The sequence below is a fragment of the Devosia sp. genome, from assembly GCF_014860165.1.
Taxonomy (GTDB): Bacteria; Pseudomonadota; Alphaproteobacteria; order Rhizobiales; family Devosiaceae; genus Devosia.
On sequence record NZ_JACZKG010000046.1, the window covers coordinates 1 to 54,012 of the forward strand.

At 60.5% G+C, this 54,012-nt stretch carries 65 protein-coding genes and 1 pseudogene; 40 read left to right on the top strand and 26 right to left on the bottom strand.

Translation table 11 applies throughout. From position 1 onward, the window contains the following. Positions 1-301: 301 nt before the first annotated feature. The 3 genes from IH615_RS10905 to IH615_RS10915 form a co-directional block, all read right to left on the bottom strand. Positions 302-589, bottom strand: a complete 288-nt coding sequence (locus tag IH615_RS10905) for a DUF427 domain-containing protein (RefSeq protein WP_291361898.1) — start codon at positions 587-589, stop codon at positions 302-304. Between the two features lie 145 nt (positions 590-734). Continuing rightward, entirely contained in the window at positions 735-1,058 is a 324-nt protein-coding gene (trxA, locus tag IH615_RS10910; protein WP_291361899.1) for a thioredoxin, read from the bottom strand. 418 nt (positions 1,059-1,476) lie between these two features. Further along, on the bottom strand, positions 1,477-2,142 hold the full coding sequence (locus tag IH615_RS10915; RefSeq protein ID WP_291361900.1) for an SDR family NAD(P)-dependent oxidoreductase: 666 nt from the start codon (positions 2,140-2,142) through the stop codon (positions 1,477-1,479). A gap of 323 nt (positions 2,143-2,465) precedes the next feature. Here IH615_RS10915 and IH615_RS10920 point away from each other — a divergent pair, with 323 nt between their 5' ends. After that, positions 2,466-2,915 (top strand): universal stress protein, encoded by a 450-nt coding sequence (locus tag IH615_RS10920; RefSeq protein ID WP_291361901.1) that lies wholly within the window; start codon positions 2,466-2,468, stop codon positions 2,913-2,915. A 159-nt stretch (positions 2,916-3,074) separates the two neighbouring features. Here the strand turns inward: IH615_RS10920 and IH615_RS10925 are convergent, their stop codons facing one another. Continuing rightward, positions 3,075-3,788 carry an NAD(P)H-dependent oxidoreductase gene (locus tag IH615_RS10925; RefSeq protein ID WP_291361902.1) on the bottom strand — a complete coding sequence of 238 codons (714 nt, stop codon included), beginning with the start codon at positions 3,786-3,788 and terminating at the stop codon, positions 3,075-3,077. A gap of 15 nt (positions 3,789-3,803) precedes the next feature. Between IH615_RS10925 and IH615_RS10930 the strand changes: the two genes are divergently transcribed. After that, entirely contained in the window at positions 3,804-4,703 is a 900-nt protein-coding gene (locus IH615_RS10930; RefSeq protein ID WP_291361903.1) for a LysR family transcriptional regulator, read from the top strand. A gap of 212 nt (positions 4,704-4,915) precedes the next feature. Here IH615_RS10930 and IH615_RS10935 read toward each other — a convergent pair whose 3' ends face one another. Continuing rightward, on the bottom strand, positions 4,916-5,482 hold the full coding sequence (locus IH615_RS10935) for a helix-turn-helix domain-containing protein (RefSeq protein ID WP_291361904.1): 567 nt from the start codon (positions 5,480-5,482) through the stop codon (positions 4,916-4,918). Between the two features lie 146 nt (positions 5,483-5,628). Between IH615_RS10935 and IH615_RS10940 the strand changes: the two genes are divergently transcribed. The 3 genes from IH615_RS10940 (at position 5,629) to IH615_RS10950 (ending at position 7,980) form a co-directional block, all read left to right on the top strand. Further along, positions 5,629-6,264: an NAD(P)-binding domain-containing protein gene (locus IH615_RS10940; RefSeq protein ID WP_291361905.1), complete on the top strand. Its 636-nt coding sequence runs from the start codon at positions 5,629-5,631 to the stop codon at positions 6,262-6,264. A 47-nt stretch (positions 6,265-6,311) separates the two neighbouring features. Beyond that, positions 6,312-7,253: an SDR family oxidoreductase gene (locus IH615_RS10945; protein ID WP_291361906.1), complete on the top strand. Its 942-nt coding sequence runs from the start codon at positions 6,312-6,314 to the stop codon at positions 7,251-7,253. A gap of 109 nt (positions 7,254-7,362) precedes the next feature. Continuing rightward, positions 7,363-7,980, top strand: coding sequence for an NAD(P)-binding domain-containing protein (locus IH615_RS10950; protein WP_291361907.1), 618 nt, complete (start codon positions 7,363-7,365; stop codon positions 7,978-7,980). Positions 7,981-8,508: 528 nt separating this feature from the next. Here IH615_RS10950 and IH615_RS10955 read toward each other — a convergent pair. Further along, entirely contained in the window at positions 8,509-9,159 is a 651-nt protein-coding gene (locus IH615_RS10955; protein WP_291361908.1) for a TetR/AcrR family transcriptional regulator, read from the bottom strand. A gap of 28 nt (positions 9,160-9,187) precedes the next feature. Between IH615_RS10955 and bdcA the strand changes: the two genes are divergently transcribed. The 3 genes from bdcA to IH615_RS10970 all read left to right on the top strand — a co-directional run bounded on the left by bdcA (position 9,188) and on the right by IH615_RS10970 (position 11,376). Continuing rightward, positions 9,188-9,901 carry an SDR family oxidoreductase gene (bdcA, locus tag IH615_RS10960; RefSeq protein ID WP_291361909.1) on the top strand — a complete coding sequence of 238 codons (714 nt, stop codon included), beginning with the start codon at positions 9,188-9,190 and terminating at the stop codon, positions 9,899-9,901. Between the two features lie 130 nt (positions 9,902-10,031). Next, entirely contained in the window at positions 10,032-10,685 is a 654-nt protein-coding gene (locus IH615_RS10965) for an NAD(P)-binding domain-containing protein (protein WP_291361910.1), read from the top strand. A 286-nt stretch (positions 10,686-10,971) separates the two neighbouring features. Then, on the top strand, positions 10,972-11,376 hold the full coding sequence (locus IH615_RS10970; protein ID WP_291361911.1) for a DUF1428 family protein: 405 nt from the start codon (positions 10,972-10,974) through the stop codon (positions 11,374-11,376). 100 nt (positions 11,377-11,476) lie between these two features. On the opposite strand, the gene IH615_RS10975 is transcribed toward IH615_RS10970, so the two are convergent. Together IH615_RS10975 and IH615_RS10980 are read right to left on the bottom strand one after the other, a co-directional pair. Then, on the bottom strand, positions 11,477-11,875 hold the full coding sequence (locus tag IH615_RS10975; RefSeq protein ID WP_291361912.1) for a RidA family protein: 399 nt from the start codon (positions 11,873-11,875) through the stop codon (positions 11,477-11,479). A gap of 200 nt (positions 11,876-12,075) precedes the next feature. Further along, on the bottom strand, positions 12,076-12,708 hold the full coding sequence (locus IH615_RS10980) for a TetR/AcrR family transcriptional regulator (protein WP_291361913.1): 633 nt from the start codon (positions 12,706-12,708) through the stop codon (positions 12,076-12,078). A 58-nt stretch (positions 12,709-12,766) separates the two neighbouring features. Here IH615_RS10980 and IH615_RS10985 point away from each other — a divergent pair, with 58 nt between their 5' ends. Together IH615_RS10985 and IH615_RS10990 are read left to right on the top strand one after the other, a co-directional pair. Beyond that, positions 12,767-13,228: a nuclear transport factor 2 family protein gene (locus IH615_RS10985; protein WP_291361914.1), complete on the top strand. Its 462-nt coding sequence runs from the start codon at positions 12,767-12,769 to the stop codon at positions 13,226-13,228. After that, positions 13,225-14,067, top strand: coding sequence for an NAD(P)H-binding protein (locus tag IH615_RS10990; protein WP_291361915.1), 843 nt, complete (start codon positions 13,225-13,227; stop codon positions 14,065-14,067). The genes IH615_RS10985 and IH615_RS10990 overlap by 4 nt, the downstream gene beginning before the upstream one ends. 174 nt (positions 14,068-14,241) lie before the next feature. On the opposite strand, the gene IH615_RS10995 is transcribed toward IH615_RS10990, so the two are convergent. Beyond that, on the bottom strand, positions 14,242-14,535 hold the full coding sequence (locus tag IH615_RS10995; RefSeq protein ID WP_291361916.1) for a DUF1330 domain-containing protein: 294 nt from the start codon (positions 14,533-14,535) through the stop codon (positions 14,242-14,244). 64 nt (positions 14,536-14,599) lie between these two features. Beyond that, a complete protein-coding gene (locus tag IH615_RS11000; protein ID WP_291361917.1) occupies positions 14,600-15,616 on the bottom strand; it encodes a zinc-binding alcohol dehydrogenase family protein in 1,017 nt (338 codons plus the stop codon). A gap of 248 nt (positions 15,617-15,864) precedes the next feature. Between IH615_RS11000 and IH615_RS11005 the strand changes: the two genes are divergently transcribed. Together IH615_RS11005 and IH615_RS11010 are read left to right on the top strand one after the other, a co-directional pair. Next, positions 15,865-16,272, top strand: coding sequence for a MarR family transcriptional regulator (locus IH615_RS11005; RefSeq protein ID WP_291361918.1), 408 nt, complete (start codon positions 15,865-15,867; stop codon positions 16,270-16,272). A 34-nt stretch (positions 16,273-16,306) separates the two neighbouring features. Beyond that, positions 16,307-17,266 carry a YeeE/YedE thiosulfate transporter family protein gene (locus IH615_RS11010; protein WP_291361919.1) on the top strand — a complete coding sequence of 320 codons (960 nt, stop codon included), beginning with the start codon at positions 16,307-16,309 and terminating at the stop codon, positions 17,264-17,266. Between the two features lie 52 nt (positions 17,267-17,318). On the opposite strand, the gene gap is transcribed toward IH615_RS11010, so the two are convergent. Then, positions 17,319-18,326 (bottom strand): type I glyceraldehyde-3-phosphate dehydrogenase, encoded by a 1,008-nt coding sequence (gene gap / locus IH615_RS11015; protein ID WP_291361920.1) that lies wholly within the window; start codon positions 18,324-18,326, stop codon positions 17,319-17,321. Between the two features lie 515 nt (positions 18,327-18,841). On the opposite strand from gap, the gene IH615_RS11020 reads away from it, so the two are divergent. Further along, positions 18,842-19,333 (top strand): MarR family winged helix-turn-helix transcriptional regulator, encoded by a 492-nt coding sequence (locus IH615_RS11020; protein ID WP_291361921.1) that lies wholly within the window; start codon positions 18,842-18,844, stop codon positions 19,331-19,333. A gap of 100 nt (positions 19,334-19,433) precedes the next feature. On the opposite strand, the gene msrA (IH615_RS11025) is transcribed toward IH615_RS11020, so the two are convergent. Beyond that, positions 19,434-19,970: a peptide-methionine (S)-S-oxide reductase MsrA gene (gene msrA, locus IH615_RS11025; protein ID WP_291361922.1), complete on the bottom strand. Its 537-nt coding sequence runs from the start codon at positions 19,968-19,970 to the stop codon at positions 19,434-19,436. A 44-nt stretch (positions 19,971-20,014) separates the two neighbouring features. Next, positions 20,015-21,244: a bifunctional alpha/beta hydrolase/OsmC family protein gene (locus IH615_RS11030; protein ID WP_291361923.1), complete on the bottom strand. Its 1,230-nt coding sequence runs from the start codon at positions 21,242-21,244 to the stop codon at positions 20,015-20,017. 226 nt (positions 21,245-21,470) lie between these two features. On the opposite strand from IH615_RS11030, the gene IH615_RS11035 reads away from it, so the two are divergent. The 6 genes from IH615_RS11035 (at position 21,471) to IH615_RS11060 (ending at position 25,899) form a co-directional block, all read left to right on the top strand. Then, positions 21,471-22,346: a LysR family transcriptional regulator gene (locus IH615_RS11035; protein ID WP_291361924.1), complete on the top strand. Its 876-nt coding sequence runs from the start codon at positions 21,471-21,473 to the stop codon at positions 22,344-22,346. Between the two features lie 140 nt (positions 22,347-22,486). Then, the gene (gene msrB, locus IH615_RS11040) at positions 22,487-22,930 is read left to right on the top strand and encodes a peptide-methionine (R)-S-oxide reductase MsrB (protein WP_291361925.1); all 444 of its coding nucleotides are present in this window, start codon (positions 22,487-22,489) and stop codon (positions 22,928-22,930) included. Position 22,931: 1 nt separating this feature from the next. Continuing rightward, positions 22,932-23,459: a peptide-methionine (S)-S-oxide reductase MsrA gene (gene msrA, locus IH615_RS11045; RefSeq protein ID WP_291361926.1), complete on the top strand. Its 528-nt coding sequence runs from the start codon at positions 22,932-22,934 to the stop codon at positions 23,457-23,459. 266 nt (positions 23,460-23,725) lie between these two features. Beyond that, entirely contained in the window at positions 23,726-24,694 is a 969-nt protein-coding gene (locus IH615_RS11050) for a magnesium and cobalt transport protein CorA (RefSeq protein WP_291361927.1), read from the top strand. Between the two features lie 94 nt (positions 24,695-24,788). After that, positions 24,789-25,361: a hypothetical protein gene (locus tag IH615_RS11055; protein WP_291361928.1), complete on the top strand. Its 573-nt coding sequence runs from the start codon at positions 24,789-24,791 to the stop codon at positions 25,359-25,361. Between the two features lie 88 nt (positions 25,362-25,449). Then, entirely contained in the window at positions 25,450-25,899 is a 450-nt protein-coding gene (locus IH615_RS11060; RefSeq protein ID WP_291361929.1) for a hypothetical protein, read from the top strand. Between the two features lie 12 nt (positions 25,900-25,911). Here the strand turns inward: IH615_RS11060 and IH615_RS11065 are convergent, their stop codons facing one another. Continuing rightward, positions 25,912-27,186 (bottom strand): MFS transporter, encoded by a 1,275-nt coding sequence (locus IH615_RS11065; RefSeq protein ID WP_291361930.1) that lies wholly within the window; start codon positions 27,184-27,186, stop codon positions 25,912-25,914. 663 nt (positions 27,187-27,849) lie between these two features. Between IH615_RS11065 and IH615_RS11070 the strand changes: the two genes are divergently transcribed. Beyond that, positions 27,850-28,839 carry an MBL fold metallo-hydrolase gene (locus IH615_RS11070; RefSeq protein ID WP_291361931.1) on the top strand — a complete coding sequence of 330 codons (990 nt, stop codon included), beginning with the start codon at positions 27,850-27,852 and terminating at the stop codon, positions 28,837-28,839. A 94-nt stretch (positions 28,840-28,933) separates the two neighbouring features. Here IH615_RS11070 and IH615_RS11075 read toward each other — a convergent pair whose 3' ends face one another. Continuing rightward, positions 28,934-29,455 carry a peptide-methionine (S)-S-oxide reductase gene (locus IH615_RS11075; protein ID WP_291361932.1) on the bottom strand — a complete coding sequence of 174 codons (522 nt, stop codon included), beginning with the start codon at positions 29,453-29,455 and terminating at the stop codon, positions 28,934-28,936. A gap of 512 nt (positions 29,456-29,967) precedes the next feature. Here IH615_RS11075 and IH615_RS11080 point away from each other — a divergent pair. After that, positions 29,968-30,867 (top strand): transglutaminase family protein, encoded by a 900-nt coding sequence (locus tag IH615_RS11080; protein WP_291362022.1) that lies wholly within the window; start codon positions 29,968-29,970, stop codon positions 30,865-30,867. Between the two features lie 99 nt (positions 30,868-30,966). Continuing rightward, positions 30,967-31,725, top strand: a complete 759-nt coding sequence (locus tag IH615_RS11085; protein ID WP_291361933.1) for an alpha/beta hydrolase — start codon at positions 30,967-30,969, stop codon at positions 31,723-31,725. 87 nt (positions 31,726-31,812) lie between these two features. On the opposite strand, the gene IH615_RS11090 is transcribed toward IH615_RS11085, so the two are convergent. Next, on the bottom strand, positions 31,813-33,411 hold the full coding sequence (locus tag IH615_RS11090; protein ID WP_291361934.1) for an aldehyde dehydrogenase (NADP(+)): 1,599 nt from the start codon (positions 33,409-33,411) through the stop codon (positions 31,813-31,815). A gap of 291 nt (positions 33,412-33,702) precedes the next feature. On the opposite strand from IH615_RS11090, the gene nadE reads away from it, so the two are divergent. Together nadE and IH615_RS11100 are read left to right on the top strand one after the other, a co-directional pair. After that, complete coding sequence (gene nadE / locus IH615_RS11095) at positions 33,703-34,539, top strand: ammonia-dependent NAD(+) synthetase (RefSeq protein ID WP_291361935.1); 837 nt, start codon at positions 33,703-33,705, stop codon at positions 34,537-34,539. A 233-nt stretch (positions 34,540-34,772) separates the two neighbouring features. Continuing rightward, complete coding sequence (locus tag IH615_RS11100; protein ID WP_291361936.1) at positions 34,773-35,357, top strand: GNAT family N-acetyltransferase; 585 nt, start codon at positions 34,773-34,775, stop codon at positions 35,355-35,357. 173 nt (positions 35,358-35,530) lie between these two features. On the opposite strand, the gene IH615_RS11105 is transcribed toward IH615_RS11100, so the two are convergent. Beyond that, the gene (locus IH615_RS11105; RefSeq protein WP_291361937.1) at positions 35,531-36,436 is read right to left on the bottom strand and encodes a LysR family transcriptional regulator; all 906 of its coding nucleotides are present in this window, start codon (positions 36,434-36,436) and stop codon (positions 35,531-35,533) included. Between the two features lie 93 nt (positions 36,437-36,529). On the opposite strand from IH615_RS11105, the gene IH615_RS11110 reads away from it, so the two are divergent. Further along, a complete protein-coding gene (locus IH615_RS11110; protein ID WP_291361938.1) occupies positions 36,530-37,552 on the top strand; it encodes a zinc-binding alcohol dehydrogenase family protein in 1,023 nt (340 codons plus the stop codon). Positions 37,553-37,694: 142 nt separating this feature from the next. Here IH615_RS11110 and IH615_RS11115 read toward each other — a convergent pair whose 3' ends face one another. Beyond that, positions 37,695-38,624, bottom strand: coding sequence for a VPGUxxT family thioredoxin-like (seleno)protein, type 2 (locus IH615_RS11115; RefSeq protein WP_291361939.1), 930 nt, complete (start codon positions 38,622-38,624; stop codon positions 37,695-37,697). A 244-nt stretch (positions 38,625-38,868) separates the two neighbouring features. Between IH615_RS11115 and grxC the strand changes: the two are divergent. The 5 genes and pseudogenes from grxC to IH615_RS11140 all read left to right on the top strand — a co-directional run. Then, positions 38,869-39,129, top strand: a pseudogene (gene grxC, locus IH615_RS11120) (glutaredoxin 3); the annotation flags it as partial. A gap of 104 nt (positions 39,130-39,233) precedes the next feature. Next, on the top strand, positions 39,234-39,557 hold the full coding sequence (gene trxA / locus IH615_RS11125) for a thioredoxin (RefSeq protein WP_291361940.1): 324 nt from the start codon (positions 39,234-39,236) through the stop codon (positions 39,555-39,557). 709 nt (positions 39,558-40,266) lie between these two features. Beyond that, entirely contained in the window at positions 40,267-40,719 is a 453-nt protein-coding gene (gene msrB / locus IH615_RS11130; RefSeq protein WP_291361941.1) for a peptide-methionine (R)-S-oxide reductase MsrB, read from the top strand. Continuing rightward, positions 40,712-41,224: a peptide-methionine (S)-S-oxide reductase MsrA gene (gene msrA / locus IH615_RS11135; protein ID WP_291361942.1), complete on the top strand. Its 513-nt coding sequence runs from the start codon at positions 40,712-40,714 to the stop codon at positions 41,222-41,224. Before msrB (IH615_RS11130) ends, msrA (IH615_RS11135) begins: the two co-directional genes overlap by 8 nt. A gap of 202 nt (positions 41,225-41,426) precedes the next feature. Continuing rightward, the gene (locus IH615_RS11140) at positions 41,427-41,906 is read left to right on the top strand and encodes a MarR family winged helix-turn-helix transcriptional regulator (protein WP_291361943.1); all 480 of its coding nucleotides are present in this window, start codon (positions 41,427-41,429) and stop codon (positions 41,904-41,906) included. 220 nt (positions 41,907-42,126) lie between these two features. On the opposite strand, the gene msrB (IH615_RS11145) is transcribed toward IH615_RS11140, so the two are convergent. Continuing rightward, a complete protein-coding gene (msrB, locus tag IH615_RS11145) occupies positions 42,127-42,570 on the bottom strand; it encodes a peptide-methionine (R)-S-oxide reductase MsrB (RefSeq protein ID WP_291361944.1) in 444 nt (147 codons plus the stop codon). A 138-nt stretch (positions 42,571-42,708) separates the two neighbouring features. After that, positions 42,709-43,584 carry a LysR family transcriptional regulator gene (locus IH615_RS11150; RefSeq protein WP_291361945.1) on the bottom strand — a complete coding sequence of 292 codons (876 nt, stop codon included), beginning with the start codon at positions 43,582-43,584 and terminating at the stop codon, positions 42,709-42,711. Between the two features lie 434 nt (positions 43,585-44,018). On the opposite strand from IH615_RS11150, the gene IH615_RS11155 reads away from it, so the two are divergent. The 4 genes from IH615_RS11155 to IH615_RS11170 all read left to right on the top strand — a co-directional run bounded on the left by IH615_RS11155 (position 44,019) and on the right by IH615_RS11170 (position 47,194). Next, positions 44,019-44,786: an amino acid ABC transporter substrate-binding protein gene (locus tag IH615_RS11155; protein ID WP_291361946.1), complete on the top strand. Its 768-nt coding sequence runs from the start codon at positions 44,019-44,021 to the stop codon at positions 44,784-44,786. Between the two features lie 51 nt (positions 44,787-44,837). Next, complete coding sequence (locus tag IH615_RS11160; protein ID WP_291361947.1) at positions 44,838-45,518, top strand: amino acid ABC transporter permease; 681 nt, start codon at positions 44,838-44,840, stop codon at positions 45,516-45,518. Further along, positions 45,515-46,249, top strand: a complete 735-nt coding sequence (locus IH615_RS11165) for an amino acid ABC transporter ATP-binding protein (RefSeq protein WP_291361948.1) — start codon at positions 45,515-45,517, stop codon at positions 46,247-46,249. Before IH615_RS11160 ends, IH615_RS11165 begins: the two co-directional genes overlap by 4 nt. Before the next feature lie 111 nt (positions 46,250-46,360). After that, positions 46,361-47,194: a transglutaminase family protein gene (locus IH615_RS11170; RefSeq protein ID WP_291361949.1), complete on the top strand. Its 834-nt coding sequence runs from the start codon at positions 46,361-46,363 to the stop codon at positions 47,192-47,194. A 62-nt stretch (positions 47,195-47,256) separates the two neighbouring features. Here the strand turns inward: IH615_RS11170 and IH615_RS11175 are convergent, their stop codons facing one another. Next, complete coding sequence (locus IH615_RS11175; protein ID WP_291361950.1) at positions 47,257-47,595, bottom strand: hypothetical protein; 339 nt, start codon at positions 47,593-47,595, stop codon at positions 47,257-47,259. On the opposite strand from IH615_RS11175, the gene IH615_RS11180 reads away from it, so the two are divergent. Then, complete coding sequence (locus tag IH615_RS11180) at positions 47,560-47,982, top strand: hypothetical protein (protein ID WP_291361951.1); 423 nt, start codon at positions 47,560-47,562, stop codon at positions 47,980-47,982. The two genes, IH615_RS11175 and IH615_RS11180, sit on opposite strands and share 36 nt — an antisense overlap. On the opposite strand, the gene IH615_RS11185 is transcribed toward IH615_RS11180, so the two are convergent. From IH615_RS11185 to IH615_RS11205, 5 genes are all read right to left on the bottom strand, one after another. Beyond that, on the bottom strand, positions 47,960-48,553 hold the full coding sequence (locus IH615_RS11185; protein ID WP_291361952.1) for an NAD(P)H-dependent oxidoreductase: 594 nt from the start codon (positions 48,551-48,553) through the stop codon (positions 47,960-47,962). The genes IH615_RS11180 and IH615_RS11185 overlap by 23 nt on opposite strands. Before the next feature lie 105 nt (positions 48,554-48,658). Further along, positions 48,659-48,913 (bottom strand): DUF2171 domain-containing protein, encoded by a 255-nt coding sequence (locus IH615_RS11190; protein WP_291361953.1) that lies wholly within the window; start codon positions 48,911-48,913, stop codon positions 48,659-48,661. Between the two features lie 49 nt (positions 48,914-48,962). After that, positions 48,963-49,715 (bottom strand): FAD-binding oxidoreductase, encoded by a 753-nt coding sequence (locus IH615_RS11195; protein ID WP_291361954.1) that lies wholly within the window; start codon positions 49,713-49,715, stop codon positions 48,963-48,965. Continuing rightward, complete coding sequence (locus tag IH615_RS11200) at positions 49,708-50,319, bottom strand: molybdopterin-dependent oxidoreductase (protein WP_291361955.1); 612 nt, start codon at positions 50,317-50,319, stop codon at positions 49,708-49,710. The genes IH615_RS11195 and IH615_RS11200 overlap by 8 nt, the downstream gene beginning before the upstream one ends. A gap of 266 nt (positions 50,320-50,585) precedes the next feature. Then, positions 50,586-51,083, bottom strand: coding sequence for a redoxin domain-containing protein (locus IH615_RS11205; RefSeq protein WP_291361956.1), 498 nt, complete (start codon positions 51,081-51,083; stop codon positions 50,586-50,588). Positions 51,084-51,587: 504 nt separating this feature from the next. On the opposite strand from IH615_RS11205, the gene IH615_RS11210 reads away from it, so the two are divergent. From IH615_RS11210 to IH615_RS11230, 5 genes are all read left to right on the top strand, one after another. Continuing rightward, positions 51,588-51,725 (top strand): hypothetical protein, encoded by a 138-nt coding sequence (locus tag IH615_RS11210; protein WP_291361957.1) that lies wholly within the window; start codon positions 51,588-51,590, stop codon positions 51,723-51,725. After that, complete coding sequence (locus IH615_RS11215; RefSeq protein WP_291361958.1) at positions 51,707-51,865, top strand: hypothetical protein; 159 nt, start codon at positions 51,707-51,709, stop codon at positions 51,863-51,865. The genes IH615_RS11210 and IH615_RS11215 overlap by 19 nt, the downstream gene beginning before the upstream one ends. Before the next feature lie 101 nt (positions 51,866-51,966). Continuing rightward, a complete protein-coding gene (locus tag IH615_RS11220) occupies positions 51,967-52,890 on the top strand; it encodes a LysR family transcriptional regulator (protein WP_291361959.1) in 924 nt (307 codons plus the stop codon). Between the two features lie 25 nt (positions 52,891-52,915). Continuing rightward, positions 52,916-53,569, top strand: a complete 654-nt coding sequence (locus tag IH615_RS11225; RefSeq protein ID WP_291361960.1) for a peroxiredoxin-like family protein — start codon at positions 52,916-52,918, stop codon at positions 53,567-53,569. A 46-nt stretch (positions 53,570-53,615) separates the two neighbouring features. Continuing rightward, the gene (locus tag IH615_RS11230) at positions 53,616-53,924 is read left to right on the top strand and encodes a hypothetical protein (RefSeq protein ID WP_291361961.1); all 309 of its coding nucleotides are present in this window, start codon (positions 53,616-53,618) and stop codon (positions 53,922-53,924) included. Positions 53,925-54,012 lie beyond the last annotated feature (88 nt).

The window sequence follows — 54,012 nt, forward strand, 5'->3', positions numbered from 1 at the left end:
GGATGGGGAAACCCGGCTGTAGCTCTTGCGGGGGAGAGAGCGCCGGGCGGTCTTTCCCCCGTCAAAGCAAAGAAATGGCCGCGCCATGCACGCAGCCGCCCGTTAACTTGACCGGAACGGTCGCCATCCGCTTCCCACACGGGCAGAGCGCTTGGCTGCTGCAAGCGCTGTTTGGACGATTTCCAATTTGGTGCCACCCTAGTCCACGGCAGGCAGACCCAGTCTTTTGCGGCGTTCCGATAGGGCCGTGGATCGACCATCACAGCCTATTTTGACTGGATCCCGAAATAGAGAACTTCGGTTAGGAGACTTCTACCTGCACACCCTTCCAGAACGCGACGTGGTCCTTAATTGCCGCCGCCGCCTCGGAGGGTTCGGCGTAGGTCCACGCCGCGTCCTTGTTTGTCTCGCCGTCGACGACCAGCGAATAATAGCTGGCGAGACCCTTCCACGGACACCGGCTGGTCGTGTCACTCGGTTCGATGTAGGCGAGGTTGACTGCCTCGGGAGGGAAGTAGTGGTTACCCTCGACGACGACTGTTTTGTCCGACTCCGCTATCACCACGCCATTCCATTTCGCAATCGTCATGTCGATCTCCATTTCTACGTGGCCGCACGTTTCGTATCGCTAAAGCCGAGAGCCAACCCGGCCGCCCCCATCGGGATGAAACCATTTGCCGTGGCAATTTCCCAATAGCGGGCGCGCATTGTTTCCATAGCCGATGTGCAGCCAGTTAGGCGGCGTGGCGTACAAGCCAGTCAGCAATGGCGGTCTTGGGCGTGCCCGCACCGACCTTGACGTCCACAGCTTGCCCGCCCTTGAACAGCATCATCGTCGGAAGGGACCGGACGCCGTAGCTTGCGGGGGTCGTTGGGTTCTCGTCGACATTGATTTTAACGATCTTGACCTTGCCCGCCAGCTCAATGCTGAGCTCTTCGAGGAGAGGAGCGATCGCGCGGCATGGTCCGCACCACTCGGCCCAGAAGTCCACCAGGACGGGTTCCTTGTTGTCGAGGACTTCCGCCGCGAAAGAGGCATCGGAGATTTTGACGGTCATCGTTGGTTCGCCTTCTCAGTTGGGTCGTGTCGATCTGGTGTGCTCGTCGAGCACTTCCTATGGGCTCCACCTCCCCGACTGGGCGGCAGGCCCAAGAGCCCGCCGCCGCCGGATCGGAGGGAGACGTCCGGTCGCCGGATGCTGTCGCACCGAGCGATGCCCCAAGATGATAGTCCCGGCGAAGCTTTCCCAATTCCTTGAAGGCATCGTATCCATAAGACCGACGACGCATGGCCGGCCCCTAAGAAGCGCTGATGGACCGCAAAGGTTGGCGACAATGGCCAATGCGAGCATCGAGTACCAGGTGATCAGTAGGGTGGAAGTCGCCGGCCGCTCCTACGGAGGGCAGGCCGGACTGAACGCTCTTCCGGAGTTGCGGACCTCCACCGTGCCGAGGCACAGCGGGGACCTATTCGCATTATACGCGGTAGCGCGACGCCGGGGTGCCCGTCTGTGTCGAGGCGAAGAGCGCGTCGCGGGCGGATTCGTAGCGCGCCCAAAGCTCCGCATCGTCCACCGATGGCAGGGTCGTGGTTTCGCCGCTGTCCAGCCCTGCCAATGCCGCGTCAACCAGATCATCGACACTCATGACGACCTCTTTCGGGATCGAATCGAGCGGCATGATGCTGCCGTCGTAGATCTCGGTGGCGACGCCGGCGGGCAGCACGGCCTGCACCCGCACATTCGTGTCCTTGAGCTCGGCCTGGAGACCCTTGCTGAACAGCAGGACATAGGCCTTGCTGCCGCTGTAGGCCGACGTGATCGGGAAGGCATTGAAGGCCATGACGGACCCGATGTTGATGATCGTGCCGCGGTTGCGGGCGATGAAGCCCGGCAGCGCTGCGCGAGACAGATGAGTCAGCGCAGTGATGTTCACCGCGATCATCCTGTCGATCACCTCCTGCGGTAGGTCCGTGGAACTGCCAAGGGGCGATGTACCGGCGTTGTTGACCAGGATGTCGACCGAGGCATCTGCCTTGAGGATGTCGGCGACCTGCGCCACGCCGGCGTCCGTCGATAGATCCGCAACGACGGCGCGAACCGAGACGCCATTCTGCCGCACCAGATCTTTGAAACAGGGCAATGCATCGATTTCCATGCGCCCGGTTGGATAGTTAGTTGCCTCCGGCAGACGCAGAACAAGATCGCCCAATGTCTCGGAGCTCCAATGCTACCCGGCTCCATCCTTCCAAAATTATGTGCCGATTACGCGATCATGAGCGTTTAACCCACGGGCACTCGCACCGATCAGGACAGGCAAATCCCCGGACCCGAGGCGAGTACCCACGGCGATACATCAACCTTGCCTTTTCCCAAGATTCAGAGGTTATTCGAATGATGTCTGACGGGACCCTGAGAACCATATTCCCTACTCAGCTGGTCGAGCCCACTCGATAGGAGAACGGAATGTTTCAACACCTGCTGATTGCACTGGACGGCTCGGAGCTCGCCAACAAGGCCCTAAAGGTTGGCCTTGAACTTGCAAAAGTTCAGAATTCTAAGATCACGATTGTCACCTCTACCGACCCTATCGGTACAGGCTTGGGCACCGGTGGGTTCGGCACCGTCGATAAGGCGGTCATCATCCAGCAGCTGGAGCAAGTCTATGCCGCGGACGCCAAGCAGATCCTGGATGCCGCATTGGTTGCCTCCACCGAAATGGGCGTAGAGGCTACCGCCGTCTATGTACCGAGACAGAGAGCTGCCGAGAGCATACTGGAGACATCCGAAAAGGCCGGATGCGACATTGTGGTGATGGGGTCACAAGGCCGACAAGGGTTGCAAAAACTTCTTCTCGGAAGCCAGGCTGCAGCGGTCTTGGCTGCTTCAAAGATTCCCGTGCTCATCGTCAAGTGATGGTGCCTCGCGCGGTCGGTTGCCGACCGGCTGGCAGGGAGCTTTTGCAACGGAAATAGCCAAATCGGAGCAGCGGAGCGCATGCACAAGTGACCGATTTTGAAAAACCTGATATCGGTGGGAGCCGCGGGACTGTCAGGACCCGCGGCTTCCGATCAATCAGGCAGCGGCGCGATTTGGTGGAATGAAGGCGTCGACGAACGCCTCCATCGAGGCTTCTCCCAGATCCACGGCCTTGGCACCTCCGCCATGGACGACTCTGACGTCCGTGATGCCGAACACGTTGAGGATGGCCTCAAGGTAGCGCGGGGCAAAATTTAGGTGATCGATAGGCGAGGCCTCGCCGTAAACCCCGCCGGACGCCAAGATTACGGTAGCCTTCTTTCCAATCAACAGGCCCTTGCCGTCGAAGCCAAGCGTCAAGCCCTTTCGCACAATGTGGTCGACCCACGCCTTGAGGCTGGCCGGAACATTGTAATTGTAAACCGGCGTGGCGATGACCAACTCGTCGGCTGCCAGCAGTTCGGCGACCAGCGTGTCCGAAAGACTCAGTTGGTCCACCATGTCCGATGTATGGGACTGCGGCGGTGTGAAATACGCGGATAGCCAGGGCATGGTCACGTGCGGCAAAGCGTCCTTGGCCAGGTCGCGTCGTACCACCACACCACTTGGGTTCTCACCCTGCCAGTTGGCAACGAAACGTTTGGTCAAGTGGCGGGAAACCGAAGCTTCCCCGCGCGTGCTGGTTTCGACAACGAGAAGATTGGGCATAGCGTCCTCAATTTCTTGGCTGCAACAGCCGGAACAGATGATCACCATATAGGGCTTCCAACCCCCCACCAGGAGTGATAATAAATCGATCATCTCCATCATATAATGAGATGGTACATGATTGGCAGCATTAGCCTCGACCAATTGCGCATCTTGGTGACGATCGCCGACGCTGGCAGCTTCTCCGCGGCCGGGCGGCAATTGCGCCGTGCGCAATCGGCGATCAGCCAGGCGGTTGCGGCACTGGAAGCCACCCAAGGCGTGCTTCTGTTCGACCGAAGCGGCCATCGACCGCGACTGACGGAAACAGGTCGGGTTCTCGTCGACCAGGCAAGGCTGGTGCTCTCGAGCGCCGCACGGTTTGAAGCCGTAGCGACAGGCGCGCGTGGCGGGGTCGAACCCGAACTGGCAGTGGCCATCGATCCGCTCGTGCCGACCGCCCCGCTCATCGAAAGCCTCCGCGGACTGCACCAGACCTATCCGCATCTGCCCATCAGCTTCTCGACCGAGGGACTTGGTGGCGCCCTGCGCCTTCTGCGCAGCGGCGACGTGGCCCTGGCCATCTGCGTGCTGATACCTGCGGTGCCCCCCGATGTCGTGGCTTCGCCACTGCTGCGCGTCGCGCTGAAGCCTGTAGTCGCCGCTGGACACCCATTGGCCGCGCTCGCTCGGCCGGCAACCAGCCACGACCTCGAAAGCCATGTTCAACTTGTCCTGTCCGATCCGGTCGATCGGGACGGGAATAATTACGGCCTGGCCAGCGCAACGCGGTGGCGATTTGTCGACCTGGGGCGAAGACTGGACTTCTTGCTGGCGGGATTCGGTTGGTGCCGGATGCCAGGTCATCTGATCGTCGAGCACCTCAGAGCGGGGAATCTGGTGCAGCTCGATCTTGCCGAAGACGCCCGCGACCCGGCGGACGACTTGACGATCTATGCCGCACGCAGGGTCGACAACGAACCCGGCCCGGCCGGCCGTTGGCTTCTCAACGATTTGCAAGCCCGACTGTCGCTCTGATCGTTAGGGCGACCGCAGTGGCCTGAATGCGATCGATCGTGCCCTGCTGCTAAGGGGTGGAATGCGGACTGGCGGCTTTTGGGCATGCGGTCTGCGAAAATCGGACATCCAAGCGTTAGTTGACGCAATAACGTGAGCGCCAGCGCATTCTCGGAAGGCTAAAGCTCTCGTTCAGGAGCGTCCGGTTGATGTCTTGCCGGTCACAGTCCCTGCTATCGCATCTCAGCCCCGGCGCCGGGAGTCAGGATAGCGCTCGCGATGATCTGCGACAGATGCTCGGCGCGCGGCGCAAACGACGGCAGGTCGACGAGCCAGCCAAGGGCCGACATCAGACCGAAAAGGTCATCCCCAGTCATATCATGTCGCGCCACCCCAGCCGCCTGAGCTTGGGCGAGCAGATGGGCGCTCGCCAGATGCACCGCCGCGCAGGACGCGTAAAGGGCGGATCCGGGATTTGTGTGCGCCTCCGCCATCAAGGTGACGGCGCCTTTGTGAGCTTGGGCAAAGGCCAGCCATTCCGTAAACCAGGACAGCAGGGCTTCGGCCGGTGCCGCCGTCGCTTCAAGCTCACCAGCCATCTGCGTGAGGGCATCCAGATCCGTTCGCATCAAGGCCTCGAACAAGGCCTCGCGCGTCGGAAAATGCCGCAGCAATGTGGCTAGTCCAACGTCAGCCCGGCGAGCGATATCGCGCATGGAAACCTCGGTGCCACGGTCGGTGACAATCCCGCGGGCGACCGCCAGGAGGTGACTATAATTTTTTTGTGCGTCAGCGCGCATCGACTACCTTGATAAATGGATCGGTGGTCCGTATATGTGGTTCGGTGATCCATTTAATAAACGGATCGCCGATCCATTACTTAAAGCGCCGGGGCCCAAAAGGCAACTCAGGCACTGCCAACATAGCCCGGGCAAGGAACACCACCATGAGCACCATTAGCATTATCGGGTCGGGCGGCATGGCAGCAGCTATCGGCAAACTGGCCACTGGGGCCGGACACAGGGTCGAGGTCAGCAGCCGCGAAGCCACCAGCGCGCAGACGCTGGCCGAACAGATCGGCACGGGCACCACGGTTGGGAAGTTCGGCGTCACACCGCTCGGCGACATCGTCGTCCTGGCGGTGCCCTATGCCGCCGTTCTGGAAGTGGTACGCCAATATGGCAACGCGTTGGCTGGCAAGATCCTCGTGGATATCACCAATCCGGTCGCCGCTGACATGATGAGTTTCGTGACGCCGAAGGACAGTTTTGGCGCGCAGGAAATCGCCAGGGTCGCGCCGGGCGACGCGACAGTCCTTAAGGCGTTCAACACCCAGTTCTCCCACGTCCTGGCTGGCGGTTCATTGGCAGGCCAACCGTTGGACGTTTTCCTTGCCGGAAACGATGCCGGGGCCAAGACGATCATTGCAGGCTTCGTCGAGAGTCTCGGGCTGCGCGCGATGGACATTGGCGACCTGTCCATGGCGCGGACGCTGGAGCACATGTGCCTGCTTTCGCTCGGGCTCATGGCCCATTCCATCAAACACACCAATTTCGCAATCGGCGTCAGCCTCCCGGTCTGAGTGCATTCGCGCAGGCTCCCGCAAACATCACCATCAGGATCAATACCATGCACGTTTTTGTCACTGGCGGCACCGGCCATGCCGGTCCGTATATCATCGCCGATCTGATAGCTGCCGGCCACGAGGTGACGGCCCTGGCTCGCTCTGATGCGGCGGCGGCGGCCGTATCAGCACTCGGCGCGAAGGCGAGTCACGGCAACCTTGAGGATCTCGATGGTCTCAAGGCGGCGGCTTCTGCCGCGGACGGTGTGATCCACGTTGCCCACCGGCAAGACCTGATCCCAACAGGCGGGATCAACGCTATGGCCGCCGCGGAACTGCAGGTCATGCTGGCCTATGGCGAGGCACTGGCGGGTAGTGGCAAGCCGCTGGTCGTCTCGGGAAGCGTTGGTTCGCCCGGCTGGGAAGGCCTGGGCCGGCCGGCCACCGAGCTTGATCCGCCGCTTCCTGGCGGCGATGCATACAAGGGCACCCTGCGGGTTCGCAACATCGTCGAAACCACGGTGATCGGCCTCGCCGAGCAGGGCGTCCGGTCTTCTATCGTGCGGATTCCCGAAATCATGCACAGCTCGACCGATCACGCCGGCTTCCTGCCGCTGCTGATCGGGCTGGCCAAGGAAAAGGGTGTCGTCGGTTACCCCGGCGATGGTGCGAACCGTTGGGGGGCGGTGCACGCGCGCGATCTTGCCACCGTGTTTCGCCTGGCGCTGGAAAAGGGCTCTGCCGGACGGAACTGGCACGCGATTGCTGACGTCGCCGTACCCTACCGCCAGATTGCCGAGGCCATTGCCGAGCGATTGAAGCTGCCGGCCGTGCCTATTCCCGCCGATGTCATGATGCTGCCGGGATATTTCGGGTTTCTCGCCAATCTCGTCACGCTGGACACCCCGACGTCGAACGCCATCACGCGCCAGACTCTTGGCTGGGACCCCATGCAGCCAGGCCTCTTCGCCAACTTGGACAACGGCCATTACTTTTCTGCCGACTGATGCGGAGACAGGCGGGCAAGTCAGGCTGCGCCTGCAGGACAGCACGCCGTGACGGCGTGATCCGTACGGAAAAACGATCAACACCTATAGATTGAAAAGGAAATTGCACATGAGCACGATCAGCATTATTGGCGCGGGCGGTATGGCCGCTGCCGTCGCCGGCCGTATCGCCAAGGGCGGACACATTGTCGAGGTGATCAGCCGCGACAAGGCAAAGGCCCAGGCGTTGGCCAACCAACTGGTGGATGCCATCACGGGGGTATACGGCGCCGCGCCCGCAGGCGACATCGTCATCCTTGCGGTGCCCTATGCCGGCGCATCCGCGGTGATGGCTGACTATGGAAATGCGCTGGCCGGCAAGGTGATCATCGACATTACCAACCCGATAGCCCGTGATCTATCCGGCCTGGTTGTTCCCAGCGGCAGCTCCGGCGCGCAAGAAATCGCCAAGGCCTCCCCCGCCGACGCTCATGTCGTGAAGGCATTAAACACCCTGTTCGGCGGCAAACTGGCCCAGGGCGGACGGCTCGATGCGTTCCTGGCCGGTGACAATGAGGAGGCCAAGGCGCAGGTTTCGCGCCTCCTCGAGAGCCTCGATCTGCGCCCGCTCGATGTCGGCGGCCTGCCAATGGCACAGACCCTCGAATGGCTCGGCCTAATGATGATCGGTCTAGCGCGAAACGGCGCTGGCACCTTCGACATTGCCATGAAAGTCGATATCGGCTGAATTAGGGAACCACGGTCTTGTCTAAATATCACTGAGTGAGGGCCGCCCTGGGGTGCCTCTCACTCATCCGCCTGCCAAGTCGGTCCATTTAAGATAGCAGCGGTTCGAAGCTGCTCGAGGGGTGCCTTTCGGCATCTTTTGGGATACTGCAATACCCATTCGAATGGCCGAAATGGGTAGACAGAAGTCGTTCCGCTTCCGCAACTCGGTCTGTAAAATGCGGGGTCGTCATCTTGACCTTCCGCATGCCGATGCGCAGACGGCATAATGCGTTCGCGTAGTATGCGGTCAGTCTGCTTCTTGATCAGCCGGTGCGCAAAGCGGGAAGTCGACGGCGGGCGACTGGGACCTCCAGACTGGCAGCTATCAAAATAGATTACTTCATCAGACGTTCGACCCGTTGGGTTCGAATGTGGTGGTGCCCCCGGCGCGGCAAATGCCAATAGCAGCGGCGAGGGTGTCACCAACTTTGTCGCGATAGCTGCGGACGCAGGTTGCACGGCTTCAAAGACCAAGCGACAGAACAATTCAGCATAGAGCCTGGGCCGGCAGCGCCTGATCGATCGCCAGTCCGGCTAAGCGGGCGGTGGCGAGGAGACGGTCCAGGTCTTGCCCGTTGCGTGCCTTGTCCGACATCCCGGACATGGTGGCGCTGACGAAATCGGTCAGTCGCCCGGCCTCTTCCGGGTGCCGCTCGGCAATGTAACGACGGATCACGTCTTCGGCAGCTGCGTGGGTGGCGCAGCACACGCTACGCGCGCCGGCATCAGTGCTATGTGTGCCTTCCAGGACCAAGCAACCGACCGCCCCATTATTGGCGGCGTAGCGGCGCGCCGCCTCTTCAAGAACGGCAATGAGGCACTGGGCTACCGGCCGGTCAGCTCGCAAGATACCAGCCAAGTCAATGGCGCCGGTCTTGGCATAGCGATCGAGAACGCGGAGGTAGAGACCGGCCTTGTTCCCGAAGGCTGCGTAAAAGCTCGGCGGGTTAATGCCGAGTGCGCCCGTGACATCGGCAACACTCACCGCATCGTAGCCGTATGTGTGGAACAGTTGCTGCGCCGTTTCGACCGCCTGGTCGGGATCGAAACGGCGTGGCCGGCCGCGCGATGGCGATATATTTGTAGGAGACATTACAAAATCCCTTGACCTAACTTCAAGATCGCTTATGTAGGGCATACTACATAAATCTCCAAGAGGCGTTTCGATGACCGATTTTAAAGACAAGTCTGTACTGGTGCTGGGGGGAAGCCGGGGGATTGGCGCCGCTATCGTGCGGCGCTTCGTGGCGGATGGCGCTCAGGTGACCTTCACGTACTCTGGGTCGCCCGAGGCGGCGCAAATTTTGGCAGATGAGACCGGCAGCACTGCCGTTCAGACTGACAGTGCGGACCGCGATGCGGTCATTGCCCGGGTGCGTGACAGCGGAAAGCTGGACGTGCTGGTGGTCAATGCCGGGATTGGCCTCTTCGGAGATTCCCTTGCCCTTGACCCCGACGCGGTGGATCGGCTGTTGCGCATCAATGTGCACGCACCCTACCACGCCTCGGTAGAGGCCGCTCGACAGATGCCGGACGGTGGGCGGATCATCATCATCGGCTCGGTCAATGGCGACAGGATGCCCGTCGCGGGAATGGCGTCCTACGCACTGAGCAAATCCGCCCTCCAGGGCATGGCGCGCGGCCTTGCTCGCGACTTCGGCCCGCGCGGCATCACTATCAATGTCGTGCAACCAGGCCCGATCGACACCGATGCCAACCCCGAAGATGGCCCGATGAAGGATATGCTACACAGCTTCATGGCCATCAAGCGTCACGGGCGGCCAGAGGAGGTCGCCGGGATGGTGGCCTGGCTTTCGGGCCCGGAGGCGGGCTTCATTACGGGCGCGATGCACACCATCGATGGTGCGTTCGGCGCCTGACCGCTCAAGGAACGGGCCGCTCCAATTCTGGGTCGGCTCGTTTCTTGCGATCTCATCCGTACAATTCGCCCAGCGAGCATAGCAAAGGAATGTTGATCATGTTGAAACTGCGCACCGTCGAGGATCTGCTATGACCACTATCGGGATTATCGGTGCCGGGGAGGTCGGCAGCCAGATCGCACGTGCGGTCATCGCGGCCGGCTATCAGGTCGTCATTGCCAATTCGCGCGGACCAGAAACCCTTGGTGACCTCATCGCCGAGCTTGGACCGTCGGCACGGGCGGCGACTGCCGCTGGCGCGGCCGAGGCGGGCGACTTCGTCGTCATCGCGGTGCCGCTCAGACTGGAGAACAATATGCCAGCCGAGCAATTGGCGGGCAAGATCGTGATCGACACCAACAATTATATGGCCTGGCGCGACGGACGATATGCCATTGTCGAGTCGGGCGAAAAGACGGAACACGAACTGCGCCAGGCGCAACTTCCAAAATCGAAGGTCATCAAGGCTTTCACTGCCATACAGGCGCCACGCCTGCTCAAGCTGGGGACGCCACCGGGCACGCCCGGTCGTCATGCATTGTCGGTATCGAGCAACTTCCCCGAAGCAGTGGCCCTTGTTACGCGGCTTAACGACCAGCTCGGCTACGACACGGTGGATCACAGCCCGCTCAGCCAGTCATGGCGCAGCGGCCCGGGTCAACCGGCTTGGCATGCCCACGCGCAACAGACCAGACAAGAGCTGATTGCCAACCTCGCGAACGCGCGACCGCACAACCCCATTTGATGGCGCGGACGACAGGTCAATCGGCCGTTTAGCCGGGCGGAAGGGTGCCAGTGTCCGTTTTGCGCTACGAGATCGTTATGGGGTCGCTAAGCCGGTATTGCCGTATGACGATGGCAATTTCGGCATTTCATAACTTAACTGCTAACGACCGAAATGGGGTCGAATGCAGTCCGCCGGCTTGGGATAGGTTCCACTTGAACATAGAGGCAACTGGCAGGTTTAAAAGGCCGGCATTGTCACGCTGACTGAGGTATCTCATGCTCTCCGCACATTTTGAGGAGGAGCCATGATGTTCAATGATATCACGATTGTACCGGTGCGGACGGACCGCAAGGCAGCCTATCTCGCGTTCTCTGCTCGCATTGCCGAGATCTATCGAGAGCATGGTGCTGTTCGTGTGGTCGATTGCTGGCAATCGATGGACGCTGATGATGCCGATTTTCATGCTTCCGACGCCATGGAAGGTTACGCGGCCGGCGAGCTGCCCGACTTGAGAAAGCTGACTGGCGCTGATGACGGTGAGACCGTCGTGATATCGATAACAGAGTGGCCGAGCAAAGAAGTCCGTGACCGTGCGGTAAAGGCTGTAGTGGTCGATCCGCGCATTCAGGCGACGATGGATGAAGTGCCGGTATTCGAAGGCCGAAGACTGATCGCTGCAGGATTTGACGTCGAGTTCGACCTACGCTGACGAACTAGGCTGGCAGCTTCTAGGCAACAGGACAAGCAACTGAACGACCACAGTGGGTCAGTAGCCGCCGGAACGATCCGACGGCCCGTTGTTCTTGTACTCACTGAGCCGCAGGGATGCGGGCGATGACCTTTATCTCGAAGTCGAAGCCGGCCAGCCAGTTGACGCCGACGGCCGTCCAGTTGGGATAGGGCTTGGTGTCGAAATATCGGTTCTTGATAGGCAGGAGGATGTCGAACTGCTTTTCCGGGTCGGTGTGAAACGTAGTGACATCGACAATGTCGTCCAGGGTGGCTCCGGCCGCCGCGAGAACCGCTTTCAGGTTCTCGAAAGCGCGCTCCACCTGCTGCGAATAGTCGGGCTCGGGAGAACCGTCGTGGCGGCTGCCAACCTGGCCGGACACGAAAAGCAGGTCGCCGGAGCGGATTGCGGCGGAATAGCCATGAACGTCGTAAAGGGCATGACGATCGGCAGGCAAGATGGCTTCACGTTTGGTCATCGGATGCTCCATTCCATTTCTGTATCAGGTTTACGCGAGTCCCAATGTATGCCGCTCTATGGATTGATGTATATGCATGACGCATATATATTCCCTTTATGGAAACCGAGGTTGCCAAATTGTGCTCCGTGCGCCTTCGTTGGCGGACGCAGGCAACACCGCGCACGTTCGCGTCTCAACACAAATTGACTCCGATAGATCTACTTCGTCGCCGGAAGAAGCCCGGCGATGATGAATTGGACCAGTCCATCGATATAAACGCGGTCCGCCCGTTCGCGCGTGATGATAAGACGCCAATAGAGCAGGCCCCCAGCGGCATCGTTGAACAGTTTGGTGTCGACCGTCGAAGGCAGGTCGCCCCGGGCGATCGCACGTTCCAGCACGATCGCGGCCCGCCGACGGCGTTCGATCTGCAGGCGCCCGCGCACCTCGTGGGCCAAGGCCGAGTTACGCTGCATTTCGGCGTGCAAGTCCGGCAGTATTCGACGCACCAATCGATGCCTGAGGACACGCCTGATCTGGAGAAGAAGGACCGTGATGTCGCCGGCCAGCGATCCGGTATCGACCACTGGAGCAAGATCGATCCCGACAACTTCCAGGCGATCGACGACCATGGCGAGCTTGGATGGCCAGCGTCGGTAGAGCGCGGCCTTGCCGACCCCTGCCCGCTGCGCCACCCGCTCCAGACTGATGCCGACGTACCCGAATTCGGCCCATTCCTCGAACAGCGCCCTCGTCAGAGCATCAGTCACCGCAGGCTGCATTATGGCAGCGCCGCTCGGCAGGCGACGCGGTTTTCCATCGTCAATCTGGTCGGAACGCTTGCGTATCATCCAAGACCGCCTATATACGGACGGAACACTATCGTTCCATCCAAAGGGAGTGTATTCTATGAATTCCACCGCAAGTCCAGACCAGATGGCAAGTTTCGCAGTGATGCTCCGGACGGCACTGGGCGATAACCTAGCCGCCGCTGCCGACAGCTTCGTCGAGATGATGGCTGAAGACGGGGTGATGGAGTTCCCCTATATCACGGCCGGCGAACCGGTCCGTCTCAACGGCCGCGAAGCGATCCGGCAGCATCTTGCAAGCCTTTCAGGTCTGATCGATATCGACGCATTCCATGACCTCGTGGTTCATCCCAGTCAGACCCCTGGCGTGTTCATCCTGCAGATGCGGTGCACCGGCAAGGCCGTGACAACAGGCCTGCCGTACAACCAGCGCTACATCTCGGTCATCACCGTCGCCGACGGATACATCGTCAACTATCTGGACTACTGGAACCCGCTTGTGCTGGCTGAGGCCCTCGGCCAGGCAGTTCCAGTGCTGGATGCGCCGAGCGTTCAGTCATGAGCCGCATTCTTGTTACCGGAGCGAGCGGCAAGACTGGGCGCCGAGTCGTCGAACATCTGGTCGGCATGGGCATTCAACCCCGGTTGGCTCTGCGAACCGCAAAGGGACCGGACAGCGTTCGTTTCGATTGGACGGCGCCCGAGACCCATCCCAAAGCCCTCGATGGTGTTGGTGCGGTCTACCTCGTGGCGCCTCCGGGTGCTGTCGATCCCCTTTCCGTCATGTTGCCCTTTCTCCAGCGGGCGCTGCAAAGCGGAGTCACACGGTTCGTTCTGCTCAGCGCATCCTCCCTCGAGGAAGGTGGACCGATGATGGGTCAGGTGCATGCCTGGCTCCGGAGCAATTCCCCCTCATGGATCGTCTTGCGACCGACTTGGTTCATGCAGAATTTTTCCGAGCAGCAGCACTTGCCCACTATCGTCGGCGAGGACGCCATCTACTCGGCAACAGGTGACGGACAGGTTGGCTTCATCGACGCAGAAGACATCGCTGCCGTGGCCGCAGTCGCATTGACGGCACCTGATTTCCAGAGTGGGGAGTTGATTTTGACCGGGCCGGAGACCCTGTCCTATGATCAGGTCGCCACACTCGTCGGGCAGGCAGCCGGTCGTAAAATACAGCATCGCCGATTGAGCGAAGCGCAGATGGCGGAGCGGTTCGTCACCTTCGGAGTGCCGGAGGGCTTCGCAATCGGGCTTGCCGCCATGGACAGTGCCATTGCTGCGGGAGCGGAAGATCGTACGACGGACAATGTGACCAGGGTAACCGGGCGCCCCGCCAGCACTTTTCAGGACTTCGTCACAAGAAGCGCCGGAGCGTGGGCGAAACCTGTCTCCTAGTCGACCATGCGGGAGGCTACGACCCTTCTGCAACTTATGCTGTCCTGATGGACGGTCGCTGGCTTGTTCAGACGCGTGAGTGAACACGCCAGCGGCAACATTCGTCGTGTCTGCGGATCTCAGAATTCCGTCCCATGACAAGTGGGCTGTCATGGGCCACTGGAGGACGACCGCCTAGACCGATCGACCCTCGACGATGAAGGCACGATAGGCAGCACCTTTGAAACGATGCTTGGCGGCTTCTTGATAGGCAGGGCTTTTGTACCAGGCGCGGGCAGCATCCATGTCAGGGAATTCGAGGATCACGGAGCCCTCAATCGGCGGCCCTTCCAGAACCTCGAAAGCGCCATAGGTGGCGAGGAATCGCACATCATGGCCGGGAAAGCTGGCTCCGACCTCTGCCGAGTAACGGTCGAGTTCGGCCTGATCGGTGGTCTGCTCTTTGGTGAATACGATGAAGGCGGTCATTGCTGTCTCCTGGAATTCGTCGAGGGAGGCGCTGGCGGTCAAAACTGCAGCCAGCCCTCGTCGATCATTCGAACCCTTCAAGAACGACTTTGCCCATGGTCGTGCCGCTTTCGAGTTGTGCGTGTGCAAGCTTGAGGTTGGCTGCGTTGATGACGCCTAGATTCTTGGTCGCGGTGCTGCGTACCTTGCCAAAATCCACCGCCCGCGAAACGTCATCGAGTATGTCGCCCTGTTTTTCCATATCGGGTGTACCGAAAATGGATCTGGTGAACATAAGCTCGTGATGGATCGACACCGACTTGCGCTTGAACTTCATGACGTCGAAATTCTTGGGGTCGTCGATCAGGACGAAACGTCCTTGCGGCGCGATCAGGTCGGCAATGGCGTCGATATGCTTGTCGGTCTGCGTGGTCGAAAAGACGAACCCTGGAGCACCAAGACCCAGCTTGGCGATCTCTTCATTGAGAGGTTTGGAATGATCGATCACGTGATGCGCGCCAAGCGATCGCACAAAGTCCTGTGTCTCCGGTCGGGATGCCGTGGCGATTACGGTCAGGGGGGTGAGCCGGGCCAACTGGACGGCAATGGAACCTACCCCGCCGGCTCCGCCAACGATCAGGATAGCTGGCGCGGCGCCGGGGACAGCTTTGTTGACATCTAGACGATCAAACAACGCCTCCCATGCGGTCAGAGACGTCAACGGCAAAGCCGCGGCATCACCCCAACCAATGCTACTGGGCTTACGGCCGACGATCCGTTCATCGACGAGGTGGAACTGCGCATTGGTGCCGGACCGGATGATCGACCCTGCGTACCAGACCTCGTCACCAACCTTGTATTTAGTAGCGTCGGGACCAACGGCAGAGACAATGCCCGCTGCGTCCCAACCAATCACTCTCCACTCGGCCCCGTCTGCAGGCGGGGAACTCCCCCGGACCTTGTAGTCCACCGGATTGACCGAGATAGCCTTAACCTCGACCAATATGTCGCGTCCTTCTGGCGTGGGCTTGGGCAGATCGATGTCCACGAAGGAGTCCGGTTCGCTGAGCGGCAACGGCTTTTTGTATCCCACGGCTTTCATGCGGATCTCCTGATGCTGTTGGTTCGTGTACGCGGATAACTGAGAGGGGCGTCCTGGCAGCCTCCAGGCCTTGCACCATAACACATCTTACATCCCAATCGCTTGCTGTCTATGCGCCGCGCATATATATTCGAGCAATGGAGATCGAGGCCGCCAAATCTTGTTTCGGAGCACTTGCGTTGGCGGTTGCGGGTAGCATCGCAGACGCTTCCGCAGCACATTCGCGAAACGGGCCCGGGACGGAGGCTATGCTGTGCCTCCGCTACGAGCCCGGGCTTTCTATCGTTGATCTGGCAAGCCGGATTGGGCGTTCGCACGCAGGCACCGTTCGACTGATAGACAGACTCGAGAAACGGCACCTCGTGGAACGTCGAAGGGAAAAAAGCGACAAGCGGACGCGCTTCATCCACCTGACCGACACTGGAGAACAATGGGTCGATACGCTCGTGGAGGCGCGGGAGAGGCTGATTTCCGAATGCCTTTCGCCCCTTTCGCCCGACGATCTGATCGTTCTCGGCGCCCTTTCCGAGCGGATTCTGCGAGCGAACGGATTGGACAAGGCGCGATCGGCCCTACTTCTCGCGCAGCTGCGCCATCACAGAGCCTGCTCGGAGAAGGATTCTGCAGCGGATCCGACGAGCGAGCCGTCGTCGTAGACCAAGACCAGATACCAAGCAGGCAGGCTTCAAATTGAGTTCAATCGCTTTCGAAGTAATCCTGTGCGCGCTCGCCTTCTGGTTCGGTTATTCCGCGAACCAGGGCGGCACGTGTCTGGTTGTGGCTGCCGACGAGTTGCGGCGACGACGGCCTCCTCGAATGTTCGTCGGATTCCTGGCTGCTTCAGCAGCAGCCGGACTGGTTGCGCTCCCGCTGGTCTGGTCCGGAGCGCTGGGCGGCGCGCTGGCCGCTTCCACGGACATTCACGCTGTTCTGCTCGTCGGGGCCGCCGCGTTCGGCTTCGGTGCGCTCGTCAACGACACGTGCCTGCTGGGATCGCTTGCGCGGCTCGGGGACGGGGAGATCCGCCTCTTGGCTTTGCCTCCCGGACTGGCGCTCGGCATCATCGCCGTCGACCACGTGATGCCCGATCACGGCGCGACCTGGCCGAGCATCCTTTCCACTCCCAGCCTCCCGAGCCTTGTGGCCGTTGGATGCTTCGCGATCGCCATGGCATTGTCGGTCGGGTTCGTTTCGATGAAACGCTTTGTGCTGAAGGAGCCGCGTTGGTCGTTCGCCGTTTCCATGATCGGACTTGGTGCTGCCGGTGGAGCGCTATACGCACTTTCACCTTCCTGGACGATTTCCTCTTTGATCCAGCACGGCCTTCCGCTCACGATGTCACCGATGGGTGAGGTGGCATTGCTGGCTGCACTCTCGTCGATCACGGGTGCGCTCGTCGCCTCGTACCGCAAGGGCAACCTGCGGCTTCGGTTGCCCTCGGCGCATGGCATCCTCCGATCACTGTTAGGTGGAACGCTGATGGGCGTCGGAATTGCACTTGTACCTGGCGGGAACGACGCGCTGATTTTCTCGGCGATGCCGGGTCTTTCGCCAGGCGGAATCGCCGCGTATCTGGTGATGACGGCGACGATCGTCCTCGGGTTGGTGGTCAGCGCCAAATTGTTTGGGAGCAACGGGACAAAGGCTTGAGAGAGCAAGGTCCCCAGCCACTTCGAATAGGTAGCCGCAGTCAGAACTTGCTCTAGATCAGCTTCGCCATGGCCACCGCAGTGTCCGCCATGCGCGTCGCGAAGCTCCATTCGTTGTCGTACCAAGCGAGGACTCGAACCATCCTGCCATCCACGACATCGGTCTGGGGCAGAGCGACGATCGAAGATTCGGTACGGTGAGACAGATCGATGGACACCAGAGGTTCGGAGGTCACGGCGAGCACGCCCTTCATCGGGCCATCGGCGGCCTGGCGAATTGCGTCATTCACCTCGTCCATGGAGACGTCTCGGGAAGAGGTAACCGCCAGATCGATAACTGACACGTTCGGGGTCGGGACCCGGATCGACGACCCGTGTATCTTCCCTCGAAGTTCAGGCAGAACCAGCCCGATGGCGTTCGCGGCTCCGGTGGACGTCGGAATCATCGAGAGCGCGGCTGCCCGCGCGCGGTACAGGTCCTTGTGGACGGTATCCAGGGTTGGCTGGTCGCCCGTATAGGCGTGCACCGTCGTCATGTAGCCGCGCTCGATGCCGAACAGGTCGTTTAGCACCTTCGCCACGGGCGCGAGTACGTTTGTCGTGCACGAGCCGTTCGAGACCACCAGGTCGCTTGCTGTCAGGGTTTCGTGGTTGACCTTGTAGACGATCGTCTTGTCGGCTCCTTCACTGGGCGCCGAAACGAGCACGCGCTTAGCACCCGCGCTGAGGTGTGATCTCGCCTTCTCACTCGAGGTGAAGAGTCCGGTGCATTCAAGCGCGATATCGACGTCTAGATCCCTATGCGGCAGGTTCGCAGGATCGCGCTCCGAAGACACCCTGATCTTTCCCAAACCGACGTCGATCCAGTCTTGGCCGACCTCAATGGCCCCGGAGTACGGTCCATGGACCGAGTCGTATTTCAGGAGATGCGCCAGGGTCTTGACCGGACCGAGGTCGTTGATCGCGACCACTTCGATGTCCGATCGACGAAGCTCGATGATCGAACGCAACGTAAGCCGTCCGATACGCCCGAAGCCGTTGATTGCGACCTTGACCGTCATGCGCGTCTCCTCCTTCACAGCGCCGGGCCGTCTACCGGCAATCGGCCTTGTAGGCGCCAGTCGCGCATCGGGCGAGCCCGGCCGCTCGCACCGTCATAACAAATTGACATATCAGTCATTATATATGCGTCGCGCATATAGATATCGACAAGCTTCTCCAGCGTCAACACGGCCGCGGCACCAGCGAGCTTGAAGCAGGAAGGAGCACCACCCTGCTTCAAGGGTCGGATGCAGGGTCAGCGGCACGTCGGGTGATTCGAGAACGCTAGCATCAAAAGACGAGCGGCCGTCGGCCTCCATAGCCGACGGGTATGGCAACGGGGTTGAAGGCGAAGCCATTTTTTGGAGCCGAATGGCAGACGAGTTTTGGTGCAAGTATTTGAACATATTAAACTTATCAGCTGATTTGCCAAATACAGAGGAACAAGGCACGGCTTGCTGTCCATGCTTCGCGCACATATACGTTCGACATGGATGAAACTCGAGACCGCAATATCTTTGGGGCGTTCGCACTGATGATCGGCGACGACATCGTTCGCGCCACCACATCGCACGCGCCGGAGGCTGGACCCGCAGCGTCAGCGTTGGCTTTGCTCGCACACAAGCCTGGCCTGTCGATACGCATGCTTGCTGTCGGCGTAGGGCTATCGCATCCAGGAACTGTCCGCCTCGTGGACCGCCTAGCTTCCGAGGGTTTGATCGAGCGCAGGGGGCATACGACGGACGGACGCACACGCGCCCTCTATCTCACCTCAGCGGGCGAAACCGCCAGCGCCGATGTCCTGGCGTCGCGCGACCAAGTGATCGCCGAAGGCTTATCAGTACTCAATCCAGCTGAGATGAAAGTCTTGTGCGACATGGCTGAACGTGTGCTGCGGGCACGTCTCGAGAACCTCGAGCAATCCTACCGGATCTGCCGCCTTTGCTGCTACGAGGACTGTTCGAATTGTCCCATAGACGACGAGTTGCACAAGCGTGGCGTGGATCGCGAGACGGCCCACGAGTAGGTATGCCCGCAGTGACGGCCAGTTAATGCCGAGCGACGGTAGTCGGCAACAAGTGCCCGGATGCGCGGTCAGCCCGTTGTACGGCGCGCATGCAGTGCCCTCATCGGACCGATCGATCCAATCGCCAGTCTGGGCGCACGAAGTGGCAGCTATACCCCTTCGGATGGCGTACTAGGTATTTCTGGTGCTCCGGCTCTGCCTCCCAAAAGGTTTCTTCAGGGTTGATCTCGGAGACGACCGGCCCAGGCCAACGACCCGACGCCTCGATCTCCTCGATGGTCCTCAAGGCGACGTCCTTCTGCTCCTCGTTGGTATAGAAGATCGCCGACCGATAGCTCGGGCCGAAATCGCTGCCCTGCTGCTCGTAGGTAGTGGGGTCGTGGATCTGGAAGAATAGCTCCAGAAGGGCGCGGTAGCTGAGAACGGCAGGGTCGAAGGTCACCTCCACGGCCTCTGCATGGCCATGGTGATTTCGGTAGGTCGGATCCGGCATTTCGCCGCCGACGTATCCGGTCCGCGTCGACAGGACCCCTTTCGCGCGGCCAAGCAGATCTTCGACTCCCCAGAAGCAGCCACCGGCGAGAATCGCCCGCTCCGTCGTGGGCGTCAGCCTTTCGACCGAGGGATCTTTCGTCATCTGCAGCCCACTCCAGCGAACCAACTTTACCTAGGACGATGCGCTCAGGCCGTTTCTGGACCACCAGAGGCGGCACTGGAGGCGCCCACGAGTTCCGTTTTTACGTCCGAGCCCCGAAGAAGCGTCAGATCCACCGGGCAGCGATCCGCGATAGCGAGGATCCGGGCGCGCTGGTCTTCGCTCAGGGGACCGTCGAGCACGATGGTGCGGGTGAACCTATCCGGCGGCGTCATGTCCGCGACTTTCCCATGCTCGACTGTCGCACTTGCTCGTTCCAATGGGAATCCCTTGCGGTCCGCATACAGGCGCATCGTCATCACCGTGCACGCCGCCAGGCCGGCGGACACCAACTCGTACGGCGACAGCCCGCTTCCAAGACCGCCGACCGACGCCGGCTCATCGGCGAGAAATGAATGCTCGCCGCTGCTGACCGCAAGCTGGAATTTGCCACCGAGGGTCTCGGTGGCAAAGACTCCCTTGGCGACCTCGACTTGTGGAACGTCGTCCATCAGTGGTGGCAGGAAGCGACTGGCCCACGCTGCCACCATGGCAGCCGCATAGTTCGCGTCGGCAATGTCGGTAAGAAGGTGATCTGCAGTGTCGAGCGAGATGAAACTCTTGGGATGACGGGACGCCGCGAAAATGCGCGACGCATGGTCGATGCCAACGACCTCGTCGAGCGGCGAATGCAAGATCAATAGAGGCCGGCGCAGCGAGGTGATGGACGTCTCGACATCGGATTGCGCAATTGTCTCCACGAAACTGCGTCGAATGAGAAAGTGTCGTCCGGAAATGGCGACCGTGGCTTCGCCTTCGCGGCCTATCCGGTCGAGGTCATCAGGAGTGAAAAGGCGCAGAAGATGCTGAAGGTCGGCAGGCGCGCCGATCGTCGCGACGGCTGCGATATTCGGCATATCCGCCGCGGCGACGATTGCCGCAGCACCACCTAGGCTGTGCCCCACGAGCAAGGAGGGCAACATACCGGCTTGGGTCATCGCCTCCGCGGCCGTGCGGAGGTCGTCGACGTCAGAGGCGAAGTTCACCGCGTCCCCTTCCCCGATGACTATTCCTGTTCCGGCAAAATCGAAGCGCAGGACACCAATGCCTGCACGCGACAGTGCACGGGAGATGTGAACGGCAGCGCGGCTGTCCTTCCCGCAGGTGAGGCAGTGCGCGAAGATTGCCCAACCGCGTGGCGTCCCCTCCGGCGTTTCGAGGTTCCCCGTGAGTTGGGAGCCCGCCGAACGAGTGAAAGTGAAAATCGTGCTTGCCATGTTTTCGGACCTCCGTCGGGGCGTGCAGATCGCGCTTTCGACGTCCCTCGCAAGGCGACCAAAAGTGCACTGCAGCCAGTAACGCACGCCAATCGGCTCTTGTATATGCTTCGCGCATATAGACAATCTCGGAAAGCGTTGATTATATGCGTGACGCATGCTCCGTGGACCCGCCGCGGTCGCGGTCTCACAGGCGGATTCTGTCAGGGGCATGGACCGAAGGGCTATGGAACTCAACCAGATCAGCTACTTCATCAACCTGGCCGACACGCTGAACTTCACGGCTGCCGCTCGCCTGAGTGGCGTTTCACAGCCAAGTTTGACTCGTGCGATCCGCCGTCTCGAGGAGGAGCTTGGCGGGCCGCTGATCTACCGCGATGGAAAGAACAGCCGTTTGACCGCGCTCGGCCAGGACGTCGAGGTGGACTTCCGCCGCATGCTCGTAGCCATGACGAGCGTGAGGCACCATGCCGAGAACTGGGCGATGGGGAGGCATCGCGTGCTCGATGTCGCAGTCGCGCCTTCGGTCGGTCCCAAGGGGTTTACCGAGTTCTTTGAGAGCGCCCTGCAAGAGGTGCCATCGATAGAGATCCGGCTCCACTCGCTCCAGCAGAGCGAGGACACTTCGGAGGTGCTGTCGGGCAAGTATCACGCCTGCATCCTCCCGCGCGAGACCAAGCCAGATCGCAAACTGGACGTGCGTTCGCTCTTCCGGGAACGCTTCCTGCTCGGCTGTGCAGCAAGCCACCCCTTGGCCCGGAGCGAGATCGTGCGCGGCAAGGACCTGCTCGATTATCCCTTCGTCGATCGCCTCAAATGCGAGTTCCGTGAAGAGATCTATGATCACTTCGCGCGACAGGAGGTGCTCATGCGACCCAGCTTGCGCTCCGACCGAGAAGACTGGATCCAACGCCTGGTCGCGAGAGGACGCGCCATATGCATCCTCCCGGAAAGATCCGGCGCGGCCCATGGCCTGGTCACTCGACCGATCCAGGGGTTTATGCTGGAACGCGAGGTGGTGATGGCGACGGTTTCCGGTTCCACGGCACCAGCCGAAATTCGCAAGATCGCCCAACTCGCAGCGCGGTTCGAGTGGGATTGAGCGCGGTTCCAAAGCCACTTCGGCTATGGAAACTATAACCGCTGCGCATTGGATAATTCGGGGGGCCACTGCGATAGTGACATCGATCACGTCGGTCTGAACGTGATGCACATGGTCTGAACGAACACCGGAGACCACAAATGAAGTTCGAAAAATCACAGGCGGCGATCGACCGCCTCACTCCCGAACAGCACCGGATCACTCAATCGGCGGGCACGGAAAGGCCATTCACCGGCGAGTACAACGACAACGAAGCGCCGGGCATATACGTCGACATCGTCTCGGGAGAGCCGCTGTTCGCTTCCACCGACAAGTTCGACTCGGGTTCCGGCTGGCCCAGCTTCACCAAGCCGATCGTAGCAGCCTACGTCAACGAACTGCGGGACAGCACGCATGGCATGGCCAGGACAGAGGTCAGGTCGGTGCATGGCGACAGCCATCTCGGCCACGTTTTCCCGGATGGTCCAAGGGACCGCGGAGGTCTGCGCTACTGCATCAATTCGGCGTCCCTGCGCTTCGTCCCGCGCGACGAGATGGCTGCAGCAGGATACGGTGATTATCTCAACCAGGTAGAGGAGGCCTAATATGCATCAGCGCGCAGTTCTGGCAGGCGGTTGCTTTTGGGGCATGCAGGATTTGATCCGCAAGCAGCCCGGCATCGTCTCGACCCGTGTGGGCTATACCGGCGGCGATATCCCCAACGCCACCTATCGCAATCACGGCACGCATGCCGAGGGACTCGAAATCACCTTCGATCCGGGGCAGACGAGCTATCGGAACATCCTGGAATACTTCTTCCAGATCCACGATCCCACTACGCTGAATCGTCAGGGCAACGATCGTGGCCTCTCCTACCGGTCTGGCATCTACTACGTCGATGAGGAGCAGAAGCGGGTCGCCCTCGACACGATCGCCGACGTCGATGCGTCTGGTCTCTGGGGCGGCAAGGTCGTCACCGAGGTCGAACCGGTCGGCGACTTCTGGGAGGCCGAACCCGAGCATCAGGATTACCTCATAAAACGCCCGGACGGCTACACCTGCCATTTCCCGCGCGCCGGCTGGGTACTCCCCAAGCGCCAAAAAGCCGGCGATACGCAGTCTGCGGCGGAGTAGGCAGGGCGTCCCTTCGTGCTAAGGTGCTCGCATCGCCCTTGACCGCGTCGTCAAACGACGCGGTCCCCGAACCGGCCACGCAGCACTCGATGCGACGGCCGGCGTCCGATACGCGCCCTCCATAATTCCGTGGACACCCCCGCGAGAGGCTTGATCATTCTGAAGGAGATTGGCTTGGCGTACGGATCGATCATCGAGGCACGGCTCGAATGCTGCCTGACTATACTGGCGGCACAACATTGTTCGTCCACCTCCGCGAGCCCGGCATGAGCGTCATAGCCGCCTACTATTACCACGAAGGCAAACGTATTCGGGAGATCGCGCTAGACGAGCCCGTCAAACTCGAAATGAGCCGCTCGGACTTCTGCTGGATCGCGCTTCTCGATCCTACGGCGGACGAACTTCAAACGCTGCAAGCCACGTACAAGCTCCACCCGCTCGCGATCGACAACGCGATGCACCCGCTTTGCCCTCCCAAGCTCGAAGTCTACAACGAAGAACTGTACATCGTCGCCCAGACCGCCGAGTTGGTCGGCGACAAGATCCGCTATGGCAAGATGGCGTTGTTCACCGGTCACAACCATCTCATCAGCGTACGACACGGTGATGGAGGAGCGCTCGGCAACCTCCGGGAGCGACTCGAGGCATCGCCCGAACTCATCGGAAAAGGCGTCGACTACGTGCTGCACGCGATCCTGCATCGGGTCGTCGATCAGTATCTACCCATCTTCGAAATGATCGAGGATGACGTCTTGGCGATGGAGAGACGTTCCTTGGATGACTTTCTCGGCCGCGCCGAGGTCTCCCGAATATTCGAACTGAGGGGCGAACTCACCCGCTTCCAACGGACGCTTGGCGCAATGGCTGAACTGGTTCGAAAGTTGGAAAGAGGACACTTTCCCTGCATCAGCATGGAGGTTCGCCCGTACTTCAACGATGTTGCGGACCATGTCGACCGCGTTCAGTCCATGGTCAAAGGCCTCCTGCAGGTGCTGTCGTCGGTCTTCGAGTTCAGCAGCCTTTTAGAAGCGCAACGAACAGGCGTCATCACACGCCAACTTGCAGCTTGGGCAGGCATACTGGCCGTACCCACAGCGATCGCCGGGATCTACGGCATGAATTTCAAGCACATGCCGGAACTCGACACAGCATACGGATACCCCGTCGTGCTCGGGGTGGTCGCGGTATTCTGCATCTACCTGTTCGTGCGCTTCAAGAGGGCCAAGTGGCTATGAATGCCGCACCTCGCGTTCCTCACCGTCATCTGACGGTCGACGGCGCGCTTCGTGCGGGAAGCTGCTCAATCTAACTCGAGCCTAAGGTGCAGTCATGACTTCCCAACTGACCGACGTTCTAGAAGCCGTGCAGTCCTTTGTCGCCCAGGGCTACGACCGCGAGTACCGCGTCAAGGACGGCAATCTCCTCGATCTCGAATCCGGGTCGATCCTTGATCCGTTGGTAATTCGTGTGGATGCGGCACTGCGTCTCGAAAGCGGTAAGGATGCGGAAGACGCCTCCAATATCTACGCGATCACCGATGTCGCGATAGGGCAGAAGGGGATACTGATCGACGCCTTCGACGTTTTTGACGAGATCTGCCATTTTGATCTTTCCAAGCGGCTTCTGGCGGAACGTCAAACGGCGCGAGCACTCGACCAAGACGTGCCGAGCAAGCATGGGCTTCGCAAGGTGTTCAAGGCCGACTTCGAGGGCGATCCCGAGCGCTACATTCTGCGTGAGGGCTTTCCGGATTTCCCGCCATGCCCTTGGGGCGGCTCCTTCAGCATCCTCGGCTTCGATACTGCCGAGCAGTCATATGTATGGCTGGTCACGAGCATTCTCCGGGATTCTCGGCTGATCAGGATCCCCTATCAGGGACAAGACGTCATCACCGACGAATAGCAGCGCCTACGAGCGCGAGATCGCCCACTGCGTCGGTCACGCACCAGCCGCAGGAAAACTGAAATATCGAACGAGAACGGGACGGATCATGAATTGGAACAAAGAGCACATCCAGGAAACAATGCTTTCGCTGGAGACCGAAGCCTTCAATAGCGCTCGCGAGAACTATCTGGATTACGTCGCTACGGCCCGGGTCGATCGGACCGAACCGATCGAGAACGACGAGCTTGCTCAGGCCGAAGTCGCGAGCGACTTCGCAGAGGCGCTCGATGACACGCTCGATGACTACAACGAAAAACTCGAGAAGCTGAGAACCATCGATTTCGGCGCCAAGTCGGCAGTCCACGAAGGCGCGGTCGTCAAGATGTCGGGCCGTTATTTCGTTATCGCGGTATCGACGGGCAAATTCACCTGCAGGGGCCGGGAATTCATGGGCATTTCCACGATGGCGCCGATCTTCGAGGCGATCGAAGGTGCGAGAGCGGGAGATACGGTGCAGTTCAACGGCCGCGACATCCTGGTCGAAGAGGTCGAATAGGCCGGCATGGGCCTAGCGCCTGGCGTCATCGCCTTGATTCTGTATCATCGCATCGAGCGCTCCCGTGATCATGGGGGTGCTCGGACACATTATCGTCTTCGTCTCGCTCGGGCGGCCAGATCGCTTGCCCACGATGGCAAGAAATGCCAGCACGATCATCAACGCGGCGGAATAGAAGAAGAGGCCACCAGGACCCACAAGGTTCATCGTGGCTCCGCCGATGAGTGGCCCGGCGGCCGACCCGATGCCGTTCAGCAGAAGTAGACCGCGAACAGTGCCAAGCTGTCGTCGGGCCGGGAGGTCGTCGATCGCGACGGCGACGCACAAGGAATAGATTGGAATTCCGAACCCGCCGAACAGGGCGCCGGCGGCGAGCAGCAGGGGGAGAGGCGCTTCCGCAGCGAATGCCACGCCAACAGCGGCGATGGCCGACGCCAGAGCTGCGCCGGCGATGATCAGGCTCCGTGAAACCCGGTCCGAGAACCAGCCGAGCGGCCACTGCAGCAAGAGGGTTCCCCCGAGCACCGCCGCCATGAAAGCTGAGATTCCACCCGTATCGAGACCAATCCTCTGCGCGAAAATCGGACCCATTCCCCAAAATCCGCCCATCGCCAAACCGCCCAGGAACACGCCGACGGTGGCGAGCGGCGATACTGACAGCAGATCGCGGAATGCGACGGGCTCCTGTCGCACCTCGGCCGGTGGATGACTTGGCAGAAGTGTTATCGGCACCACCGCCGCCGAGATCAGTAGCGACACGATCAGGAACAAGGTCACGTCGGCGGGCGGAGCGATGTTGAGCAGCGCCTGTCCCAAGGCCCAGGAACCCATGGACACGATCCCGAACATCGACAGGAGTTGGCCGCGCGTCGAAGGAAGTGCGTGCGCGTTGAGCCAGCTCTCCGTGGCGAGGATCATGCCTGCGTAGGCAAAGCCCGTGACCATACGGAGCGGCACCCAGCCGAGCGGTTCCACGAAGACAACATGGAGAAGGGCAGTCATCGACGCGATGGCCGCGAAACCGGCGAACGTTCTGACGTGCCCGACGGAGACGATGACGCGGGGCAGCGCCAGTGCGCCGATAGTGAAACCCGCGAAATAGAACGACATCATCGCGCCGATGGCGCCGCTGGGGAATTCTTCCTGACCTGCCCTGACAATCAACAGCGTGCCGAGGAGTCCGTTGCCCAGCAGCAGGATCGCCACGCTCAAAAGCAATGCTGCCACGGGAGCAAGGGTCAAGCCGCGTGCGCAAGCCGACCTGATGCTTTCCATCATCGGAATCATTTTGAACCCTGACGTGGGGGTTGATGCTCAGACGTGCTGATCGATCGGCCGAACGCTTCGCGCCGAACGAGGACCAAGTGGCACCCGTGAACATCCATCTCTGGCTCTGACATCTTCAGCAACACGGTATTTTCTTCGGTCGCGACCATCCACCTGTGAACCTGCAGCTCGGACGCATGTCGTTCTGCGACGTTCATTCGATCCTCCAATTCCAGTGCAAAGGCTACTAGGTGGCGCGCGGGACGTCGCCTCGCCCGAGGCCATTCGACCGACCGTTCTCGCAGTGAGGACAGAGGTCGATGCGCCCGCGCGCGCCAAACTATGGCGCTCCGCGCGTGGCATTTCTAATAGGCTTGCAGCATAATTTCCATAACTTCGAGCCATCCGATGCTTCGGTTGCGCCCAAGTAGACCGTAGGCATCTGTACGTCCGACCAGCGAGCGAAGGAGGCCGAAGGGTCTCCCCGCCATCCATCGAACCATCCATCTCCAATGCTGTTGATCTGGTATCGAAACTATAGCGGCAGGGTATTGGGAAAGCGTACTGGCCCGGCGCTATATTCCACGCGCAAACTCACTAGAACTACTGGACGATCTGACGAGGATCCTGAACGGCACCGCTTGCGCGTAGTTGCTGACTTTTGGACTTCGTCTGACAATAGAGATGGAATTTCTTTCACCGTCATTAGAGCAGGCTCTTTCAACCCACCCTAAAGGAACACCGATCATGAACATTTCTCGCAGGAAAATGCTGTTGACGGGTGCCGCGCTACCGCTGGCAGTACCTATGCTGAGCCTTTGGAGCCGCCCCACCGTCGCACAGGAGGCGGTAACACCAGCAGGGGTGTCACTCTTTCGTTCCTTCGCGGTCGGCGAGATCGAAGTCATAGCGCTGAAGGCGGGGGGCTTTCCCAGCGATATGCCGCATTCGCTCTTCGGTACCAACATCGATCAGCCTACATTCGACGCTGTTTCGAGCGAAAACTTTATTCCTTCCAACAGTACTTACCTCGATGTCAGCCCGACATTGGTTCGTACAGCGACGGAGACAATCCTCTTCGATACCGGCCTCGACGCTCCAGGTTTGCTGGCCGCGCTGAGCGCCGCGGGCGTCAGCGCCAGCGATGTGACCCGCGTCGTGCTCACTCACCTGCACCCGGACCATATCGGCGGGCTTACCGACGAAGCCGGATCGGCGACATTCCCCAACGCCGCCTTTGTCGCAGGTCAAGTCGAATACGATCACTGGGCAAAATCTGGTGATGAGCTCTTCGAGCAAAAGGTTCGTCCGTTCGCCGATCGGATGACTTTCCTTAAGGGTGAGGACGCGGTAGCACCTGGCATCACTGCGATAGAAGCTTTTGGACATACCCCTGGGCATCTCGCTTTCCGCATGGAGAGCGGAGGACAGCAGATGATCGCCATCGCGGACACCGCGAACCACTACGTCTGGTCGCTTGGCCATCCCGATTGGGAGGTAATGTTCGATGTGGATAAGGCCGCGGCGGCTGCCACCCGTCGTCGGCTGCTGGACATGATCGCCGCCGATCGCCTGGCGGTCGTGGGATACCATATGCCATATCCTGGGGTTGGCTTCGTCGAAACGAGAGGCGACGGATTCCATTGGGTCTCGGCCAGCTACCAATTCGGATAGTGCTACCGAACTACGCCAAGCCTGAACCGTTAGGCACCAATCCAGCTTCGCGTTGCGCGGTGATCACGCGCAACGCCGGTGGATCCGCTCGCTGTTAGGCCGGCCGCGCGATATCAGCGAAGTTCCGGCGGATGTAGGCTAGCTTCGGGTCGATGTAGACGCGGCAGAACGGCCTGCTCGGATCTGTTCGATAGTAGTTCTGATACCGTGCGTCGGAGGCCCTGAATCCAGCGAAGGGGCTCACCAGTGTCTGCACCGCCTTCCCCGACTCTTCGGCGAAGCCATCGATTGCCGACTGAGCTTCACTGCGCTGACCATCTTCGGTGACGTAGATCGCACTGCGATACTTGCTGCGCACCGAGCGTTCCCTGTTGGCGGAATGCGTCCTGAGATGCACTTCGGATAGTGTCTCCACGCTGATGACCGACGGATCGTAAGTCACGAGCACGCCCTCGGCCCACGTGTCGGCCGGGGCTTCCGATTTAATGAAGCCTTGGTCCACGTGATCCACACCCCTCAACGCTTGGAAGACGCCTTCGGTGCACCAGTGGCATCCACCACCAAAGCCTATGAGTTTCGACGGCGTCGGGAGGGGAACAGAACTGGTGTTCGTCATCTATCCAAACTCCTTATTGATGAATTAACAGTACCCGACATCTATCCCTCGCTAGGGCAATCGAACCATCATCTCGATTTCCAACTGAACGCCGGCAACAGCCAACCGGCAACGCCGGTTCTGGTTAAACTGGGCCGCTTGGAAGGGTAGAGCCGCGTTGCCTTGGCTGTTACGTCGAGAGGCCTGAACATCGTGTGCTCCTTGCCCGGCTGAAAGAGATCGCCGGCCAGCAGAACCTAGGACGACCGTCATTCGGGTACCAATGAACTGCGGTTATGGTTTCGATATCCAAGCGTCAGGGCAAGCCGATCCCGGCACTGCTGTGGCGGCGGCCGACGGATTTGCCACTGCCTTGGCGAGCCTGCCGTCGGCGCTGGCGCGAAGCCTGTGGGATATCGAAACTATAGCTCGAGGCTATTGGGAATGGGCGTGCTGCCTAGTCATAATCGTGGCGTAACAGTCGATCCTCGTCGGTGGCCACCGACGCCGGCGGCAAATTCATGGGTGTCGTTATCTCGAAGCTCGCCATAAGACACCGCACGACCTACCGCTACCGGTCCCCGGTGCAGTTGCTGCCGCATCGCCTGATGCTGCGACCGCGGGAAAGTCGTGAGTTGCAGTTGCTTTCCCACGAGGTGAACATAACGCCAGATGCAGTCCTGACGTGGTCCAGGGATATTTTCGGCAACGACGTGGCATTGGCACGTTTCGTCGGCGTCACCGATCTTCTTGTCATAGAGAGCAACGCGGTGGTCGAGCACAGTTCGCCTGCATGGCCCGTCTACGAAATAGACGCTTCCGCCATTTCCTATCCATTCCGCTACTCGGATGCGGACTGGGTCGACCTCGGTCAACTGGCGGTCCAGCATTTTCCTGACCCCAGCGGCGAATTCGAAAGGTGGGTCATGGGCTTCGTCGCCCCTACACCCACCGACACCCTCTCCCTCCTCAAGGACCTCAATCTTGGCGTTCACTACCACGTCAAGTACCAACGCCGCGAAGACGAGGGCACGCAAGAGCCCGCTTACACCTTGGCGAGCGGCTTCGGATCGTGCCGCGACCTGGCCGTGCAGATGGTCGAAGCGGCTAGGGTCCTCGGCTTCGGCGCTCGCCTAGTGTCGGGGTACCTTGCCGACATGGACGGTGATCTGGTCGGCACTTCCGATGCAGGGGCAACCCATGCATGGGCAGAGGTCTTCGTGCCGGGACCGGGTTGGATTGCCTTCGATCCGACCAACGGAACGATGGGCGATGCCTATCTTATCGCTGCTGCGGTCGTACGCGATATTTCACAGGCAGTTCCGGCGTCTGGCAGCTTCGTCGGTCCCGGCAACGCCTTCGAGCGCCTGGTTGTCGAAGTCGGCGTCAGTAGAATTCCAAGTGACATTTATTCGGCATCTGATGCCGTTTGAATCTGAAGTCTGAGGCGATCGCCAGGTCTTTGCTTGCCTGCCGCCGTGCCCGGAACCTGAGCACGGCGTAACCAAACGACCAACCCAGGAGAAAAGATCGTGGACCACCCCCTCGAAGTCACCCTCGGCGCGGCCCCCGCACCTTCGGTCAGTTCTACTGATGTCTCGGCAAAACCCATTCGCAACATCGTGCTGGTCCATGGCGCTTTCGCCGATGGCACGGGCTGGCGTGGCGTTTATGACGAGTTGACCGGCCGCGGCTACAAGGTCAGCGTGGTGCAGAACCCGCTGACGTCGTTTGAGGACGACGTAGCAGCCACACGCCGGGTATTGGCCCGGCAGGACGGTCCCGTCATCCTAGTGGGACACTCCTATGGGGGATCTATAATCACCGAGGCCGGCGAGGATCCGAATGTCGCGGGGCTTGTCTATGTGGCAGCATTTGCGCCCGAAATCGGCTACTCTACCCTCGATCAGTATGCCCAAATTCCGCCACCTCCGAACTTCCAGCCGGATGTACAGCCAGACGGCTTCGCGTTCCTCAACCACTCAACGTTCAAGGCTGGCTTCGCTGGTGACACCTCCGAAGCAGACGGTGGCTTTCTGCGTGACTCGCAAGTGCCGATTGCCATGAAGGCGCTCGAAGCCAAAGTGACTGTCGCTGCGTGGCGCAGCAAACCCTGCTGGTACGTTGTAGCAACCGAGGACGGCGCTATTGCTCCCGAATTGCTACGCAGCACAGCCGAACGAATTGGTGCGACCACGACCGAAGTGGCAGGAAGCCACGTCTTATTCCTGACCCAGCCCAAGGCCGTGGCCGACGTCATCGAACAGGCCGCCCAAGGCGCTGCGCGATGAGTATCGTGTGCCAGCACCTGGGGTAAGATGTATCTTGATCGAAGGGTCGCGGTGGGCAGTTTGGTCAGGGATTGAACCGACTCAGGATCAATCGGATCTCTCGCTCGGAACGACGACCATCCCGTTCCTGAGATGGGGTATCCGGGCGAGGCCATCGGCGTTCAATTCTGGAGGCAACAACGCTGTCGGAATATCCTGGTAGCAAACGGGGCGCAGGAACCGTCGGATGGCTAGCGTTCCGACGGAAGTCGTATGGCTTTGCGACGTGGCCGGATACGGCCCACCATGCACCATCGCTTCTGCTACCTCGACGCCGGTCGGCCAATCGTTGGCGAGAATTCGTCCTGCCTTACGCTCAAGCACCGGCATGAGCTCTCGGGCAACCGGAGTATCCTCCGCGTCCAGGTGCAGAGTTGCGGTCAGCTGACCCTCGAATTGCTCTGCAGCCTGCCGCAATTCGTTGACATCCTGGCAAACGACGACGAGCGACGCCGCGCCGAAGACCTCCCTCTCCAGCTGCTCGTCATGTAGGAAGGTCTGCAGATCGGTGCGGAACACCGCTGCCCCGCCACGATTGGGGCCTTTCGGCGGACGGCTCTCAGCCACCGTAGTTACACTTTCGCGGGCCGCCAGCGCGTCACGACCTCTCTCGAAGGCCGCATGTATCCCGCTCGTCAGCATCGGCGCAGGTTCAGTCTCGCCCAGTTCTGTCGCCAGCACCTGCAGAAAAGGGGGCAGGGCAGGCCCGTCCAACACGAACATAAGTCCTGGATTGGTGCAGAACTGTCCGGCCCCGAGTGTCAGTGAACCCACATAGCCCTTGGCGATCGCCGGGCCACGCGCCCAGAGCGCCGCGGGCAGAACGAAGACCGGGTTGACGCTGCTCATCTCGGCGTAGACGGGGATCGGCTCCGGACGTGCCGCGGCCAAGGCAACGAGCGCCAGACCGCCTCCGCGCGAACCGGTGAAGCCAACCGCCTTGATGTGCCTATGCTTCACAAGTGCCGTTCCGGTAGCGATCTCGCCGGGTAGATACGAGAACACGCCATCTGGCATGTCCGTCAATGCTGCAGCCTTGAGCAGGGCGCGGGCCACCAACTCGCCGGTTCCCAGATGGGCCGGATGCCCCTTGACCACGACCGGACACCCGGCGGCAAGCGCCGATGCCGTGTCTCCGCCCGCCACCGAAAAGGCCAGAGGAAAATTGCTCGATCCGAAGACCGCCACCGGCCCGAGTGCGATCTGCCGCATCCGCAGGTCGGCCCGCCGGAGGGGACGCCTGTCGGGCATTGCATCTTCGACGCGCAGGTCAAGCCAATCTCCCCGACGTACCGCGTTCGCGAACAATTCGAGCTGAGAGCAGGTGCGTGTCCGCTCGGTCTCCATCCGACCCGCGCCTAACCCTGTCTCCGCCACGGCGCGCTGGATCAGCGCATCACCTAATGACATAATTTCCGCCGCAATCGCCGAAAGAAAGTCCGCTCGTTGGGCCAGGGGCAACTGGCGATAGGTATCGAACGCTCCCCAAGCCAGATCCGCTGCACGAGCGACATCGGCCTCATCGGAAATTCGGAACTCGGGCGACAGCTCTTCTCCGGTGGACGGATTATAGGCCGTCATCCGCGTCTCTGCCGCAGGAACGTCTGCGCGCCCGATGAGAGCGGCGCCGGTGATCGTTTCGGACACGTGTCCTCCAGAAGTGGGTGATAGTGAGAGGCAAAGCTGACGCGGTTACCGCGTAGGAGAAAACCATTCAGCCCAGCAGAGACGTTAGAGCGAAGCAGAAGGCTTTGCACGGGCAATATCCAGGTTGGCATGGGTCGGCACCGCGTTGGTCATTGTTGGCGTTCGTTTCCAACAAAGTAATTGCGCTGGCCGCAGCGCCCCGCGCGCGGCGCTGCGGCCAGCGCAACCCAGCATCGTTGTGATTGTGATAGTGAATGGCGAAAATTGGCGCGTGGAATCGAGGGAATCACCATGACCGAACAAAGTGCCATCATCCAAGCTCTGGGCGTTGCGGCCACTTTCGACGTCGAGCGGGAAGCTCGAGACCGCATAGAATTTCTGAGCACATACCTGCGCGCATCCCAACTCAGGGCCTTCGTCCTGGGCATCAGCGGCGGGGTCGACTCGCTGACCGCAGGCTTGCTCGCCCAGCGCGCGGTGGAGGCGCTGAGAGCGGACGGGTACGATGCAAGTTTTGTAGCGGTGCGTTTGCCATACGGCGTGCAGGCCGACGAAAGCGATGCCCAGCACGCCGTGGAAACGATCCGTGCCGATAGACTTCTGCGGGTCGATATAAAACCGGCATCCGATGCGACCATGGCGTCGATGAAGGCAGGCGGTCTTTATGTAGGCAATGCGGGCCGTGAGGACTTCACCCTCGGAAACATCAAGGCACGCCAACGAATGGTGGTCCAATTCGCCATCGCAGGGGCCGAACGCGGACTTGTCATCGGCACCGACCATGCCGCCGAGGCCCTGATGGGCTTCTTCACCAAGTTCGGCGACGGCGCGGCCGACGTCCTTCCGCTTTCAGGGCTCAACAAGCGTCGCGTTCGGGCGCTTGCCATCCACCTCGGCGCTCCGGCCAAACTGGTCGGCAAGGTGCCCACTGCCGATCTGGAAAGCTTGGACCCGCTGCGCCCGGACGAGGACGCTTACGGGATTACATACGACCAGATCGATGACTTCCTCGAAGGAAAGCAGATCGACGGCGCGGCTGCGGCCAGCATCCTTCAGGCATACTCTGGAACGGCGCACAAGCGCGCTCTACCGGTTGCGCCAATTGCACCCAACAACCTCAGGCCGTAGTAATGTGCATTGTGGAACGATGAAGTTGGACTACTAGAAACCTGAGACGGGAGCGCACCTACCTGTCACCTTCCAGGTTCAGCGGCGTTTTGCCAGAAATGTCCATCATCGATGTGGGCAATTCATACAGCTACATTACGTTCGCTACCTCAACGGGTTAGCCTGAGCAACGGGTAATGTGCTAGCTAAAAAAACCGACCCGGCTGGCGTGATATGTTTTGGAGCGCAGCACTTTGACAAATCTTGTTCTAGATATTGCCCGAAGGGTTGCCCCGGCATTTATAAATGATCTGTTTTATCGATCAGTGTTTGGAGAGATACTCTCTTCTCCACAAGGCCTTGAGGGTCTAGCAAAATATCTTGAGTACTCCGCAATTGAAGCGGAAAAATTTGGTGCTTTATTTCTCAGTAGCGGACGAGATGGCATGGCGGCGTGGATAAAGCCGCAAAGCGCCGAAGCGCTAATTCCAGATGCTTTGGAAAAGCTAGCGTATATCGAGACTTGCTTCGGTACCGGGGCACTTAATCGCCGCTCCTCCATTGTAGCTTTCATGCATGAGAAAGCTGCTTCGCACGTGTCGCCCGAAGCGTGGTACCTGTCCATCATTGCAGTTTCGCCCGAAGCTCAGGGGCAAGGCGTTGGCCAACGTTTAATAATGCCCGCGATAGCCGAAGCCGACAGTGTCCATGTTCCCATTTACCTTGAGACCTTTGAGCCAAAAAACTGGAGCTTCTATAATCGACTTGGGTTTAGGGTAAAATTTACGGCCTATGAACCCACTGTTGGGGCCGAATATGCATTGATGATTAGACCTTAGAGATATCGCGCCGCCCAAATATCGAGGTGCATGGTCAATCTAGCGATAGGTCCGACATCTGCTTTCAGGAAGCGGCGTTATTGCTTCGACCGGCTGGGATGGGGCCGAAGCCAACGAGCAGATTGGGGCGATACAGCCGCAAATAACACCCGCGCTATTCCGCTTCGGGCGCATCACCCTCCCCGGGTGCTGGTCTGTAGAAACGTTATCAATGCACGCAGGGCCGGCGGCGTCTGATGGCGGCTCGGATGATAAAGGTAGAAGCCGGGAAATGGCTTGCACCACTCTTCTAGCACCCGCACCAGTTGGCCCGTCGCTACGTGCGATTCAACTGCAGCTTCTGGCAGGCAGGCGAGGCCGAGCCCTGCGATCGCTGCATCACGGATGAGCCCGGTGTCGTTCACGGCAATCGGCCCCGAGACTTCGACCTCGAACGGACCGGCTTCTCCGTCGAACGGCCAGCGGCTGAGGTGATTGGTGACCGGCCATTTGTAGTTGATACACGCGTGAGCGGACAGCTCGTAAGGTGTTTCAGGTGGTGCATGCCTAGCGAAATACGCGGGCGAACCAACCACCGCGATGCGATAGGGATCCGTCAGGCGCACGGCGACCATATCCTGTGCAAGGCGCTCGCCGATCCGGATACCCGCGTCGAACACTTCTGAAACGATATCCGTCAGCCCGTCGTCGATCACCAGGTCGAGCCACACGCGAGGATATTCCTCGGTGAAATGCAACAGGCGTGGCATTAAAATCAGTTCTGCCGCGATTCTGGGAAGGTTCAGGCGAACCGTTCCCGCGGCTTCGGCCTGCATGGACACAGCGTCGTCCACAGCTCCTTCCAAACCTGCGACGGCCGGCAGCAATCTGCCGTAGAGCACCGTACCCGTCTCGGTAGGGCCCACGCTGCGTGTAGTCCGATTAAGCAACCGCACGCCCAAACGGGTTTCGAGCCGCCGCACCGTGCGGCTGAGGGCGGACGGTGTAACGCCCAGCCGAAGCGCTGCAGTTCGGAAGCTGCGTGTCTCGTAAACCGCCATGAACGCGGTCAACTCGGCATAGTGGCCACCGTCCATCATTGGTTCCCTCAGATCAATAGATCATGCCATTCTATGCACTTTGTCGCGCGCAATCGAGTGCATACCTTTGGTGCCAAAGACAGGAGACCATGAATGAGCGACAACATTACCAATCAGGCTGCCTGGCAGGGCGGTCCGGGACAAGAGCTGCAACTCGGTAGCAGTGACGCGCCGCTTCCTGCCGCCAACGAAGTCCTGATCCGCAACGCAGCGATTGCCATCAATCCGCTCGACTGGCTGCTACAGGACTATGCCCTCCTTCCTTGGCTCAGCTACCCCGCCATTCTCGGCAGTGACGTTGCAGGCACGATTGTCGCGGTTGGCAGCAGCGTCGAGCGGCTCAAGGTCGGCGACCGGGTCCTGGGGCAGGCGGTCGGCACGACTGTCAACGAGAAGGCGCAGGGCGCTTTCCAGAACTATACGATCGTGCTTGAGCACATGGCGGCACCAATTCCGGACCGGATGGAGTTCAGCGATGCAGCTGTCCTCCCGCTCGGGCTCGGCACCGCTGCCGGCGGCCTCTACGGCGAAAAGATGCTCGCACTCGCATCGCCATCGCATTCGCCTGTCGCCAAGGACGAGGTCGTCCTCGTCTGGGGTGGATCGTCCAGTGTGGGTGCCAATGCCATCCAGCTCGCGGTGGCGTCGGGCTACACGGTGATCACCACTGCATCCGCCCGCAACGCCGAGATGTTGAAGTCGCTCGGTGCGATTGCGGTGTTCGATCATGCCAGCGCAAGCATCGTGCAGGACGTGATCGAAGCGATGCAAGGCAGACGCCTCGCAGGTACGCTTCACGCGACGGGTGACATTGCAGCCAGCTTCGCCGTCGTCAGCCAATCTGAGGGTGTGCGCCTGGTGGCGACTACTCTGCCGCCATCCGCTGATCTGCCGCAGGGCGTCGAAGCCCGGCACATCGCCGGGACGAGCCTGAAGGACGACGCGGTCGGCCCGATGATCTATCGCGACTTTCTCCCGCAGGCGCTCGAAGCCGGCAGCTTCGTCCCCGCCCCGCCGGCGAAGGTCGTGGGCCATGGACTGGAGGCTTTGCAGGGTGCCCTGCACGTCCTCAAGGCAGGTGTATCGGCTGCCAAGGTCGTCGTCACAGTAAGTTAGTCGGCAAATGCCGGGAATTTCCCAGCGTCAGGCAATTCTGACGGTGCCATCGCGCTGAGGCCAGCGCGATGGCACTTCGATTGGTGGCCTGGAACTGCATCTATTGCCGAATTTCTTCGTGAGGAGATGTGACGAACACTTTTCATTTCCCGATAAGTCCAAGCTGCGCCACCAGCGCTGGCCAGGTCCTGCGAATGTCGAGGCGATAGGCGTCATCCTCGCTTGACTGCGGCAGCCGCAGATCGGCAAACCATGTGGACTGCTGCGGGCTGAGTATGTCCGAGAGCGGCTGCTTGTAAGGCACGGCCAGGTTAATCCGCGTACGTTGCGCCGGGGTCAAAGGCAGATGGCGGACCGCACTCTTGCGGAGGTAGAATTGCGGTTCACGGTCAACCTCGAACCCGCTGCTCTTGATTGGGCTAAACCCCTCCACCTGAGCAAAGGCATCCAGATCGCCTCGGCAGACCTCCCGCGGATCGAAATGGACCCGTACCACTTCCTCGCCATCGACCCATCCGGCATCGGTCGTGATGACCGCCGGATGAGCGGCAAGGCTTGTTTCGCCCGACCAGAAGCACGGAGTGGTGTAGGTGACGCTTTCGCTGAGGCCATTTTCGACCAGCAGGTCGCGCCCCAGCAGACGGAAATATTGGGGCACGTCTTCGCCCAGCATTTCTAGCACGGCGATGATCTTTGTGTGCAATCCCAATGCGTCATAGCGATCATTTAGCTTGGGCAGGAGCTCGGCTCCATCACGCCCGAGAAACCGCACTACCGGGTTGTTCCACGATGGCTCGTCGTAGCGGCGCAGGATTTCGGCATCCGAGCCAGGATGATTGTTGAATATCGCCACCGGCACGAACCGATCGGCGATCATCTCCACCATCAGCGGATGCGTCAGGACATCCTGCCCGAACCGCACGCATGTCGAACACCCGGGCACTTCCTGAAACAACAGCAGGACGGGTTTGCCCTGCTCGGCGGCGGATGCCAGGGCCAGATCGTGATCGCGCAGCCACGCAACGTCGCCGAGCTCACGATGCTCGCGGAACGAAATTCCATTTTTTTGCATGTCGCTAATATGGTGAGGCCAGCTCGCAACAACAAGGATGGTGGCCAGGCGCAGCTCGTGATCGATGGAAGGACATCTGTGTGTTGATGTCGTAGGTCTCGCAGTGGACGCAAGTTTGCTGCGTTATGCGGAGGGTCCTCTCCTCGTTGCCATGGAAACCATTCCCGCAATCTATTGGCCCTCGGCGACATCCAAGGCCATCTTCCAGGTCACAGGCGATGTCGCCTTTCCACGGAGATGCCAGATGGCGAAAGCGAAAGTCGAGATCTATACCAAATCCTGGTGCCCCCACTGCCGGGCAGCGAAGGCCCTGTTGCGGCAGCGCGGCGTCACCGACTGGATCGAAGTGGATATCGAAGTGCAGACTTCGAAGCGCGCCGAAATGATCCAACGCTCGGGCGGGCGCACCACCGTCCCGCAGATATTCATCGATGGTCGTCACATAGGAGGCTCGAGCGACCTCCACGCTCTGGACCATGCCGACGAGCTGGTGCCGCTTCTTGCCGGCGCCGGAAATGCTCAGGCCGCTGACCTGGTGACGGAACAACACAGCGCGTCGATCCAAGTTGGATCCCAACCATCCGCCAACAACTGAAAGGCGAAACACCGATGACCGGTAAAGTTTCCGACGCGACCTTCATGCAGGAGGTTCTCAACTCCCAGGAACCCGTCCTCGTGGATTTCTGGGCCGAATGGTGCGGTCCGTGCCGCGCGATCGCCCCGTTGCTAGACGAACTGAGCACGGAGCTTTCTGGCAAGGTCAAAATCGTCAAGCTGAACGTCGACGAGAACCCTTTGATACCAGCGCAGTACGGCATCCGATCGATCCCGACCATGATCCTTTTCAAGGGCGGCGAAGCGATTGACGGGAAGGTCGGGGCCGGCGCTTCGAAGTCCGCGATGACGGGTTGGCTGGAGAGCCGCATCGCCTAACATCTGAGCGTTAACAGCGAGGAGCCGCCGGAGCGATCCGGCGGTTTAGGTTCCGAAGCGGGGCTTCCAGTTTCTCGGCAGGGTCGAGGCGACTGCTTCCAGTTCTCCAACTGAGTTGCTGTGAGGCAGTAGCTGCGAGACGCCGACTGTCATCATCGCGCCACCGGCGCGACTTCCACGAGTTGCTTGCTGTTCACGAAGATGGTCGCCATGGCGCTGATGTCATCGGCGTTCTGTTTCAAAACCATCCCGACCTCACGGTCCAAAAGCACATCCAACAGCGTCGTCGGCCAGGTTCCAAGCCGTCTCCATGGACGAGCCGGTGCCCGCTATCCAAGCCCGCTGCCTATTCGCATCGAGCACCGGTTCGAAGAGGTCCTGTTCCGAACCGCTTCAAAGATGCGCACGGTTTCTCCGGAGCTCTGATGGAGAGCCGCCTAGCAAAGCATAACCCGGACATGGCAACACTGGCGATCGAGGATCTCCTTGATGATGGGATGATTGGCGCGACACTTGGCGACGCCCGTAGCTATTGAATCGATGAGCGGAAGCTATTGGGAATTAGGCTCCTGAAAGCCCATTTCTATTCGTGAGGCGGCTCCGGCCTCGGGCTCCTGCGCTTCTCCCAGTCTCCCTGCGCAGGAGTCCTTCACCGGTGCGAGCCTGCCGACAGTAAGCGCTGACGGCGCAACAGGAAGAGAGACACACGATGTCATACAAGCGAAGCGAGGAAGCGATCGGGCGGCTGACGCCGGAACAGCGTCGCGTCACCCAGAACAACGGGACCGAGCGTGCGTTCACGGGCGAGTACCACTCCCACAAGGAGCCCGGCATCTACGTGGACGTGGTCTCCGGCGAACCCCTCTTCGCCTCCACTGACAAGTTCGAATCCGGCACCGGCTGGCCCAGCTTCACCAGGCCGATCGACGAGAAGAACGTCGTCGAGGTGCGGGACGCCACACTCGGCATGGTCCGGATTGAGGTCCGCTCGAACCATGGCGACAGTCACTTGGGCCACGTCTTCCCCGACGGGCCGCGCACACGCGGCGGCCTTCGCTACTGCATCAACTCCGCATCCCTGCGCTTCGTCCATCGCGACGACATGGAGGCGCAGGGGTACGGCGAATACGTCGAACATGTAGGAGATAAGCAGAATGCTTGAACGAGCCATCCTCGCGGGAGGTTGTTTCTGGGGAATCCAGGAGCTGATCCGGAAGCAGCCCGGGGTCACCGACACCAGGGTCGGCTACGCCGGCGGCGACGTGCTCTATGCGACCTATCGGAAGCATGGAACGCACGCTGAAGCGATCGAGATCATCTTCGATCCCAAGGTCACCAGTTATCGCAACATCCTGGAATTCTTCTTCCAGATCCACGACCCGACCACGATCAATAGGCAGGGTAACGACATCGGCACATCCTACCGATCCGCCATTTTCTACACGGACGAGGAGCAGCGACGGGTCGCCAGTGACACCATCGCCGATATCGACGCCTCGGGTCTGTGGCCCTCAAAGGTCGTGACCAAGGTCGTGCCGGCCAGCGCGTTCTGGGAGGCCGAGAAGGAGCACCAGGATTACCTGCAGCGCCGACCGCATGGGTACAACTGCCATTTCGCCCGTCCGAGCTGGGTCCTGCCCAAGCGCGACATGGCTAAGAGTGCCTGACTAGCCGCTGGCTCGCCTCGATCGCGGGCCGGCTCCAACACCGTCACGCGAGACACTTAAAAATGCCCCCGTAAACACGGACTCGAGGCGCGGTGCCAAGCCAAGTTGCGCCGTTCACCAGCTTGATGTCTATGCTTCGCGCACATATAACCTATGCATGGATGGACCTCGAAGCCGAAACATCTTTGGGGCGTTCGCGCTGATGATCAGCGACGACATCCAGCGCGCCGTGTCGTCGCGAGCGCCGGAAGCCGGGCCTACGGCTTCGGCGCTGGCGGTGTTGGCTCATCGACCTGGCCTGACGGTCCGGATGCTCGCCGCCGGAGTCGGGCTTTCCCACGCCGGTGCCGTTCGCCTGGTCGATCGGCTTGCCTCGCAAGGCCTCATCGAGCGACGAGGGGATTCCAGCGACGGGCGTGCCAAGGCCATCTACCTCACGGCGTCCGGCACCGCACTCAGCGACGCGGTCTTGGAATCGAGGGACGGAGCGATCGCTGAAGGACTGCTGGTCCTGAGCGAGGAGGAGGTCGACTTCCTCGCGAATATCTCCGAACGCGTGCTGAGAGCGCGTCTGCATGATTTGGAGCATTCGATCTGGGTCTGCCGGTTGTGTCGGTATGATGCGTGCAGCGATTGCCCCATCGATGCGGAATTGCGTCAGCGCGCGCTCGACGAGAAATAGACGCAGATCGCCACAAATTGGGGAGTCGAGCCAGTGGCCACGACTTCCCGCTGCCTACGCTGGAAGGTTCCGCATAGACAACTTCGCTTCTTCGGGGCCGACCCGCAGGGTTGGCGGTTCCGGCATTTGGAATCGGGATAACATCGCCGACCCGCGTGTTCGCGGATCAGGCACTGCACACCCCAAGGTCAGGCGCCGGCCGGAGCATCGCCCGATATGCCTAGGCCTCTTTGATCTGATCGAGATATTCGCCGTAGCCTGCTGCCTCCATCTGGTCTTGCGGGATGAAACGGAGAGACGCGGAATTGATGCAGTACCGGAGGCCGCCCTCATCTGACGGACCGTCGGGGAAGACATGGCCCAAGTGGCTGTCGCCGTGGATGGATCTCACTTCCGTCCGGACCATGCCGTGGGCATCGTCCCTCAGCTCATTGACGTTCTCCGCGACGATCGGCTTGGTGAAGCTCGGCCAACCGGTGCCGGAATCGAACTTGTCGCTCGATCCAAAAAGGGGTTCGCCGGACACCACGTCAACATATATCCCGGCTTCGTCGTTGTCGTTGTACTCGCCGGTGAACGGGTGCTCGGTGGCTGATTCCTGGGTCACGCGCCACTGTTCGGGCGTCAGTCGATTCAAGGCTTCCTGCGTCTTCATGTACTTCATGGGATTCTCCTATGCCTGGACAATGCATCAAAGCTCCGCATCGGCGGGCTGCTCACAGGAGTTATCGCAGCGGCTTCGGGCCATTTCCAATTCGCGGAAGGCATGGTTTCCATTAGTCACGAGCGCCAGGGCAGCAGGTCAGTGCCAGTCGTGCCTCGATGCCAGTTGCGCGATCTTCCGGATTTCCAGCGGGCTGGTGGACCCTGAGACCGTCGCAATCACCACTTCCCGCGCCAAGTCGAGCCCATCGATCGGCCGCGTCACCATGGCAGGCACCACCACCGACCGTTCGGGCAGGATGCATATCGCATGCCCGGCTGCGACCAGACCCTGAACCCAATCCTCCCTCTCAGCACGGAAGCGAGGTCGGGCGACCGCCTCCAGACTGGCGAAGTGATCTTTTATCTGCGTCCGGAACTCGCAGCCGAGGCGGTCGACGTAAGTGAATTTCGCTATGTCCTCGGTGCGCACGACCTGCACTGTTGAAAGCGGGTGATCGGCGGAGCACCCCAGAACGAAGCGCTCTCGGAAGAGCGGGTGCACATCCAGTTTCCGGTCGGGCATTGGTTTTCTCGGGACGATGCAAGCGTGGTATTTGCCCGACAGCAGTTCGGTCGTGCCCTCGCCGGTTCGAAGAACGTGGACCTTTATGCCCACGTCTGGAAACTGCTCCAGAACGCCAAGGAAGAATGACGTGAATGCTGTTGGACCTATCGAGGGAGCGATTGCGATGTCCAGGACACGCTGCTTGCCCTGCGTCCAGTTGCTGGAGTGCTGACGCACATTGCCCAGCGATGCCATCATGCTCCTGAACTCGGTCTCGATATCTAGCCCCAGTGCGGTCAGGCGGCTGTTCTTGCCATCCCGATAGATGAGGGGGCCGCCGAGTTCCTCCTCCAGCCGGCGGATGGAGCGGGTCAGGCTTGGCTGCGACACGCCGCTCAACTTCGCCGCCGCGGTGAAATTGAGCGTTTCTGCCAGATTTATGAAGTAGCCGACCTGGGTGAGTTCCATGGGTTCCGAGGTGTGTCAAAGACCCGCTTCACGCGAAGCTACACAATAAGTATGCGCCATGCATATAAATGCACTGCGATCCAATGTCTATATGCGCCGCGCATATAAATAGGGGGCGAGCTTTTTTTCTGCGCCTGCAGGTATCGAAACTATAGCGCCCGTCTATTGGGCAAAAGCTCGGGGCTAAAGCATACTGCTCGCTGAAAACCATCGCGAAGTCCCACAGGTGCCGGTGCCTTCTCCTACGCCGGGCGGTGCGCCTGTACCGCCTTCGTCTGGCCCAAGCGACCGATCTCCGAAATGCCGCGGACGTTTTCAAGCCACCGTCCGGCCGTCCTCTGCAAGACGGGCCGTTTTGGGAAACGCCGTGCATCCCGTGCCGCCACCGCTCAACCATGCCGTTCCAAGTCGGGGCGGATGCATAGGAGATCACGATGAGAATGTTGAAGGCAGTTCTGGCAGTCGGCCTCTTTGCCATCGCAACCCCGACACTCGCTCAATCCGCTCTCGATCGGATCGTTGAGGCTGGCGAACTCCGCATCGGTACGGAGGGCACATACGCGCCGTTCACGTTCCATGATTCATCCGGTGCGCTGGTGGGTTTCGACGTCGAGATCGGGCGGGCGATCGCCGATCATCTCGGGGTCGAAGCCCAGTTCGTTGAAGGGCCTTGGGACGGCCTGATCGCCGGCGTGGACGCCGGCCGTTACGACGTCGTCATCAACCAGGTCGGCATCACGGAAGAACGCCAGGCCAAATACGATTTCTCGGAACCGTACATCGCTTCCAAGGCCGTTCTGATCGTCCGGACGGACAACGACGCCATCGCCGGGTTCGATGATCTCGAGGGCCGGACGTCTGCCCAATCCCTCACCAGCAATTATGGGAAACTCGCCGAGGAGAATGGCGCCACCCTGGTGGGCACCGATGGCTTCGACCAGTCAATCGCGCTCGTGATCCAGAGGCGAGCCGACGCTACCATCAACGACAGCCTTTCCTTTTTCGATTTCAAGAAGCAGCAGCCCGAAGCCGAAGTGAGGGTGGTCGCGACGGAAGCCGACGCCGACTTCTCGGGGGTGCTTATGGCCAAGGACCAACCAGAGCTGGTGGTGGCGATCAACGAAGCGCTGGCTGCCATCAAGGCCGACGGCACCTACGACGACATCTCTCGGAAATACTTCGCCGAAGACGTATCGCAGTAGGGCTGGTCTCCGGCAGACGCGCCCGGCCCTCCTGCAAACGAAAGACGACGGATGACCTCCTGGATTTCGCTGATGGTGGATTCGCTGCCCTCCCTGTTTTGGGCGTGCCTCCAATTCACCGTCCCACTCACCCTCCTGTCCTTCTTCCTGGGTCTTGCAGTTGGGTTCCTGGCCGCCGTAGCAAGGCTATTCGGCCCACGGCCCTTGTCGATATTCGTTCGGTTCTACGTATGGCTGATCAGGGGAACGCCCCTGCTCGTGCAACTCTTCCTCATCTTCTACGGCTTGCCCAGCGTCGGCATCGTGTTGGACGCCTTCACCGCCGCACTGATCGGCTTCACGCTCAACGTCGGCGCCTATTCTTCCGAGATCGTGCGCGCGGTCCTGCTGGCCATTCCCAGGGGACAATGGGAGGCGGCCTACTCAATCGGCATGACGTGGCGCCAGGCCATGAGGCGCACAGTAGTTCCCCAGGCCATCCGCATCGCGGTGCCGCCTCTGTCCAACACCTTCATATCTCTGGTGAAGGACACGTCGCTGGCCGCGGCGATCACAGTGCCCGAACTCTTCCGGGCCGGTCAGCGCATCGTCGCGACCACTTATGAGCCGCTGATCATCTACATTGAGGTGGCGATCTTCTACCTTGCGGTAAGCTCCGTGCTGTCTGCTCTGCAGACGCGACTGGAGCATCGGCTTTCGCGCCACGACGGTCATGCGGAGGTTGCACGATGATCGCCGTCGAGGGAGTGCACAAGAGCTTCGGTACCAATCACGTCCTGAAGGGCATAGGCCTCCAAGTGCCCGAAGGCGGCGTAACCGCGCTGATTGGCCCTTCGGGGAGCGGAAAGAGCACTCTTCTGCGGTGCGTGAACCTACTTGAGGTCCCGGAGGCAGGTCGCATCAGGATAGGGGACTCGGACCTGCACTTCTCGACCACGACCAAGGTCTCGGCCCGTGCCATGCTCGGTCTGAGGCGGAAGACCGGCATGGTGTTCCAAAGCTTCCAGTTGTTCCCGCACCGAACGGCGGTGGAGAACGTCATGGAGGGGTTGGTCACCGTTCAGGGATGGACTTCGGACCGGGCACGGGACCGCGCCGTAGAGTTGCTGGACAAGGTGGGAATGTCGGCCAAGGCGGACGCTTGGCCCTCGACGCTATCTGGCGGGCAGCAGCAACGCGTCGCAATCGCACGAGCCCTGGCTCAATCTCCGGACGTTCTTCTTTGCGACGAGCCAACGTCGGCGCTCGATCCGCAGCTCGCGAGCGAAGTGGTCGACGTGCTGCTGCAACTCGCTCGCGACGGCACCACGATGGTGATGGCGACGCACGATCTGAGGCTAGCCGCGGCCATTGCAACCAATGTCGTATTCCTCGACAGCGGAGAGATCGCGGAAGCGGCACCGTCCGAGCAGTTCTTCTCCGATCCGCAAGACCCCCGTACTCGACGCTTCATCTATCGGTGATGGGTGAGCGGGAAGACCTCCCCTATGCAAGCTCACTGCAAAGTGGTCACTCTCGGTGGCGATCAAGTCTTCAATCCACCGGCCCCGCAGCCGAACGATGCAGGATCAAAGATGAAGTATTTTCTCGGTTGTGAACTGACCTACGACATTGCCGCAAACACGACCATGATCCTAAATGTTGAGGTTCAACGGGGGTCGTCGCAGACGATCATCAGCGAGCGGTTCGTTGCGCCACCCGGCGTCGAGCCCCAGGTTCACGAGGTTCCCGAAACTGGAAACCGGTACCAGCGTCTGCATCTTCTCCCAGGCACCTCGGTCATCCGCTATGAAGCGGAAGTCATCACGTCGCCTACAGTCCATGACCCCGCAAGCGTCGTTGACATTGCAGTCACCGATCTGCCTTTCGAGGTGTTGAACCATTTGTATCCGAGCCGCTATTGCCAGTCCGATCGGCTAGCCAGGTTCGCCTGGCGGGAATTTGGGTCAATAGAGGGGTCGTTTCAGAAGGTCACCGGTATCTGCAATTGGATATTCGACCACGTCGACTACATCGCCGGCACCAGTGACGGCAGCACATCGGCGCTTGAGACATTCGACTATCGTGCAGGCGTGTGCCGTGATTTCGCTCACCTCGGCATCACGCTGACGCGGGCCCTCGGGATCCCCGCCCGCTATGTGTCAGTCTATGCCTTCGGCCTTGTGCCACAAGACTTCCACGCGATCTTCGAAGCCTACGTAGGCGGACGGTGGTACCTCTTCGATGCCACACGCCTGATCCCGATTGACGGTGTCGTTCGCATAGCCATAGGGCGCGACGCTGCCGACACAGCATTCTCGACTTTCTATGGCCAGTTGGTGGACCAACCGAAAAAGGTCTGGATCGACAGACTCGATGGCGAAGCATTGGAAGCCGAATGGACGACCAGTGCGGTCAGCCTGGGGTAGGTACCTCGTGTGCATGGGCTAGTTTCTGGGCGGACGCCTAGTGACAACTCACCCGGTCACGACTATTCGTCGTCAGTGGCGAATTCACCATGGTACGGCACCCGGGCGAGTCGCGCATCGCGGACGACGCTCGGCACCAGCCATACATACGATTGCTCAGCCGTGTCGAACCCGAGCATCGTGGCGGTCCTGCCCGATCTGCGTTTGGGGAAGTCCGGATATCCGATGCGGAGCACGAAGCGTTCGGTGTCATCGTCGAACTCGATCTTGTAGATCTTGCGCAGGCCATTCCGGCTCGGAACGTCGCTGGCGCCAATCGCCGGTTCCGCCAAGCAAGCCTCGAGGCGTCGAGCGGATCCGCGTTTGTGAAGTTCGTCGAAAACATCGAACGCTTCGATCAACAGACCTCTCCTGTTGGTGCTGCGATCGGTGATGGCGAAGATGTGGGAGGCATCTCCGGCGTCAATGCCGCTGTCGAACCTCAGCGAGGCGTCGACCATGATGCTTTTGGGCGCCAGCGTCGAATTGAACGCCAGATCGACCAGTTGACCATCCTTGATCCGCTATTCGCGATCGTAGCCGTCGAGTACGAGGGCGGAAACGGACTCCACGAAATCATTCACTTGCAGCGCCATGAGAACCTCCTGAACTTGATTTCAAGAGGGTATGCCGCCGTCGATCGGAGGGGAAATGTCGGCCCGTTATTGTTTTCATTCCTCCTGGTGAGATGGTCGACCGGTACCGGGGCCGGTCGACCGAGGACGGTCAGCCAACAAGCTTGGCAGTGAATTCCACCAGGCGCTTGGCCTGATGGGCGACTGCTGCCCGACCGGTATCGTCAAACTCGCCCGCCTTCGCAGAGTAGCCGTAGGGATTGCCGCCAGCGGTGAACAGCAATGGATCGGTGTAGCCCGGCGCAACGATAATGGAGCCCCAATGCATAGCCGTCGTGTAGAGGCTGAGGAGGGTGCTTTCCTGGCCGCCATGCGGGTTCTGGGCACTGGTCGTAGCGGTGAAGGTCTTGTTGGCCAGCTTGCCCTCGCCCCACACGGGCCCCAGGGTGTCGATGAACACGCGCAGTTGGCTGGCGACAACGCCGAAGCGGGTCGGTGCCGAGATAAAATAGCCATTGGCCCATTCCATGTCCTGCGGCGTTGCAACAGCGATGTCCTGCATGCTCTCGAGGTTTTCCTTCCAGGCAGGCTGGCCGCTGATCACTGCTTCGGGCACCGTTTCGGCGATGCGCAGCAGACGCACATCGGCACCGGCCTGCCGGGCGGCGTCGGCGGCTGTCTGGGCCATCTGACGGTTGGTGCCGTAAGTTGAATAGAAGATTACTGCGATCTTTGGCTGAGCCATGAGGTTCACCTTGCGAAAAAGAAGGATGGCTTTGCCGCCTCCAAGAAAGGTGGCGGCAAAGGGCTTATAGTCGGCGGGAATTGAGTGCGCTGTGTACCCCTGTCGTCAGTCGGCGGAGGAGCCGTCCGCTTCCTCGTCGAGGAAGGAGGCGATCGCTCCGGTGGCAGAGAGCCGGACTGTGTCGCCCTCGACCCCGGTCACGAGCCCGGCAGGAATGTAGTGACTGTGGTCCGAATGCGCGCCAGCGCCAGCGGGCTCGAGCTTGATGCGGTCGCTATCTACGCTCGCCACCTTACCGACCGGCACCCCGTCGGCACCAATCACCGTCATGCCCGGCTTGATATTGGATAGATCGTACATCTTGTTCTCCTTGGTTGAACGAGTTCGTAGTCACCGGCTGTCTGGGGGGTCACCCGCCGTACCGCTCGGTGCGAATGGTCTCTGGCAGCACTCCGGCAGCAAGCGCGCTGTCCGTCGCCGTGTTCACGAAAAGATTGGATCCGCAGATGAAGGTCCACGCCGGCAGTCCGCCGATCCGCTCTATCGTCTCTGCCACCATGTCCTTGTCCACGCGCCTGCCGTGGTCGCGCATTCTTGCCGGCCGGGCTCGGGTGAAGGTGGCGGTGAAGGCGAAGGCGTCGCACGAAGCTTCGAGGTCCATGAGTTCTTCGAAGAATGGGGCTTCCGGCCCGCTTCTAGCGGAGAGAAGCAGTCCGAGCGGGATCTTGCTGTTCTCCCGAGCATGCTCACGGACCATCGCCATCATCGGCACCACCCCCGACCCGCCGGCGATCAGCAGCGAGGCCCCCGGTTCCTCCAGCGTCCAAACGAAATGGCCGCCGATGGGTCCTCGAAGCTCGATGGTATCGCCCACGGCCGCGACTTCGTGGAAGTAGGTCGAGACCTCCCCGTCGACGAGTTGCTCGATCGCAACTTCTATGATCCCGTCGGTCGTGGGCGGTGAGGCGATCGAGTAGCTTCGCATAACCGCATAGCCTTCAGGGTCGGTTAGCCTGAGGATCACATGCTGTCCGGACTGGTGTCGAAAGGCCCGACCGACATCCAGCCAGAAGCTCTTGATGAATGGCGTGCGGTCCTTGATCTCGAGGATCGGCACTTCTCTCCAAACGTTGAGCCGCCTGGGCTTGGCGGCCTCAGTCATGGGTATACCTCTGCTCCAGCCACGGATCGCCATAGATGTGGTAGCCCCTCAACTCCCAGAAGCCTGCTTCGTCCCGGTTGGTGAACTGAAGACCGTTGATCCATTTGGCCGATTTCCAGAAATAGAGATGGGGCACGAGCAGGCGGGCGGGTCCGCCGTGATCCGTCTCGAGCGGCTCGCCGCCGAACTTCAGGGCGACCATCGACTTCCCGCCCACTAGGTCGGCAACCGGCACGTTGGTGGAATAGCCGTCGAAGGTATGAGCGAGCATGAAGTCGGTGGGTGGTTCGATGCCGGCGTCCGCCAGGATCTCGTCTACCATCACGCCCTCCCATCGAGTGTCCAGCTTCGACCAGGACGTTACGCAATGGATGTCCCGGACGACCTTGGTCATGGGCAGGTCGTTGAACTCCTTCCAGTTCCACTTTTTGACGACGCGCGGACCGATCTTGAGGGTGAAACTCCAACTCTCATGGGCGATGCGCGGCGTGGGGCCGGCCGTGAGAACCGGAAAGTTCTCGACTAGATGCTGCCCTGGCGGAACACGGTTCGTCGGGTCGTCCGTGCCTTGTGTCTTCTTGCCGATGAATCCCCTGGTCACCATGTCGATGTCTCCTTCTGCTGAACCATCAAGGCCTCCTTCTCGGAATTGCTGAACCGTCGTCGCGGTTGGCATGGGCCGAACTGTCGTCGAAAGAAATGCTAGCCAAGCCAAGTGCCTCTAGACGCCGGTCACCCAGGCTCGTTCGATCCATCGCCATCATGCGACCGCACGCATTCGGGTGCCGAAGACCCGGATCAGACCCGACAGCAGGTCCAGTGGCAACACATATAAGAGCAGCGCCCGCCATACGCCGCCTGCCGCATCGCTCACGAAGCCCCCGGTGTCGCGCCGTCATGGACGACCAGCGCAGCGAGGACGCTATCGGGATCGAGATGGAAGTCCTGGAACACGATGCGACCGTCAGTATCTATGATCGTGAACCAGGGCGTGCCGCCGCTGCGGTAGTCTTCCATGAAGGACGGAAGTCGCTTACCCGCAGGCGGCGCGTCGTGGCCGAATGGGATTGGGAGATCGTACTTTTCCTGATTGATGCGAAGCTTTTCGAGAGTGTTCTCGTGCTCGCCCTCGAACACGGTCTGGATAGCGGCGAAGCCGACCGCTCTCTGAGCCAAAGCCGAATGCAGCCGCTGCAAAGTAGGGAAGCCATGCGCATGGCATCCGGCGCACCAGTCCTGGAACGCGAAAAGGATCTTGGGACCTTTACCCAGGTCCGAGAGCTTCAATGGTGTCGATAGGGACGATCCATCTTGTCCGATCCAGTGCCGAACCCGCAGTTCCGGCGCCAGTTGTTCCGCTTCGCCCATTCGGCCCTCCGACTTTCTGCTTCAAGTAGTGGCGAGGATGCGTCGTCGAGGGTCCGCGAAGGTACCATCACATGAACTTCAGATCGGTTCGAACGAGGCTGCGACGTTGCTGGGCATCGGCCACATGGACCGGCACTCAATGCATGACCATTCATCGATCGGACACCGACTTCCTGTCGTCTGTGGGCAGTATGAAGAGCGGAGCGGAATATTCCCAATAGCCGGGCGACATAGTTTCCATAACCGCGGCCAGCATCGCGGCAGTCGCTCCACCTGGATACCTGTCGGATCTCCGGCCGCTCAGCAGCGCCACCAGGGACGCAAGCGACTTTGTTCGACGTACGAATGCTTGCAAGTTGAGCATCCTTGCCCCCCTCGCGGCCCACTCCTTAGGCAATGGAATCCATCACCATCAGGCATTGGTGGAAATGGTCCTTGGTGGCCTAAGTTGCGTGACAGCAGCCGAGGGAATTCCCCAGGCGAACAAAGGCGAACGGATGGAAAATGCCCGATGCTCCAATGCCTTACATGAACATGCATCTCAGTCATTGTGGTCAGGCGAAGCGCCTGAAGCTGGCCAAGGAACATGGTACAAAGGTCGAGCGCGACCTCGAAGCCATGCCGTGGTCGACCGCGAAGTGAGGGCCCTGTTTGAACTGGCAACGATCGCTTTGCAGACGTTCGCCGGCGGTCGTCACGTCGGCGGAGCGAAGGGTACCTTCGCGCTGGATTTCGGAGGCGGGCTGAATTCTCCCAAATCGCTGAGGGACAACGCCGCCTGACTTTGCAGCCCGCGAGGAGGTCCGGCCACGCCCGGGGTCTGGTGGAACGTGGGAAATTGCTGCAACTGTTCTCCAACACTCAATCAGTTGGAGCCACGTCCATGGAACTGCATCAGATCCGATACTTCCTGGCCGTGGCCGAAACGCTCAACTTCACTCGTGCCGCCGAGCAATGCAACGTAACCCAGCCTGCGCTGACCAAAGCAGTGCAGAAGTTGGAGCACGAACTCGGCGGCCCCCTTCTGCTGCGCGAGCGGAACTTGACCCAGCTCACGGATCTGGGCAAGCAGGTCATGCCGCTGCTGCAGCGGACGTTCGCATCCGCGCAAGCAGTCCGCGCCAGGGCGAGCGAGTTCAAGCGCAAGGACGTGGCGCCGCTCAAGGTCGGACTCGCTCCAACGGTTTCGGCTTCCCTTCTGATATCGCCCCTCGGCGAGATCTCGAAGCACGTTCCTGGGCTGGAGGTCGAACTTGTCGAAGGGGCCCCTGACGAACTTGCCGAGATGCTGCTCAACGGTGACCTGAATGTTGCCCTGGTGGGCGGCGACAACGCGGCGGGGGCTCGTATCGACCAGTGGCGACTGTTCACCGAGAAGTACGTCGCCTTAGTCCCCACCGGTCACCCTTTGACGCAGAAGTCGCAGATCGGGGTCGAAGATCTCGCCGAAGCGGCCATTCTGGAGCGGGTTGGTCACGACGGCGACGAAGCACTGCGCCGTTCCATCTTCCCGGAGGCGGAACCGCCGTTCCGACACCGGAGCAGGCACGATGGACATCTGCAGCACCTTGCCGTCGCCGGATTCGGAGTCCTGCTGGCGCCAGAGCACATGCCCCATCTAGATGAACTCAGCGCGGTGCCTTTTCGAGACGACGCACCGCGGCACTCGATCCATATGCTGGTGATTCAGGGGCGGCCGTACTCGCCGGCGCTGGATGCCTTCGTCAAGGTCGCCCGGGTCAAGGACTGGTCCGCCGGCCACGGCATCCAACCATCTGCCGGTCACGCATCGGCACTAGCCGTCTGAAGGCGCAACAGGAAGGCCTTTCCCGATGACTTCGACCAAGCCCCTCGACCAGATACGCGCGGAGCTGTTCTCTGCGTTCGATCAGCACGAATGGGTGAACTACGACCGGCTCACCGATTGGCTAAGAGAGACCGACATCGCTTCAAACGCCTTGAAGGTTGGCGATACCGCCCCGGATTTCCTCCTTCCCGATTGGGAGGGTCGACTGGTTTCATCCGCCCGGATGCGCGAGAAGGGCCCATTGGTGCTGAGCTTCTATCGCGGCGGTTGGTGCCCCTTCTGCACTTCGGAGCTACAGGCCCTGCATGGCGCCCGGGCAGCATTCGACGAGGCTGGGGCAACGTTAGTCGTCATTTCTCCGGACACCATGCATTTTCCGCGAGACCTGCGACGCGAGAAGGGTCTCGACCTGACGCTCCTCTCCGATGTCGACTACGGTGTGGCGATATCCTACGGACTGCTGTTCCCCGTGCCTGAGGATGTGCGCACGCACTACTTGGAACGCGGCGTGGACATTGGCGCCAGACACGGCTCGCCCGTCACCATGCTGCCGGTACCGGCCACCTACGTGGTCCGATCCGATGGTCGCATCGCCAGCGCTTTCGTGGACGTGGACTTCACGAGGCGCCAGGAGCCCGAGGCGATCCTCGCCGCGGTTCGGGGTGCAGTAGGGGCGTGAGCACGATGGTCTACCGTCCGTCGGTGTCCGCGATCGGAGCAATGTGATGGCCATGACTTTCGAGGCCGCCCTCGACCTGCTCCCCACCGGCTACAGCATGGGTTGGTACCTCGGACGGAAGTACGGCGTGACCGTAACTCGCTCCGCAGACGGGAAACGGGTAAAGCTGTTCGCGAGAGAACTCGGCGGACAGGACATCGTTAGTTTTAACCTCTACCGGCTCGAGGACGGCGTCGATGCCTTGAGGCCATGCGAGATGTCCAGCGACAAGGTGAGCGATTTCGTCATAGGCGTTGAGCTGCGCCCCCCGCAGGCGGCGGTTCCGTCCTTTCCGCCTCACGTTCAACAGGTCTGACGAACGAGCTGCGGCCGCGCGAAGCCTCCGCCAGCACGGCCGTGCATCGAAAAACCCCGCCGGCGCTTCGATGTCCACCGGCGTCTGC

Coding starts and splice junctions, on each gene's coding strand:
- IH615_RS10905 (WP_291361898.1), bottom strand. CDS start 589: ATGACGATTGCGAAATGGAATGGCGTGGTGATAGCGGAGTCGGACAAA.
- trxA (WP_291361899.1), bottom strand. CDS start 1,058: ATGACCGTCAAAATCTCCGATGCCTCTTTCGCGGCGGAAGTCCTCGAC.
- IH615_RS10920 (WP_291361901.1), top strand. CDS start 2,466: ATGTTTCAACACCTGCTGATTGCACTGGACGGCTCGGAGCTCGCCAAC.
- IH615_RS10925 (WP_291361902.1), bottom strand. CDS start 3,788: ATGATGGAGATGATCGATTTATTATCACTCCTGGTGGGGGGTTGGAAG.
- IH615_RS10930 (WP_291361903.1), top strand. CDS start 3,804: ATGATTGGCAGCATTAGCCTCGACCAATTGCGCATCTTGGTGACGATC.
- IH615_RS10935 (WP_291361904.1), bottom strand. CDS start 5,482: ATGCGCGCTGACGCACAAAAAAATTATAGTCACCTCCTGGCGGTCGCC.
- IH615_RS10940 (WP_291361905.1), top strand. CDS start 5,629: ATGAGCACCATTAGCATTATCGGGTCGGGCGGCATGGCAGCAGCTATC.
- IH615_RS10945 (WP_291361906.1), top strand. CDS start 6,312: ATGCACGTTTTTGTCACTGGCGGCACCGGCCATGCCGGTCCGTATATC.
- IH615_RS10950 (WP_291361907.1), top strand. CDS start 7,363: ATGAGCACGATCAGCATTATTGGCGCGGGCGGTATGGCCGCTGCCGTC.
- IH615_RS10955 (WP_291361908.1), bottom strand. CDS start 9,159: ATGCCCTACATAAGCGATCTTGAAGTTAGGTCAAGGGATTTTGTAATG.
- bdcA (WP_291361909.1), top strand. CDS start 9,188: ATGACCGATTTTAAAGACAAGTCTGTACTGGTGCTGGGGGGAAGCCGG.
- IH615_RS10965 (WP_291361910.1), top strand. CDS start 10,032: ATGACCACTATCGGGATTATCGGTGCCGGGGAGGTCGGCAGCCAGATC.
- IH615_RS10970 (WP_291361911.1), top strand. CDS start 10,972: ATGATGTTCAATGATATCACGATTGTACCGGTGCGGACGGACCGCAAG.
- IH615_RS10975 (WP_291361912.1), bottom strand. CDS start 11,875: ATGACCAAACGTGAAGCCATCTTGCCTGCCGATCGTCATGCCCTTTAC.
- IH615_RS10980 (WP_291361913.1), bottom strand. CDS start 12,708: ATGATACGCAAGCGTTCCGACCAGATTGACGATGGAAAACCGCGTCGC.
- IH615_RS10985 (WP_291361914.1), top strand. CDS start 12,767: ATGAATTCCACCGCAAGTCCAGACCAGATGGCAAGTTTCGCAGTGATG.
- IH615_RS10990 (WP_291361915.1), top strand. CDS start 13,225: ATGAGCCGCATTCTTGTTACCGGAGCGAGCGGCAAGACTGGGCGCCGA.
- IH615_RS10995 (WP_291361916.1), bottom strand. CDS start 14,535: ATGACCGCCTTCATCGTATTCACCAAAGAGCAGACCACCGATCAGGCC.
- IH615_RS11000 (WP_291361917.1), bottom strand. CDS start 15,616: ATGAAAGCCGTGGGATACAAAAAGCCGTTGCCGCTCAGCGAACCGGAC.
- IH615_RS11005 (WP_291361918.1), top strand. CDS start 15,865: ATGCTGTGCCTCCGCTACGAGCCCGGGCTTTCTATCGTTGATCTGGCA.
- gap (WP_291361920.1), bottom strand. CDS start 18,326: ATGACGGTCAAGGTCGCAATCAACGGCTTCGGGCGTATCGGACGGCTT.
- IH615_RS11020 (WP_291361921.1), top strand. CDS start 18,842: ATGATCGGCGACGACATCGTTCGCGCCACCACATCGCACGCGCCGGAG.
- msrA (WP_291361922.1), bottom strand. CDS start 19,970: ATGACGAAAGATCCCTCGGTCGAAAGGCTGACGCCCACGACGGAGCGG.
- IH615_RS11030 (WP_291361923.1), bottom strand. CDS start 21,244: ATGGCAAGCACGATTTTCACTTTCACTCGTTCGGCGGGCTCCCAACTC.
- IH615_RS11035 (WP_291361924.1), top strand. CDS start 21,471: ATGGAACTCAACCAGATCAGCTACTTCATCAACCTGGCCGACACGCTG.
- msrB (WP_291361925.1), top strand. CDS start 22,487: ATGAAGTTCGAAAAATCACAGGCGGCGATCGACCGCCTCACTCCCGAA.
- msrA (WP_291361926.1), top strand. CDS start 22,932: ATGCATCAGCGCGCAGTTCTGGCAGGCGGTTGCTTTTGGGGCATGCAG.
- IH615_RS11050 (WP_291361927.1), top strand. CDS start 23,726: ATGAGCGTCATAGCCGCCTACTATTACCACGAAGGCAAACGTATTCGG.
- IH615_RS11055 (WP_291361928.1), top strand. CDS start 24,789: ATGACTTCCCAACTGACCGACGTTCTAGAAGCCGTGCAGTCCTTTGTC.
- IH615_RS11060 (WP_291361929.1), top strand. CDS start 25,450: ATGAATTGGAACAAAGAGCACATCCAGGAAACAATGCTTTCGCTGGAG.
- IH615_RS11065 (WP_291361930.1), bottom strand. CDS start 27,186: ATGATTCCGATGATGGAAAGCATCAGGTCGGCTTGCGCACGCGGCTTG.
- IH615_RS11070 (WP_291361931.1), top strand. CDS start 27,850: ATGGAATTTCTTTCACCGTCATTAGAGCAGGCTCTTTCAACCCACCCT.
- IH615_RS11075 (WP_291361932.1), bottom strand. CDS start 29,455: ATGACGAACACCAGTTCTGTTCCCCTCCCGACGCCGTCGAAACTCATA.
- nadE (WP_291361935.1), top strand. CDS start 33,703: ATGACCGAACAAAGTGCCATCATCCAAGCTCTGGGCGTTGCGGCCACT.
- IH615_RS11105 (WP_291361937.1), bottom strand. CDS start 36,436: ATGATGGACGGTGGCCACTATGCCGAGTTGACCGCGTTCATGGCGGTT.
- IH615_RS11110 (WP_291361938.1), top strand. CDS start 36,530: ATGAGCGACAACATTACCAATCAGGCTGCCTGGCAGGGCGGTCCGGGA.
- IH615_RS11115 (WP_291361939.1), bottom strand. CDS start 38,624: ATGCAAAAAAATGGAATTTCGTTCCGCGAGCATCGTGAGCTCGGCGAC.
- trxA (WP_291361940.1), top strand. CDS start 39,234: ATGACCGGTAAAGTTTCCGACGCGACCTTCATGCAGGAGGTTCTCAAC.
- msrB (WP_291361941.1), top strand. CDS start 40,267: ATGTCATACAAGCGAAGCGAGGAAGCGATCGGGCGGCTGACGCCGGAA.
- msrA (WP_291361942.1), top strand. CDS start 40,712: ATGCTTGAACGAGCCATCCTCGCGGGAGGTTGTTTCTGGGGAATCCAG.
- IH615_RS11140 (WP_291361943.1), top strand. CDS start 41,427: ATGATCAGCGACGACATCCAGCGCGCCGTGTCGTCGCGAGCGCCGGAA.
- msrB (WP_291361944.1), bottom strand. CDS start 42,570: ATGAAGTACATGAAGACGCAGGAAGCCTTGAATCGACTGACGCCCGAA.
- IH615_RS11150 (WP_291361945.1), bottom strand. CDS start 43,584: ATGGAACTCACCCAGGTCGGCTACTTCATAAATCTGGCAGAAACGCTC.
- IH615_RS11155 (WP_291361946.1), top strand. CDS start 44,019: ATGAGAATGTTGAAGGCAGTTCTGGCAGTCGGCCTCTTTGCCATCGCA.
- IH615_RS11160 (WP_291361947.1), top strand. CDS start 44,838: ATGACCTCCTGGATTTCGCTGATGGTGGATTCGCTGCCCTCCCTGTTT.
- IH615_RS11165 (WP_291361948.1), top strand. CDS start 45,515: ATGATCGCCGTCGAGGGAGTGCACAAGAGCTTCGGTACCAATCACGTC.
- IH615_RS11170 (WP_291361949.1), top strand. CDS start 46,361: ATGAAGTATTTTCTCGGTTGTGAACTGACCTACGACATTGCCGCAAAC.
- IH615_RS11185 (WP_291361952.1), bottom strand. CDS start 48,553: ATGGCTCAGCCAAAGATCGCAGTAATCTTCTATTCAACTTACGGCACC.
- IH615_RS11190 (WP_291361953.1), bottom strand. CDS start 48,913: ATGTACGATCTATCCAATATCAAGCCGGGCATGACGGTGATTGGTGCC.
- IH615_RS11195 (WP_291361954.1), bottom strand. CDS start 49,715: ATGACTGAGGCCGCCAAGCCCAGGCGGCTCAACGTTTGGAGAGAAGTG.
- IH615_RS11200 (WP_291361955.1), bottom strand. CDS start 50,319: ATGGTGACCAGGGGATTCATCGGCAAGAAGACACAAGGCACGGACGAC.
- IH615_RS11205 (WP_291361956.1), bottom strand. CDS start 51,083: ATGGGCGAAGCGGAACAACTGGCGCCGGAACTGCGGGTTCGGCACTGG.
- IH615_RS11210 (WP_291361957.1), top strand. CDS start 51,588: ATGCCCGATGCTCCAATGCCTTACATGAACATGCATCTCAGTCATTGT.
- IH615_RS11220 (WP_291361959.1), top strand. CDS start 51,967: ATGGAACTGCATCAGATCCGATACTTCCTGGCCGTGGCCGAAACGCTC.
- IH615_RS11225 (WP_291361960.1), top strand. CDS start 52,916: ATGACTTCGACCAAGCCCCTCGACCAGATACGCGCGGAGCTGTTCTCT.
- IH615_RS11230 (WP_291361961.1), top strand. CDS start 53,616: ATGGCCATGACTTTCGAGGCCGCCCTCGACCTGCTCCCCACCGGCTAC.